Annotated in this window: 51 protein-coding genes and 4 pseudogenes (2 of these 55 only partly in view); 33 read left to right on the forward strand and 22 right to left on the reverse strand. The window is 50.2% G+C overall.

Translation table 11 applies throughout. The annotated features are described in order from the left end of the window. Together ACJY2G_RS03915 and evgA are read right to left on the reverse strand one after the other, a co-directional pair. A protein-coding gene (locus tag ACJY2G_RS03915) for a response regulator (protein ID WP_430319513.1) crosses the window boundary here: on the reverse strand, positions 1–1765 show its start. Its footprint begins 1847 nt before the window's first position; only the first 1765 of its 3612 coding nucleotides appear in the window; it begins with the start codon at positions 1763–1765; its stop codon lies beyond the left edge, outside the window. A gap of 4 nt (positions 1766–1769) precedes the next feature. Beyond that, positions 1770–2402: an acid-sensing system DNA-binding response regulator EvgA gene (gene evgA, locus ACJY2G_RS03920; RefSeq protein WP_113877684.1), complete on the reverse strand. Its 633-nt coding sequence runs from the start codon at positions 2400–2402 to the stop codon at positions 1770–1772. A 460-nt stretch (positions 2403–2862) separates the two neighbouring features. Here evgA and ACJY2G_RS03925 point away from each other — a divergent pair, with 460 nt between their 5' ends. Next, on the forward strand, positions 2863–3771 hold the full coding sequence (locus ACJY2G_RS03925) for an HlyD family efflux transporter periplasmic adaptor subunit (protein WP_159281632.1): 909 nt from the start codon (positions 2863–2865) through the stop codon (positions 3769–3771). Here the strand turns inward: ACJY2G_RS03925 and ACJY2G_RS03930 are convergent. The 4 genes from ACJY2G_RS03930 to ACJY2G_RS03945 form a co-directional block, all read right to left on the reverse strand. After that, on the reverse strand, positions 3765–4736 hold the full coding sequence (locus ACJY2G_RS03930) for a fimbrial protein (protein ID WP_430319512.1): 972 nt from the start codon (positions 4734–4736) through the stop codon (positions 3765–3767). The genes ACJY2G_RS03925 and ACJY2G_RS03930 overlap by 7 nt on opposite strands. Next, positions 4736–5446 carry a fimbrial biogenesis chaperone gene (locus tag ACJY2G_RS03935; RefSeq protein WP_238485447.1) on the reverse strand — a complete coding sequence of 237 codons (711 nt, stop codon included), beginning with the start codon at positions 5444–5446 and terminating at the stop codon, positions 4736–4738. Before ACJY2G_RS03935 ends, ACJY2G_RS03930 begins: the two co-directional genes overlap by 1 nt. 79 nt (positions 5447–5525) lie before the next feature. Beyond that, on the reverse strand, positions 5526–7928 hold the full coding sequence (locus tag ACJY2G_RS03940) for a fimbria/pilus outer membrane usher protein (RefSeq protein ID WP_430319511.1): 2403 nt from the start codon (positions 7926–7928) through the stop codon (positions 5526–5528). Positions 7929–8120: 192 nt separating this feature from the next. After that, on the reverse strand, positions 8121–8702 hold the full coding sequence (locus ACJY2G_RS03945; protein ID WP_113877688.1) for a fimbrial protein: 582 nt from the start codon (positions 8700–8702) through the stop codon (positions 8121–8123). Positions 8703–9256: 554 nt separating this feature from the next. Between ACJY2G_RS03945 and ACJY2G_RS03950 the strand changes: the two genes are divergently transcribed. Then, a complete protein-coding gene (locus tag ACJY2G_RS03950) occupies positions 9257–9961 on the forward strand; it encodes an SDR family oxidoreductase (protein ID WP_439291318.1) in 705 nt (234 codons plus the stop codon). A 1-nt stretch (position 9962) separates the two neighbouring features. Here ACJY2G_RS03950 and ACJY2G_RS03955 read toward each other — a convergent pair whose 3' ends face one another. Continuing rightward, on the reverse strand, positions 9963–11285 hold the full coding sequence (locus ACJY2G_RS03955) for a HEAT repeat domain-containing protein (RefSeq protein WP_430319509.1): 1323 nt from the start codon (positions 11283–11285) through the stop codon (positions 9963–9965). Positions 11286–11517: 232 nt separating this feature from the next. On the opposite strand from ACJY2G_RS03955, the gene hutW reads away from it, so the two are divergent. From hutW to ACJY2G_RS03970, 3 genes are read left to right on the forward strand one after another with little or no spacing between them, the layout of a single operon-like run. Then, on the forward strand, positions 11518–12843 hold the full coding sequence (gene hutW / locus ACJY2G_RS03960; protein WP_430319508.1) for a heme anaerobic degradation radical SAM methyltransferase ChuW/HutW: 1326 nt from the start codon (positions 11518–11520) through the stop codon (positions 12841–12843). Next, a complete protein-coding gene (hutX, locus tag ACJY2G_RS03965; RefSeq protein WP_439291320.1) occupies positions 12830–13336 on the forward strand; it encodes a heme utilization cystosolic carrier protein HutX in 507 nt (168 codons plus the stop codon). The genes hutW and hutX overlap by 14 nt, the downstream gene beginning before the upstream one ends. 2 nt (positions 13337–13338) lie before the next feature. Further along, positions 13339–13962 (forward strand): NAD(P)-binding oxidoreductase, encoded by a 624-nt coding sequence (locus ACJY2G_RS03970; RefSeq protein WP_430319506.1) that lies wholly within the window; start codon positions 13339–13341, stop codon positions 13960–13962. A gap of 166 nt (positions 13963–14128) precedes the next feature. Here ACJY2G_RS03970 and ACJY2G_RS03975 read toward each other — a convergent pair whose 3' ends face one another. Next, positions 14129–14767, reverse strand: coding sequence for a hypothetical protein (locus ACJY2G_RS03975; RefSeq protein WP_430319505.1), 639 nt, complete (start codon positions 14765–14767; stop codon positions 14129–14131). A 374-nt stretch (positions 14768–15141) separates the two neighbouring features. On the opposite strand from ACJY2G_RS03975, the gene ACJY2G_RS03980 reads away from it, so the two are divergent. After that, positions 15142–15363 (forward strand): YdgH/BhsA/McbA-like domain containing protein, encoded by a 222-nt coding sequence (locus tag ACJY2G_RS03980; RefSeq protein ID WP_430319504.1) that lies wholly within the window; start codon positions 15142–15144, stop codon positions 15361–15363. A 130-nt stretch (positions 15364–15493) separates the two neighbouring features. On the opposite strand, the pseudogene ACJY2G_RS03985 reads toward ACJY2G_RS03980, so the two are convergent. The 4 genes and pseudogenes from ACJY2G_RS03985 to ACJY2G_RS04000 all read right to left on the reverse strand — a co-directional run. After that, positions 15494–15690 (reverse strand): annotated as a pseudogene (locus tag ACJY2G_RS03985) (transposase); the annotation flags it as partial. Positions 15691–15743: 53 nt separating this feature from the next. Continuing rightward, on the reverse strand, positions 15744–16064 hold the full coding sequence (locus tag ACJY2G_RS03990) for a DMT family transporter (protein ID WP_120162965.1): 321 nt from the start codon (positions 16062–16064) through the stop codon (positions 15744–15746). A 127-nt stretch (positions 16065–16191) separates the two neighbouring features. Further along, on the reverse strand, positions 16192–17658 hold the full coding sequence (locus ACJY2G_RS03995) for a HAMP domain-containing sensor histidine kinase (RefSeq protein WP_439291321.1): 1467 nt from the start codon (positions 17656–17658) through the stop codon (positions 16192–16194). 3 nt (positions 17659–17661) lie between these two features. Then, positions 17662–18384 (reverse strand): response regulator transcription factor, encoded by a 723-nt coding sequence (locus tag ACJY2G_RS04000; RefSeq protein WP_120162963.1) that lies wholly within the window; start codon positions 18382–18384, stop codon positions 17662–17664. 153 nt (positions 18385–18537) lie between these two features. Here ACJY2G_RS04000 and ACJY2G_RS04005 point away from each other — a divergent pair, with 153 nt between their 5' ends. The 5 genes from ACJY2G_RS04005 to map all read left to right on the forward strand — a co-directional run bounded on the left by ACJY2G_RS04005 (position 18538) and on the right by map (position 21508). Continuing rightward, the gene (locus ACJY2G_RS04005; protein ID WP_430319502.1) at positions 18538–19164 is read left to right on the forward strand and encodes a cytochrome b/b6 domain-containing protein; all 627 of its coding nucleotides are present in this window, start codon (positions 18538–18540) and stop codon (positions 19162–19164) included. A gap of 10 nt (positions 19165–19174) precedes the next feature. Beyond that, positions 19175–19978 carry a molybdopterin-dependent oxidoreductase gene (locus ACJY2G_RS04010; protein ID WP_430319501.1) on the forward strand — a complete coding sequence of 268 codons (804 nt, stop codon included), beginning with the start codon at positions 19175–19177 and terminating at the stop codon, positions 19976–19978. Between the two features lie 70 nt (positions 19979–20048). Next, positions 20049–20330: a pentapeptide MXKDX repeat protein gene (locus tag ACJY2G_RS04015; RefSeq protein WP_430319500.1), complete on the forward strand. Its 282-nt coding sequence runs from the start codon at positions 20049–20051 to the stop codon at positions 20328–20330. Between the two features lie 130 nt (positions 20331–20460). Then, entirely contained in the window at positions 20461–20715 is a 255-nt protein-coding gene (locus ACJY2G_RS04020) for a ParD-like family protein (protein ID WP_430319499.1), read from the forward strand. 37 nt (positions 20716–20752) lie between these two features. Then, positions 20753–21508, forward strand: coding sequence for a type I methionyl aminopeptidase (gene map, locus ACJY2G_RS04025; protein WP_425272832.1), 756 nt, complete (start codon positions 20753–20755; stop codon positions 21506–21508). Between the two features lie 67 nt (positions 21509–21575). On the opposite strand, the gene ACJY2G_RS04030 is transcribed toward map, so the two are convergent. Both ACJY2G_RS04030 and ACJY2G_RS04035 read right to left on the reverse strand, forming a co-directional pair. After that, positions 21576–22058: a PadR family transcriptional regulator gene (locus tag ACJY2G_RS04030; protein ID WP_439291324.1), complete on the reverse strand. Its 483-nt coding sequence runs from the start codon at positions 22056–22058 to the stop codon at positions 21576–21578. 2 nt (positions 22059–22060) lie between these two features. Then, a complete protein-coding gene (locus ACJY2G_RS04035; RefSeq protein ID WP_120162958.1) occupies positions 22061–22873 on the reverse strand; it encodes a siderophore-interacting protein in 813 nt (270 codons plus the stop codon). Between the two features lie 370 nt (positions 22874–23243). Here ACJY2G_RS04035 and ACJY2G_RS04040 point away from each other — a divergent pair, with 370 nt between their 5' ends. Further along, positions 23244–25664, forward strand: coding sequence for a TonB-dependent receptor domain-containing protein (locus tag ACJY2G_RS04040; RefSeq protein WP_430319497.1), 2421 nt, complete (start codon positions 23244–23246; stop codon positions 25662–25664). Positions 25665–25777: 113 nt separating this feature from the next. Here the strand turns inward: ACJY2G_RS04040 and ACJY2G_RS04045 are convergent, their stop codons facing one another. Further along, positions 25778–26173: a LysR substrate-binding domain-containing protein gene (locus ACJY2G_RS04045; RefSeq protein ID WP_439291326.1), complete on the reverse strand. Its 396-nt coding sequence runs from the start codon at positions 26171–26173 to the stop codon at positions 25778–25780. A gap of 190 nt (positions 26174–26363) precedes the next feature. Here ACJY2G_RS04045 and ACJY2G_RS04050 point away from each other — a divergent pair, with 190 nt between their 5' ends. Continuing rightward, the gene (locus ACJY2G_RS04050; protein ID WP_439291327.1) at positions 26364–27227 is read left to right on the forward strand and encodes an arginase family protein; all 864 of its coding nucleotides are present in this window, start codon (positions 26364–26366) and stop codon (positions 27225–27227) included. A 95-nt stretch (positions 27228–27322) separates the two neighbouring features. After that, complete coding sequence (locus tag ACJY2G_RS04055) at positions 27323–27895, forward strand: TetR/AcrR family transcriptional regulator (protein ID WP_439291329.1); 573 nt, start codon at positions 27323–27325, stop codon at positions 27893–27895. 116 nt (positions 27896–28011) lie between these two features. On the opposite strand, the pseudogene ACJY2G_RS04060 reads toward ACJY2G_RS04055, so the two are convergent. Further along, positions 28012–28359 (reverse strand): annotated as a pseudogene (locus tag ACJY2G_RS04060) (helix-turn-helix domain-containing protein); the annotation flags it as partial. Positions 28360–28565: 206 nt separating this feature from the next. Between ACJY2G_RS04060 and ACJY2G_RS04065 the strand changes: the two are divergent. Both ACJY2G_RS04065 and ACJY2G_RS04070 read left to right on the forward strand, forming a co-directional pair. Further along, positions 28566–29249, forward strand: a complete 684-nt coding sequence (locus tag ACJY2G_RS04065; protein ID WP_439291330.1) for an O-methyltransferase — start codon at positions 28566–28568, stop codon at positions 29247–29249. 161 nt (positions 29250–29410) lie between these two features. Next, entirely contained in the window at positions 29411–30013 is a 603-nt protein-coding gene (locus ACJY2G_RS04070; RefSeq protein WP_439291331.1) for a tyrosine-type recombinase/integrase, read from the forward strand. Positions 30014–30210: 197 nt separating this feature from the next. Here the strand turns inward: ACJY2G_RS04070 and ACJY2G_RS04075 are convergent, their stop codons facing one another. Then, entirely contained in the window at positions 30211–31068 is an 858-nt protein-coding gene (locus tag ACJY2G_RS04075) for a DUF4365 domain-containing protein (protein ID WP_197832525.1), read from the reverse strand. 206 nt (positions 31069–31274) lie between these two features. Continuing rightward, positions 31275–32483: an MFS transporter gene (locus ACJY2G_RS04080; protein ID WP_439291332.1), complete on the reverse strand. Its 1209-nt coding sequence runs from the start codon at positions 32481–32483 to the stop codon at positions 31275–31277. Positions 32484–32586: 103 nt separating this feature from the next. Here ACJY2G_RS04080 and ACJY2G_RS04085 point away from each other — a divergent pair, with 103 nt between their 5' ends. The 7 genes and pseudogenes from ACJY2G_RS04085 to ACJY2G_RS04115 all read left to right on the forward strand — a co-directional run bounded on the left by ACJY2G_RS04085 (position 32587) and on the right by ACJY2G_RS04115 (position 38812). Continuing rightward, positions 32587–33504, forward strand: a complete 918-nt coding sequence (locus tag ACJY2G_RS04085; protein WP_132966172.1) for a LysR family transcriptional regulator — start codon at positions 32587–32589, stop codon at positions 33502–33504. Between the two features lie 273 nt (positions 33505–33777). Then, complete coding sequence (locus ACJY2G_RS04090; protein ID WP_439291333.1) at positions 33778–34668, forward strand: LysR substrate-binding domain-containing protein; 891 nt, start codon at positions 33778–33780, stop codon at positions 34666–34668. A gap of 192 nt (positions 34669–34860) precedes the next feature. Further along, a complete protein-coding gene (locus ACJY2G_RS04095; RefSeq protein WP_439291335.1) occupies positions 34861–35919 on the forward strand; it encodes an alpha/beta hydrolase in 1059 nt (352 codons plus the stop codon). Positions 35920–35931: 12 nt separating this feature from the next. After that, positions 35932–37049: pseudogene (locus tag ACJY2G_RS04100) on the forward strand (NADH-dependent flavin oxidoreductase). A gap of 9 nt (positions 37050–37058) precedes the next feature. Further along, positions 37059–37184, forward strand: a pseudogene (locus ACJY2G_RS04105) (SDR family oxidoreductase); the annotation flags it as partial. 85 nt (positions 37185–37269) lie between these two features. Next, entirely contained in the window at positions 37270–38313 is a 1044-nt protein-coding gene (gene dctP / locus ACJY2G_RS04110; RefSeq protein ID WP_439291337.1) for a TRAP transporter substrate-binding protein DctP, read from the forward strand. A 112-nt stretch (positions 38314–38425) separates the two neighbouring features. Next, complete coding sequence (locus ACJY2G_RS04115; RefSeq protein ID WP_112289111.1) at positions 38426–38812, forward strand: methionine-R-sulfoxide reductase; 387 nt, start codon at positions 38426–38428, stop codon at positions 38810–38812. Between the two features lie 125 nt (positions 38813–38937). Here ACJY2G_RS04115 and ACJY2G_RS04120 read toward each other — a convergent pair whose 3' ends face one another. Both ACJY2G_RS04120 and ACJY2G_RS04125 read right to left on the reverse strand, forming a co-directional pair. Continuing rightward, entirely contained in the window at positions 38938–40050 is a 1113-nt protein-coding gene (locus ACJY2G_RS04120) for an ABC transporter substrate-binding protein (RefSeq protein WP_439291405.1), read from the reverse strand. A 34-nt stretch (positions 40051–40084) separates the two neighbouring features. Continuing rightward, positions 40085–42214: a TonB-dependent siderophore receptor gene (locus ACJY2G_RS04125; protein ID WP_159281645.1), complete on the reverse strand. Its 2130-nt coding sequence runs from the start codon at positions 42212–42214 to the stop codon at positions 40085–40087. 453 nt (positions 42215–42667) lie between these two features. Between ACJY2G_RS04125 and ACJY2G_RS04130 the strand changes: the two genes are divergently transcribed. The 4 genes from ACJY2G_RS04130 (at position 42668) to ACJY2G_RS04145 (ending at position 47888) form a co-directional block, all read left to right on the forward strand. Next, positions 42668–43555 (forward strand): MurR/RpiR family transcriptional regulator, encoded by an 888-nt coding sequence (locus ACJY2G_RS04130; RefSeq protein ID WP_439291339.1) that lies wholly within the window; start codon positions 42668–42670, stop codon positions 43553–43555. Between the two features lie 293 nt (positions 43556–43848). Next, positions 43849–44871 carry a hypothetical protein gene (locus ACJY2G_RS04135; protein WP_439291340.1) on the forward strand — a complete coding sequence of 341 codons (1023 nt, stop codon included), beginning with the start codon at positions 43849–43851 and terminating at the stop codon, positions 44869–44871. Positions 44872–45186: 315 nt separating this feature from the next. Next, on the forward strand, positions 45187–46452 hold the full coding sequence (locus ACJY2G_RS04140) for an MFS transporter (RefSeq protein WP_431012100.1): 1266 nt from the start codon (positions 45187–45189) through the stop codon (positions 46450–46452). After that, positions 46449–47888 (forward strand): glycoside hydrolase family 32 protein, encoded by a 1440-nt coding sequence (locus ACJY2G_RS04145; protein ID WP_439291342.1) that lies wholly within the window; start codon positions 46449–46451, stop codon positions 47886–47888. Before ACJY2G_RS04140 ends, ACJY2G_RS04145 begins: the two co-directional genes overlap by 4 nt. A gap of 2 nt (positions 47889–47890) precedes the next feature. On the opposite strand, the gene ACJY2G_RS04150 is transcribed toward ACJY2G_RS04145, so the two are convergent. Then, positions 47891–48886, reverse strand: a complete 996-nt coding sequence (locus ACJY2G_RS04150) for a LacI family DNA-binding transcriptional regulator (protein ID WP_113877713.1) — start codon at positions 48884–48886, stop codon at positions 47891–47893. A 73-nt stretch (positions 48887–48959) separates the two neighbouring features. Continuing rightward, positions 48960–49898 carry an aminoimidazole riboside kinase gene (locus ACJY2G_RS04155; RefSeq protein ID WP_439291344.1) on the reverse strand — a complete coding sequence of 313 codons (939 nt, stop codon included), beginning with the start codon at positions 49896–49898 and terminating at the stop codon, positions 48960–48962. A 251-nt stretch (positions 49899–50149) separates the two neighbouring features. Here ACJY2G_RS04155 and ACJY2G_RS04160 point away from each other — a divergent pair, with 251 nt between their 5' ends. The 6 genes from ACJY2G_RS04160 to ACJY2G_RS04185 all read left to right on the forward strand — a co-directional run. Next, positions 50150–51730 (forward strand): carbohydrate porin, encoded by a 1581-nt coding sequence (locus ACJY2G_RS04160; RefSeq protein ID WP_439291346.1) that lies wholly within the window; start codon positions 50150–50152, stop codon positions 51728–51730. A 73-nt stretch (positions 51731–51803) separates the two neighbouring features. Next, a complete protein-coding gene (locus ACJY2G_RS04165; RefSeq protein ID WP_439291347.1) occupies positions 51804–53177 on the forward strand; it encodes a sucrose-specific PTS transporter subunit IIBC in 1374 nt (457 codons plus the stop codon). Beyond that, on the forward strand, positions 53174–54583 hold the full coding sequence (locus ACJY2G_RS04170; protein WP_439291348.1) for a sucrose-6-phosphate hydrolase: 1410 nt from the start codon (positions 53174–53176) through the stop codon (positions 54581–54583). Before ACJY2G_RS04165 ends, ACJY2G_RS04170 begins: the two co-directional genes overlap by 4 nt. Further along, positions 54584–55639, forward strand: a complete 1056-nt coding sequence (locus ACJY2G_RS04175; RefSeq protein WP_439291350.1) for a LacI family DNA-binding transcriptional regulator — start codon at positions 54584–54586, stop codon at positions 55637–55639. Positions 55640–55932: 293 nt separating this feature from the next. Next, a complete protein-coding gene (locus tag ACJY2G_RS04180; protein WP_439291351.1) occupies positions 55933–57162 on the forward strand; it encodes a sensor histidine kinase in 1230 nt (409 codons plus the stop codon). A 17-nt stretch (positions 57163–57179) separates the two neighbouring features. Beyond that, positions 57180–57671, forward strand: partial view of an AraC family transcriptional regulator gene (locus ACJY2G_RS04185; protein ID WP_439291352.1) — the 5' portion only. The gene runs 576 nt beyond the window's last position; the window shows 492 of its 1068 coding nt (coding positions 1–492); the start codon lies at positions 57180–57182; the stop codon falls past the right edge of the window.

The following is a 57671-nucleotide window of genomic DNA, read 5'->3' on the forward strand; positions in this document are numbered from 1 at the left end:
GCACCGGAATGGCGTTGGATAAAGTCTGGCGCAAAATCAGTTGATAGCTCAGCGCGGCCTGCGACGCTTTGCCACGGCTGATGGCGCGCAGCAAATAGACTCCCCACAACAGGCTGCTGATCACCAGTAACGCCGCCAGCCCGACCACCAGATAAAATGGGCGGTTGTACAGATTCCAGGTGCCGATTTTGACGTCCGGCGCTTTCACCCATTTGCCTGCCACATTGAGAATTTCTTTCGGCGGAATATCATCCAGCGCCTTGTTCAAAATACTCTGCAACTCCAGTGAACCGCGCGGGATAGCAAAGGCAATCTGCGCCGAAGGCTCGTCGGGGATGCGGGTATAGGTCATCTTTTCCGGATAATAATGGTCGATGATAAACCGGGAGGCGAGCTGGGTGGAGACAACGGCATCCACTTCCCCGAGCATCAGTTTACTCAGCGCCGTGCTGGTGTTCTCGGCAATCACCCAGGTCACGCCGGGGTATTTCTTTTTCAGCTTTTCACTCAGCGGATGGTAAGCGGGTATTGCCACTTTATCGCCGGGCATCAGAATATCCGGCTGATCCGTCGTGGCACGCGTCACCAGCACAAAAGGCGTGGCGATAAACGGGTGGGTGAATAACATATCTTCTTCGCGCTCGACGCTGTAAGTGGCGGTCGGCACCAGATCCCAGCCACCTTTGCGCATGATATTGACCATGTCGCTGTTGGAATTGGCGATGACCGGCTTGAACGTTAACCCGGTCTGGAGTTGGATCAGATTGAGAATATCGCCGAGCAGCCCCCGGATTTCCTGATTGTCGTCCATCATGCTGAGCGGCGCGTAATACGGGTTGATCAGCACATTCAGCACCGGATGTTTGGCAATCCAGCGTTCTTCGCGGGGCGTGAATTTCATCGCTTTATTCAGAAACGAGACGTTGCCGGTATCCACCCACGACTGCGCAACCTGTTTATGCGTCTGTTCGCTCAGGGAACTGATAAAGGTGTCGAGAATGCCGCGCAGTTGCGACTGATTATCCAGAACAATAAAGTGATTGCCGGTTTGCGGCTCACGCCAGAATTTCACCATTTGCAGCGACTGATAAAAATCGCGGGCCAGAATAAAACTCGACGTCAGGTTATTCCCAAAGAAGTAGTCATTTTGTTTATTGGCGACGGAAGCCAGCGCCAGATAGTTATCGTCATACGCGGTGATTTGAGCCTTCGGGAACGCAATTCTGATAAATTGTTCGGAAGGATATCCGCGCCGGATAGCCACCCGCACTTCGTCCTTATCATCGGACAGCGGGTTCATCACATCGGCCTGTCGGGTGACTAACGTCGGAAACGCACGAACCAGCGGGAGCGAGGCAACTAACGGCGCGGTCAGGTCAACGTTGCCGGAGGGTGAAGTCAGAATGGTGTCGATATTGCCGTCTTTCAGCGCGGCCAGCGCCTGCGCTTCGTCGTTATAATGTTTAATGACGACACTGACCTGCAAAGAATTTTCCAGCAACCGCAGGTAATCCGCGTTCATTCCCCGGTAACGGCCGGTGGAGGAATTCAGGCTCAGCGGCGGGATTTCTGTGCCATAAACGCCCATGTTCAGCGTACGCTTGGCAGCAAGCCATAATAAATCGTAATGGTTTAACGGAAGTGCCGGGGTAAAAACGTCATAATCGCTGGCCAGCGTCAGGGTTGCAGGTTCGGGCGTTGCCGCCTGTGCCGGATATATCACCGACAACCAGACAAACCACAACGTTATTACCCTGATTATCATGCTTTTACCCAATTTTATTGCGCTGCGCAAAAGAGAAAAGATCCATCAGCGATTTACAGTTTAGCTTTTCCATTAAGCGGCTTTTATAGGTACTGACTGTTTTATTACTGATAAACATTTCTGAGGCGATTTTCATATTATCCGCACCACCGAGAATATAGCGCATCACTTTGATTTCCTGACTGGAAAGCGATTGCAACATTTCCTGCTCGGAGGACAAGCTGCCCATAAAAGCATGTAATGATAACGGGAAGTAACTGTAACCATTCAGTGAAGCATTAACGGCGGCAATAATATTGGTCATGCCCTCTTTCTTACTGATAAAAGCATTCGCCCCGGCATCGGCACTACGCTTGCCATAAAACAGATCGTTCTTGGCAGAAACCACAATAATAATACGGCTAAAGGCTTGTTTCCTGAGTTTCTCCACTACTTCAATACCACTCATTACCGGAATATCCACATCCACGATCACCAGATCCGGATAGTGTTCTTCCACCAGCAGCAGCGCCTGCGCGCCATCTCCGGCTTCTGCGACCACGGTAATGCCTTCGCTTTCCAGCAAATTTTTAATCGCCATACGCGCCAGCGGATGATCGTCCACAATGACAGCGTTTAATTTATTCGTTTTACTCATGCTATAGCATTCTTCTTTGCCGGAAACGGAGTTCATATTAAGTCTACAGCCTCCCTAATACCATTGCCATTGGCGTTAAGAAAAATAGTACTAATCAATTCTAAAAATTCCCCAAGGACTTCACGTGTAGGATATCACCTGCAAAATTTTCCGACGTGTCCGCTGTATTTATCAGACGACTGAGATTATTCTTATTCGATATTTTAAACACGGATCATATTTACACGCCCCTGCTGACTGACATGACCTCACGGCTTGTTAAGTGCTCGGAACGCGTGAGGATTTCTATTTCCTACGGAAAGGCGAATTAAGATTTTTCATGAAACTACGGCACGATGCAAAAACACATCGCATTTCGCTGCCCCTTCAGACAAGAAATAAAACACGATTACTTATCAGGATATTTATTTTTATCTCGTGCTTTATTTTCACCACCGGGGGGCATTTTAATTTTTCTGCTATGCCCAGCACCCGCGATGCATATATCACCGGCAATGAAATAACGCTTGCCGCACAAATCAGTGGCCGGGTGGCGCAGGTTTTCGCGCCCGTCACCGGCCGGGTGCAAAAAGGGGATTTACTGGTACGTTTGGACGACACTGAAGCCCGGCACCTTTATATGCAGGCTGAGAATAAACTGTCAGAATCAGTCAAAAAAACGCAGGTCCGTTATGCCACCGATGAAAAGAATAATACCCGCATCCTGAAAGCCCAGATGACGTACCAGCAGGCGCTGAGCAGGTATCATCGCCGGATCCAGTCAAAAGGCGCGGTGACAATTTCAAAACAGGATTTGCAACAGACCCTCAGAGCCGTCAGCAGCAGCCAGAGAGCGCTGGATGAAGCAATTGCTGCCTACCGTAAGGATCAGCAATTACTTGACGCTTCTGATGCGGCTCAGCAACAGATGGTTTCGCAGGCCACCGAAGAATTTCAGCAAGCCAGTCTGGCACTGATGCGTACCGAAGTGCGCAGTCCGGTGACCGGTTATGTCGCCCGGCACAATGTGCATGCGGGCGTGGGCGTCAGCGCCGGACAAATGCTGATGACCATCGTGCCCGACGATCAGATGTGGGTGACCGCCAGTTTTAAAGCGACGCAACTTTCTGACCTGCTTATCGGCAAGAAGGCGTCCATCTTGACTGAGTTTAATGGCAGAAAAGTCGTATTAGACGGCCAGATTGAAGGGATCAATCTGGACACAGATACCGCGCTGGCCGCACTGTCAGCCAAAAACGGCGCGACGAACTGGATTTATGATGTGCAGCGAATTCCGGTGCGTATCTCAATTAATCCCCTGCAACTGAGCCAGTATCCATTGCATCCAGGCTTATCCTCACAGGTGACGTTGCTGGAAAGCCGTCAGTAATAGTTAATTTTTACGATCACCGACGCATCAAACTGCCCGAGCGACAGCTCTCTTCCGGGAATGGCGCTCACTCTTGCCGTAAAGTTTTTGGTCACTTCATTCACATTATTCAGCTGAGCAAAGTCATCGTAGCGGTTGAACGCAATAGCCTGTTGCTGCTCGTTAAATAACATCAGTTTCGCACCGTTAGCGAGATCAATCGCCGTGTTATCAAGCAGCGGACTGGCGGTTGAAAATTCCGCCTGTAGCGAGAAGTTATCCAGACAGCCTTGCTTCACAGCCCGGATAGCAAACGGCAGCGAGACGCCCGCCGAGCGGGAAAGCGTTGTGCTCTGAATTTCGCCAAAATTTAAAATCTGCGATTCCGGATACACTTTCAGATCTGAACCGCAGGCCAGAAAACGCACCCCTTGTAAACCTGACAGATTGTATTTGAGGTTTTTTGCCCCCGGCGTGTTGTTGACACTGCCGCTGCCGTCGAGCTGAAATACCGTGAACTGATCCGCGCCCAGATAATATCCGGCGGAAGGCGGAGTGCCGGTAACCTTGATATACAGACGGAATGTGACGTCCAGCGTCACACTTCCACCCCGCTGAATCGGTGGGCTGTTGGTACTTGCGCGCTGCTGATCCTGCTCCAGCTCCTGCCCGTTATAACTGACGCCCAGCCTCAACCCTTCACCAATCGACTGTGATTTGGGATTAAAATAGAAATGCACCACGTCAATGCTACTGCCCAGCACGTTGTCACAATACGCGGTCACGGTGATGTCGTTGGATTCCCAGACTTTGGTGCCCGGTGGCACATTCGCCGGAATAGCGAGTTGCCCGACCGGGATCGGCAGTTTGTCGACAATTCCGGTACCCTTCTCCACGCAGTCCAGCGCCAGCGCGCTGCGGGAAAATAACAGCATGATAAAAAGGACTGTCATTCGTCCGCTTAAAAACCGAATCAGTTCAACCATCACAACCTCTTCGCCTGAGGATTTTTTGGCACAAGCTGACAATGCGCGGTCTGGCAGGAATATTCGTTCACCTGCAAACCTCCGTAATCATCCATATAACCGAGGCTGTACTGATGACTCACATACCGGCTGCCGGTGAGATTTTCAGAGGTAAACGGTGCCAGCATTACGCTATCAAAACCCGCAAAATTGCCTTTATTATCTTTACCCAGATAGCCGACGGTGATGTAAAACGGCGTGGGATTGGTCAGTTTTAGTCCGTCACTGAGACCGAAAACTTCAAGCTGCTCCTGCCAGTTTTCCTTTAGCTGATCTTGTAATGCCACAGGGCGGTAAAACAGCTTCACACGGCTCTGGATCGCCACCTGGATGACGTTTGACATGTCACTCTTTGGAGGCACTTCGCGCACGTTAAAGTAAAACAGCGATTCACGGTCTTTCGGCAGAGTGGCGGCTTGCGGCAATTGCAGGATGCGGATCTGACTTTTCTGTCCGGCTTCGATGCGCTGCATCGGCGGCAAGGCCACCAGCGGCGAAGTGATCTTTTCGCCCTGCGTGTCTTCCAGCCAGACCTGCGCCAGATAGGGCAGTTGTTTGCTCTGGTTTTCCAGCAACACGCTGACGGATTTATCGCTGCCGTTAAAAATGACGCGCGTCCGGTCAAGATTGATGGCGGCATAAACCGGATACGCCGCGCCAGCCATCAGCATGAGTGCGCAGTATGAAATGAGTTTGTGCATCAGGACTTCCTTTCCTCGTAAAATTTGTATGATTGGTTTTCAGTTTTCATTAGCTGCACGGTAGCAAAATTTGTCCGGCGCGGGCGCCGGGGTCTGACGGCACCTGAATCTGACATTGCTGCCCTTCGCCCCAGTGCACGGTCAGAGATTTTTCGCCGGACACTCCGGCCAGATACGCCAGTCCGCCGTCGCCGACAAGTCCCGCTTCAAAACCTGAGCTGTTGTCGGTGACGGCCGCACCGAGCGGCGGATGACTGCCGTCTTTCAGACGGATCACCGCCATCAGACGTTCGCCTTTGATCGCGCGCATTTTGCGAAAACCAATCGCCCCTTCGGTCAGCGTTTTACTGACCACCGAGCCGTAAACTTCTATGTCGTCCGGCAAATTATTCACATCCACGCGAATATCAGAGGTCTGGTAGCTCGACACACCGTTGACCACCGCGATCCCGTAATCGTTGGTGACTGATGCGCCGTCGCTGACCGGGATCCCCTTTACGCCCGTTGATAACATCATGCGCGGCTCGTTGCCCGCGCTGCTCTGATGCAGCGCCGCACCCGCCGCGGTGGCGGTCATCGAGCCGTACCAGTTAGCATTCACCGAGCGGTAATCGTTATTTTTCACGCTGCCGTTAGCCCCGAACTGCCCGTAAGGTGACATGTGCTGGTAGTTCGTGCGGAACACACCCTGGCCTTTTTGCAGATCCGGACTGCTTCCCCCCACGCCCACGCGCCAGCTGTTATTTGGATCCTGACTATTGTAATAGGACGCCGTTTGCGAGAAACCGTTTTGCGAGTCCTGCTGCGCGTCGTAACTGATTTGCTGCCCGGAAGACAGCGGCAGACTCAGCGACAAAAACATCTGGTTTTCATCGGTTCTGCGGTAATTCAGTTTGCTGGCGAAGAACGTCGCGGAAATGCCGGTAAAGCGCCCGATGTCGAAAATCTTGCTCACCGACGCGCTGTAGTTGTTACTGGCACTCTCGTTCCAGTAGATTTTGTGCGTCGCTGACAGATACAAGGTGATGGCCGGCCACGGCAGATACTGGTTAGCGGTAACGGTGTAGGTTTGTTTATCGTCGCGCGAATAACCGTCGCCGTTCATCTTGTCGAGATACTGGCTGAACGACATGAAGGTTTTTTCCGAGAAACGGTATCCGGCAAAGGTTATCTGGCTACCGGTGGAGTCGAAACGTTTGGAATAGTTGGCGCGGTAACTCAGGCCGGTTTGCTCACCCGCCACCGGCACGGTCGCCGAAGATCGTGTGACATCAAAAGACACCGCGCCGAGCTTTTGCAGATTTTGTCCGACACCGACCGCCTGCGCCTGATAGTTGCCGGTTGTGGCAATCAGGCCGCCATATACCGAGAAATCATTCAGCACGCCCCACGACATTTCGCCACTGTAAAAACCGGGCTGCAAAACGTGATGACTGCTGCCGGTGGTCGGTTTACCCATCGCCGTTTTGAAGCGCACCTGGCCTTTGCGGGTCAGAAACGGAATAGTCGCGGTGGTCACCTGATAGGTCGTGACGCTGCCGTTTTCTTCCTCTATTTTCACGTCCAGCGCGCCCTGAACCGCTTCGGTTAAATCCTGAACCACGAACGGCCCCGGCGACACATTGGTCTGATAAATCACTCGACCGTTCTGGCTGATGCTCACTTTCGCGTTGGTTTTGGCGATGCCGGTGACCTGTGGCGCATAACCGCGTAATGAAGGCGGTAACATGCGCTGGTCACTGTTCAGTGAAGCGCCAAGAAAGCGGAAAGAATCGAAAATGTCAGAACTCAGATAAGTTTGTCCGCCCGTCAGTCGTGCCCCCATCGACGGTAAAGCGCGATACAAATAGCTCTGCGTCCAGGTGAATTGATCGCTGGCCGGTGTGCCGGAGGTACGCGACGATGAATACTGATAATCCGCACGGGCACGCCACGGCCCGAGGTTAAAACCGGTGGTGCCGTAGCTGCTGAAACTGGTGGTACTGTCGCCAGAATGCGGCATGTATTTGCTGCCGAGCAGGTTGTAATCGAGCAACGCGCCGTTCACGCCGTTATCCCACTGTGAAGGCGGCACCCAGTTCTGGTCGTGAAAAACCAGCCACGCCTGCGGAATGCTAATGTTCAGCGTTTGTTTTTCCTGGTCATAGCGGGCGGTGACTTCTGATTGCCGGTCTAAAGAGGTACATTCGCCGTGATGCCAGAGCGTCAGCTTTTGGCGGGCATCCTTCGTCAGATCGAATTTATCCACCAGCGCGGGCGGCAGACAAAGGCGGCTGTTTTTATTATCTTCTGAGGCATAATACTTTATCAGGCTTTGATCGCCGAGCGTGCGGCCATTGAGTACCACATCCAGCAGGTATTCGCCGGGTGCGATATAATCAGCCACCTGAAAACGCGATAAATCGACATTATTACGGTCGGCGGAATCAATAAAGTTAACGTTAAATTCCACTGCGAAAATTCTGACTGAAATACAACATCCTGATAAAAATAAAACAACGCCGGTAACTGCCCGTTTCCCTGTGAAAATCCTTTCCATCGCAACTGCCATAATAAAATCACTTGTTTATGGTAATAAATCGAAAACCCCGGTACTGGCAAAGATAAAAAGGGGGAAATACTCCCCCCAAGTGATAGCGGACGTTTATTTATAATTCAGGGCGTAAGTTGCCTGAGAAACAAGAGTACCTGTGGCAACAGGCTGAGTATTGGCTTCCACACGCGCAGCAAAGACCAGATTATTATTACCCGTCACCAGATCAATATCTTTAGAGGTATCACCGACTTTCAGCAAATCGCCGTTAGCGTCAATCAGGCGGATGCCCGCACCCTTGGCACTGCCGGTATTCGCCAGCAGTTCAGTTGCACTGCTGTCAGGTGTGCCGGTAAATGACACCGCGACTTTAGAAACCGCAGGATAAGCCACAGTACCCACGGTTTGGGCCGCCAGGTCGCAGTCTTGCAGGTGAATCGTGTAGTTCACGTTTTGCGAATATTTGCTGCCACTTTCGAGCACTTTATTCGCTACCTGTCCCATATTCACATTAATGTCTTCATCCCCTGCCGCGACAGAGCAAGGTGCATTAATCACGGTTCCGGTGAAATGAATACGTCCGGAACCATTATCGGCACCCGCCGGTGGCGTCGGATCATCAGCTGCGAAAGCAGAAGCTGAAATAAGGGCAGATAAAGCAATAACCAGCGTTTTATTTTTAGTGTTAAACATTGTAAGTCCTTGAGATATTGATGGCGTCGTTATTAAGCGATATTTTCGCCCTGACTCTGAGAGCAACCCTTGCTCCCGCCAGATCAATATACTAACAACCACTCAGGCTGCGCTATATTAAGTTGAATAACCCATTTGTTAAGATTTTTGCTCTATAGCAAGCCGTTAAACATGAAAAAAATCATGAAAATTCACATAAAAATGAAAGCAATCAGCACAAGATAATCTGAGCATGATAAGAATGCAGCTTTTGGTAAGACAAAATATTGGGGAAATTAATAACAATTGGGTGCCTATTCCGATTTTTTAGGAATTTTCTTCGCGCATATATTCTCCGCCAGTATTCTCATCTCGCATTAGGGCCTCTTTCCACAGTTTATTTACCGATTTAGTCAGGATGTAAGCGGCGGGATAAATAAAGAATTAATCCCTTTTTTTTATTATTCCAAAAAACAGCATCACTATTCCACTCCGTGCAAAAGCTAATCCAATAAACGCAGTCGTTCGCCCTGCGCAAAGCTGATAACTTGATGAAAAAACCTAAGGAAAACATCATGAGTTCACTCCCTGTTGCAGTGGTCACCGGCGGTACCAGCGGTATCGGACGGGCGGTTGTCCACAATCTGGCGCGCGACCATCGCGTTTATGCGCTCGGGCGTAATAAAGACAACCTGATTGCGCTGCGGCTGATTGAAAATGTCGAAGCTGTTGAAATTAACCTGCATGATTTTGAGGCCATTGTGCGGTTTGTCGGTGAAATACCGGCGATTGATATGCTGGTGCATTCGGCGGCCATTTCCAAACCGTTACCTCTTGAAAATGCAACGCCGAAGGACTGGCAGCAGCAGTTTTCCATTAACGTGTTTGCCCCCGCTGAATTCACGAGACTGGCATTACCGGCGCTGAGAAAACAGGAAGGTCAGGTGGTGTTTATCGGTTCAGGATCCGGTACCAAAGCCGATGGCGGAAACATGGTGTATTGCGCGTCAAAATTTGCCCTCAGCGCCCTCGCCCACGCGCTGCGACAGGAGGAAAGCGAATACGGCGTGCGCGTCTCCACCGTCGCACCCGGCCCGACAGATACGCCGATGAATCGCAAAACTCGTGAAAGTCAGGGCAACTTTGAAGCCATCGACCCGCGCGAATACAGCACGCCGAAATCAGTGGCTGCGGCAGTACGTCTGGTGATCGACGCCAGTGACGATACGCAAATTACGGATATCGCCGTCAGACCGAGGCGGGATAAGGCGAAGCGCTGAATCAGGATAAATAGGATTGCAGATGTGAAAAGGAAGCGACGGCTAAAAGACCGGTCAATTTTTCACGCTGCGCTGCATAAGGTTGTATCGCTGAACGGTTAAAATGCCGCTGCCACCTGGCGATTTCCTGCCGTGTCAGTTCAAGATTTGCATCCTTCGCATTTTTCAGCAGGAATATCAGCCAGTCCCATTTATTCAGTCGATGCGCCAGAGAATACGCTAAAAGTGCATGTTCATTAGATGGCGCTTTCTCATAAGAGGACTGAAGGTCAGCCAAAGTCACTAGCAGTTTATCCCGCAGGAGAATACGCCGCGCCAGTCTGGCAATCGCCAGTTCAGGATGGCTGAGGTTTTGGATTAAACGGTCACGCGCATCCTCGCCGTGATGCTTTACGAGGATATTCAGTGCTGCGAAATACAGTCCAAAAGAGTATGCCTCAGTGACAGCTTCCGCCAGTGCCAGCACCTGCGGATAGCGCAGTTCACCCAGCCCGAGCAATGCCGCTTTACGCGTAGCTGGTCGCGAATCTGCATGATGAAAAGCAGCCAGATAAATGGATTGCGGATCACCATAATGTTGGCTATATAAACGGCAGGCACGCTGGCGTACCAGGCTATTACTATCCAGTAACAAACCTTTTAATACTTTCTCAGCAACAGGCAACGAGTGATTCTCCGCGTACTGCAAAACCCGTTGTTTTACTGGCGCAAACCGGTCGGCGAGTAGCAACGCAAATACCTCATCATTTACACGCTCAGGCTTATTCAGCATAAACTGAGCGGCGTGATACCTGACGACAGGATCATGCTGATGCATCGCCAGCTTGAAGATCCTTTCAGTTGAAAACCGGGGATTGTCGAGCAACAAACGCAGGCAAAGACGGGCGACATGAGGATTACTGGTCTTAAGACCGGTCAGCAAAGCGAGGTTATTTTCCTCCCGCCCGAGATAATCCACGATTTCACTGACGATTCCGCGATGATCAGCGCGGGTACATTTCAGCAACCCGAAGATATCCGGCAGCCCCCCGACAAAAACACCAGCAAACTCCGGACGCATCCAGCGCCGCAGACTGCTGCACGCCGAACGGGCAACTTCTTCCACCCAGTCATTAACCCGCTCAACGAGTTCCGCAAAAGCCGACACCTCGCGCTTCAGTCCGAGGCACAGCACCGCACGTTGCCGGATATGTCCGTTGTAATGGCGGCATAGCGCTTTAAGTTGCTCCGTTTCACTCAGATCAGGTTCGATGTAAAAATAATGCGCACTGCCGTCTTTCAGACGCTGTTTTATCTGCCGGAAGAGAAAGTATTCTGCTGCCATGACTGCCCTGTCGTTGTGCCGGGGAAACCTCAAGAAGTTCTATCATAAGCATTCGCTTTAGAAAATTACAGGACAGGCCGGATCGGTTTTCTCCGTATTCCTCTCACCATCGATCACTTTTCTAAACTTGATACAGATCATCACAAACGCGTTTTAAGTTTGATCGAATGATAATCATTATCGTTTAATGCCAGCAAATGAATGATGATTTCTTCAGGAGAAGACAAACTCAATGAGCTTAGACCTCACGCGTTTTTACGCTGCCGCAGACGGACTGCCGTTCCCTGACCGCTGGGCAGTGATGCCCTGGCGGCCACAGCAGCCGGTTCCGCCGCAGGAGATCCCCGCTCAGTGGCAGGCGCTTTGTCAGCGCCAGCTTCCGGCCAATAAGCGTCTGGTCTATCTGCATATCCCCTTTTGTGCGACGCACTGTAAATTTTGCGGGTTCTACCAGAACAAACTGGAAGCGGAAGCCACAGAACAGTACTGCGATTACCTGATCCAGGAGATCGAACAGGAAGCCGCTTCGCCGCTGCATCAGTCCGCGCCTGTCCACGCTGTCTATTTTGGTGGCGGCACACCGACGGCACTCAGCGCAAAACAGCTGCACCGGATCATCAGCACGCTGCGTCGCTGTTTGCCGCTGGCACCGGATTGCGAAATCACCGTCGAGGGACGGATCCTTAATTTCGATGACGAGCGCATCGACGCCTGTCTGGAGGCGGGCGCAAACCGTTTTTCGATTGGTATCCAGACGTTTGATACCCGTGTCCGCCAGCGCATGGGACGCCGCGCCAGCCGTGAAGAAGCGATAGATTTTTTGCGTAAACTCGGTGAGCGTGACCGCGCTGCGGTGGTCTGCGACCTGATGTTCGGATTACCGGAACAGACGCCGGAAAGCTGGCGGAAAGATTTGCAAATCGTCCGTGATTTACCGCTTGATGGCGTCGATCTTTACGCCCTGAATCTGCTGCCTTCCACACCGCTGGGCAAAGCGGTGGAAAATAAACGCGTGTCGCTGCCGGATGTCACTCAGCGTCGTGATTTTTACCTTGAAGGCGAAGCTTTTCTGGCGCGCGATGGCTGGCATCAGATAAGTAACAGTCACTGGGCGCGCACCACGCGGGAACGCAATCTGTACAATTTGCTGATCAAAAAAGGTGCCGACTGTCTGGCTTTTGGCAGCGGCGCAGGCGGCAATCTCGGCGGGCAATCCTACATGACGGCGCGCAGCCTGGAGATGTATTACCAGCAGATGGATGCCGGACAGAAACCGATCATGATGATGACCGCAGCGACGACCGGTGAGCACCGCTGGCGGCTGGATTTACAGGGCGGCATCGAAGCAGGCCGTTATGATCTTAGCCGTATCATCGAAAACCCTTTCCCGCTCGAACCCCTGTTGCAGCAATGGCAACAATGCGGCCTGATGCTCAACGAAGGCCCGCGTTTTAATCTCACGCCTGCCGGGCGTTTCTGGGCCAGCAATATGTTGCAGGCCTTACAGACATTGATCCCACAACTGACTTTACGGAATACCACTCATGCCAACGGATAAACTTCAGTCCCTGATCGACTTTCTCGCCACGCAGCCAGACGGCACCGTCGAAGATATCGCCCGCGAATACCACATCACGCCGCTGGAAGTGATTCAGAACCTGCCGGGAAGTTATCTGTTTGCCGGAACCCATTTCGATGCCGTATGGGACAACATCACCGGATGGGGTGAAGTGACGACGCTGGTCAATAATGACGATCTGATCCTCGAATTCCATGGCGAATTGCCCTCCGGCACGCATCGTCACGGTTACTTTAACCTGCGCGGTAAACGGGGCATGAGCGGGCATATCCGCGCGACGCACTGTCAGCACATTGCACTGGTTGAACGTCCGTTTATGGGAATGAGCACAGCAAGTGTCTGGTTTTTAAACGCTTCCGGTTATGCCATGCTCAAGGTTTTCGTGGGGCGCGACAGCCATCGTGAATTACTGACCGATCAGCTGAATGCATTTCGGGCCCTTCCCGCCACTCTGGCTGAGAGAGAGAAATAATCTTGAACACTTTGCTGATTTTTGGCGCAGGCAGCGGCGTCGGCGCTGAACTGGTGGCGCTCACGGCGCAGGAACGTCCGGTGGTCGCGCTTATCCGCAACGCCGAACAGGCGCAGGCCTTACGCGCACGTGGTGTAACCGTCATTGAGGGCGATGCGCTTAATCCCGCCGACGTTTTACAGGCCTGCCAAATGGCAGGCAGCGGGGCACAAATCGTGTCAACGCTGGGCGGTAAACTCGCCGATTACACCGCCAACCGGTTGATCATTGATATTGCGGAGCAAACCGGTATCCGCCAGATGTTGCTGGTCACTTCCATTGGCTGCGGTGACAGCTGGCCGACGCTGTCTGCCCGCGCAAAACAGGCGTTCGGACAGGCCGTACGCGAAAAATCACTGGCGGAAAGCTGGCTGCAAACCAGCACGCTGGACTGGTGCATTTTACGCCCCGGCGGCCTGATGAATGGCGAAGCGACAGGCAAAGCGCATCTGATCCAAACCGAAGCCCATGGCCGCGTGCGCCGCAGCGATGTCGCGCTGCACATTCAGCAACTGCTGGCCTCCGGCGAAGGCTGGGGTAAGATTTTCGCGTTGTGTGATTCGACGCTGGAAGGGGAAAGGTTCTAATTGAGGTTATGTGATTGCTGAGGTCGCCTAATCACGACCTTGGCAATTGCACAGGAATTTTTAATGAGTGATATATGAGTCATTAGTGTCTATTTACTCGATTAATGTGTGATTTAAGTGACATTACTAAGAGTTATGCTCATACAAACGATATCTCAAGATTAGGTCAGAGTGCTTCGAACTTAGACAATTCAATGTTAATTTTATTAATAGACTTCCTTGATGGAAAAAAGCTAAAAAAATACAAACCTAAAAACTCGTAAACAATCGCAACAATAAGAAATGCAAACATTATTAGAACATTTTTCTCTTCAAAAATAGATAAAGCCCCAAGCATAATAAAAAGCAAAAATAGCAAACCTGAAAATACACCTAATAGCTTATAAAAAATTGGCAAAAAACTCACCCCGCTAATTATCACTTTATAATGGCCATTGACCTTTTCTATATTATTTTGCAATTTATAAATTGCATTAATGTACTGTCTTTTTTCTATGCGATTAAAAATATAAATCAAATCCTTTCTATTATTTGGTGATGGCAATCTAGATATATCGCGCATTATTTCATCATTAATATAAGTCTTGGTAAGCGCTTTATCCTCTGCATCCATATAGCTGCTGTAATTTTTCAGATATTTTATGAGTTTAGTTGTTTTCTTGGAAGACTTAGCCTTGTAGTGAAGATAGAACTTCTTAATTCCCGTTATAAATGCCATTGCCACGACGGTGACACCAGCAGTCACTTTACCTAGTTGATCAATGTGTTCCAAGACATAATTCCATACACTAAGAATAATTTCCATTTAAACACCCTTTTGTTATTTGCATGTAACATATATTAATTCATTATACCTCTTACAATCATTTTAGACTAGAATAGATCTTCACGATTTTCCACACAATATTAATCGCACTTAGCATTACAAAGATAAAACCATAATCTAACCGAGTTGTACTATCGTAAAAATATTATCCGTAATACAACCATTATTCAGTAACAGAGTTTATTAGATAAATGTCTTTCGTCGATGGATGTTCATTGATAGAATTTTTAATTCAATTCACTTGATGAAGATCAGCAATTCCCTCCGCTATCCATTCCGAACTCCCGGCGTTATTCTTCTTCTCATCGAAAGCACACAGCCTTCCCAAACAAATATTGAGAAGGAATTACGTCATGAAATCTATTAAAACTTTCGTTATCGCTGCTGCACTCGCCACTGTTTCCTTCGGTACTTTCGCTGCTGAAATCGGCACTGTGACGGCTTCTGACAATACTCTCGATGGACTGGAGTCCACCTTCGCAGCCAAAGCGGCTGCCGCCGGTGCAACCTCTTATATAATCATTGAAGCCGGTGGTCAGAATCGTATCCCCTGTACAGCAGTATTGTACAAATGATGTGCTGAAGTTATCAGATAAATAAATATCCTCTGGCATAGCCGGAGGTTTTTCATATGCGCCGGTAAGGCTCTGTTACCAGCCGCGCCCTAACAGGCGCATAGCAATCTGACATTTGCATCCAAATTCGTTACTTACTGCCCGTAAACGGGCTCCCTGGATACGGGATTGATAACTGTTCCCCTGTTTATCCTTCTCCAGTTGGTGCTTTATGTATTCCTGGATCTTCGATGTATTTTTACCCACCGTATCTACATAATACCCTCGGCACCAAAACTCCCTGTTCCTGTATTTAAATTTAAGATCTCCAAATTGTTCATATAGCCAACAAAAAGCCGCTCCTTGTACAGAGCGGCTTTGTCATATCAGCGTTTCCGCCTTTAATCTTTCGTCGCCACTTTTAGCAGAACCACGCCGGAGAAAATCAGCAGCACGGCGATCACCCGCAGCGGGTTGAGGCTTTCGCCGAACATCACCACGCCGAGAATAAAAGCACCGATAGCGCCGATACCGACCCAGACGGTGTAAGACGTGCCGAGCGGCAGCGTTTTCATCGAAATCGCCAGCAAAATGACGCTGAGGATCATGAAGAAAACCGTGAGAATACTGGGAATAAGGCGGGTAAAACCGTGGGATTCTTTCATTGCGGTCGACCAGACCACTTCGAAAATACCGGCAAGAAACAGATAGAACCAGGCCATGATAGTTCCTGAAAACGCGCAAGGTCGTCCCTGCTTAGTATGGCTGAGTCTCTGGTCGTCCAGTCAGCATGAAGAGTGAAAGATTATAGTTCACTCTTTCATGCTGTTACAAAAACATAATCAGGATTCAGACCGGCACTGAAAATTGAAAACAAGCGCCGTGTTTCGGCTGTTCAATCAGCTGGATATCGCTGCCGTGCAGTTGCAGAATGCGGCGGACAATCATCAGACCCAGCCCGCCTGCACGGTGTTTGTTGGTACTGAGTATCGACGGACGCACGAACAGGTTGTCCTTCAGTTCCGACGCAATCCCCGGCCCCCTGTCTTTCAGTTGCACCATCACCTGCCCTTCGTGCGGCCACAGTTTAATTTCGATCGTCCCGCCTTCCGGCGTGAAGCGGATGGCGTTATCCAGCAGGTTGGTCAGCACCCGTTCAATCATACCGAGATCGGCGTTCACCAGCGGAATACCCGGTGTGATATCCGCCAGTAATTTTTGCCCGCGCGTTTCCGTTGCCAGCTCGAATTTCTGGAATACATCCTGCACCAGCTCACTCAGCGAGAACGGCTCTTTCTGCGGTTTCACCACGCCGTATTCCAGCCGCGCCAGTTCAAATAATTCCTGCGCCAGACGGCCAACTTTTTTACTCTGCGTCAGAGCGATATTCAGATAACGCTGGCGATCTTCATTGCTCAGATGGTCTGATTTCACCGACAGCGTTTCCAGATAACCGTGCAACGACGTCAGCGGCGTACGCAGATCGTGGGAAATATTGGCGATAAATTCACGCCGTTGCTGATCCTGCACCATCAGGCTTTGCCATTGCTGATCGATACGTTTTGCCAGCGCGACAAATGCCTGTTGCAGTTGCGTGACTTCATCGCGGGCGGCACCGGCCGGTGTCTCCGTTTTCGCCAGCGCCTGAATGGCGTCCATGCCGCCGGTATCAAGTTCGGCAATTTGCGCCGTGAGTTTTCGCACCGGACGCGTCACCCAGCGGAACGCCAGCGCACCGGCCAGCAAACCAAACAGCGCCACCAGCCCCATCGAGCGCAGCGCCAGAGATATCGCCGACTGATATTGCGCGTCACTGGTCAGCGCGGTGTAAGCATCGCCGAGCAGAACGATGTACACGTAACCCTGAGTTTCTCCGTTGACCCGCAACGGCGCGACGCTGAAGACCTGCGGAGTTTGCGGGTCGCGCGGATTATCGCCATACACCGGCATTTTCGCACCATGCAGCAACGCGTTCACCGGTGCCAGATCGATACGTTTCTGTTGCAGCCTGCCTACCGGCGCCGCATTGCCGACAATATTGCCGTCTTTATCCAGCAGATAAACCTCAACGCTGGGATTCACCGCCATCAGCTGATCGAACAGCGTATGGACCACTTTCGGATCCCAGTCACCCTCGCTGAGCAGCGGATTATTCGCCGCTATCTGCGTCGCCAGATTGGCCGACAGCCGCTGGATCACCGACTGGCTGTACTGGTTGCTGGAGCGCACCTGCATATAGCCGGAAAGCGCGCAGCAGGCGATCAGTAACACCGTAAATACCAGAGTCAGTCTTTGCGCCAGCGTGAGATTTTTCATGATTTACCCTTGCGCGTCTTCAGCGGAAGACACGAATTTGTAGCCTTTTCCCCACACGGTCAGAATACGTTCCGGCTCGGCCGGATTAGCTTCTATCTTGATGCGCAGACGGTTGATATGGGTGTTCACCGTATGTTCATACCCTTCGTGTTCGTATCCCCAGACCTGATTGAGCAGGCTGAGGCGCGAGAACACTTTGCCGGGATTTTTGGCAAAGAAATACAGCAAATCAAACTCTCGCGGCGTCAGTTCAACGGGCTGCTGACTGAGCATCACTTCGCGAGCAATCGGGTCGATGACCAGCCCGGAAAAACTCAGGGTACCGGCATCCATTTTCATATTGCGGCTCATCGCTTCCTGCCGCCGGAACAGCGCCTTGACCCGCGCCACCAGTTCCAGCATGGAGAAAGGTTTTGCCAGATAATCATCCGCGCCCAGTTCCAGCCCGAGCACCCGATGCACTTCGCTGGAACGTGCGCTGATAATAATGATCGGCGTATAACGCGTCATGTTGCGCGCACGGCGGCAGATTTCCAGACCGTCTACACCCGGCAGCATCAGATCGAGGATCAGCGCGTCCCAGCCGCCCTTTTCCAGATGCGCCACGCCCAGATTACCGTCTGCGGCGTGGGTTATTTCATAGCCCTCATCGCGCAGATGCAGGCTGAGCAGTTCTGCGATATCCCCGTCATCTTCAACGATCAGGATCTTCTTCGTCTTATCCATATGTCATCCCAAAACGTGGTGTTCCCCAATGGTTTGAGTCTACACAAGCAACCGCCCGCGAGTTATCACATTTTATTTAACTTTGCGTGAGGTATCGGGGAACAAATCCGCTCAATACTCGCTTCATCACAGGACGGACAGCCGGACTTCATCATGACAATACACACGGATTTACCCGGACAGGCAAAACAAAAACCCGCCATCGTGCATCCGTTATGGCTGCGTCTGACGCACTGGCTGAACGCGCTGGCGGTGCTGATTATGGTCACCAGCGGCTGGCAGATTTATAACGCCTCACCGCTGTTTAATTTTGATTTCCCGCCAACGGTCACACTTGGTGGCTGGCTCGGTGGCGGTATTCAGTGGCACTTTGCCGGGATGTGGCTGTTTGGTTTCAACGGCCTGTTTTATCTGCTGATGAATATTTTTTCCGGCCGCATGAAACGAAAATTTTGGCCGCTGACGCCGCGCGGCATCATTAACGATTTACTGTCCGCCCTGCGCGGCAAGCTGAAACACGACGATTTACGCCACTACAACATGGTGCAACGTGCCGCGTATGTGTTCGTGATGTTTGACGGCATCGTGCTGGTGCTTTCCGGGCTGGTGGTGTGGAAATCCGTGCAATTTCCGCTGCTGCGCGAACTGATGGGCGGCTTTGATACAGCGCGTTATGTGCATTTTCTGGCGATGGCTTCACTGGTGGGATTTGTGGTGCTGCATATCGTGATGGTGGCGCTGGTGCCGAAAACCCTGATTGCCATGATCCGCGGACGTTAAGGAAGACATGATGAAAAACCTCGTTAAAAAAACGATCAGCCAAATTTTCAGCCCTTCCGACAGCGAAGCCATTTTACAGGAAGCGAAAAAACAGATTATCCGCGAACTGGATGCGCCCTCACGCCGTCTGTTCCTGCAACGCGGGCTGACCCTCGGCGGCGTCGCGATGCTGACCGGTTGCGACATCAGCGATAACGCCAGCGTAGAAAACGCGCTCGGTAAGATTTCTGGATTCAACGACCGCGTACAAGGCTGGCTGTTTGGCTCGACGCGCCTGGCGCCGGTGTTCGCCGAATCGATGATCACACGTCCGTTTCCGTTTAACGCTTTTTACGCCGAAGACGACGCACCGGAAGTAGACGGTAACGCTTATCGCCTGAAAATCGCCGGTCTGGCGCTGGATAAACGCGAATGGTCATTGCCAACGCTGTACAAAATGGCGCAGGTCAGCCAGGTGACTCGTCACATTTGTGTCGAAGGCTGGAGCGCGATTGGCAAATGGGGCGGCGTGCCGTTCGGTGATTTTCTGCGTCTGATCGGGGCCGATCTCACGGCGGAATACGTCAGTTTTAAATGCGCAGATCAGTATTACACCAGCATTGATATGGCGACGGCACTGCATCCGCAAACCCTGCTGGCGCTGACTTATGACGGCCAGATTTTACCGCGAAAATACGGCTTCCCGATGAAGCTCAGAATGCCGACCAAACTCGGCTATAAGAATCCAAAACATATCGAAGTGATTGAAATAACCAATAAGTACACCGGTGGCTACTGGGAAGATCAGGGCTACAACTGGTTCGGCGGAAGCTGAACACGATCCTCAAGGATCAACACTGTCCACAACAACCTTTGTATCTCAAAACCTAAAAGAAGGATTTACCATGAAAAAGTTAACCGTGTTGATGATGTCTGCTTGTCTGATGATGGGCGCGGTAAGTACCACTTATGCCGCTGACGCGATGGCGAAGAAAGATACCATGGGCCACATGTCGAAAGACTGCATGAAAAAAGACAGCATGAGTAAAGATTCCATGGCTAAAGACAGCATGGGCAAAGACTGCATGTCGAAAGATCATATGAAGAAAGACAGCATGTCTAAAGACTCAATGTCCAAAGACAACATGTCGAAAGATGCCATGAAAAAAAACACCTCTGCCCAGTAAACGCCGCTAAACCCGGCTATGCAGCGAAAACGCCTCCGTCTGTTCAGCGGAGGCTTTTTTATTGGAAAATTGACAGCGACCTGCGTAGTATATAAAACATATATGATTCGTATACTACCGAGGGCGCCCGATGGGTATCATTAAAATCTCCGAACTGATGCATGAGAATCTGCGCATCGCCAGTCTGGCGTATACGCGTTCCATCAACGCGCAGGCCGAGCACTGGATGAAAATCGGTATGCTGATGGAAACTCATCCGGACATGACGCACAGCGAGATTTCGCAATTGCTGGTGCGTTGCAGCATGGAATCTGAAGAAAACATCGGAAGTATCCGCACGCTGTTAAATGTCGGCGGCACACACAGGAAGGCAAGCAATGAATAATGGTTTAGACAGCCGATATTTCGTCAACAATAACCGTATGGTCAAAACGCCGGAAGGCATCGATAAAGCGCGTATCGCCGGTAAACTGGCAGCGCGGGTGCTGCATATGATCACGCCTTATGTGGTGCCGGGTGTCACGACCAATGAACTGGACCGCATTTGCCACGATTTTATCGTCAACGAATTACAGGCGATCCCGGCAAATATCGGTTATCACGGCTATCAGAAAACCACCTGCACATCCGTCAACCATGTGATTTGCCACGGTATTCCTTCCGATAAAGCGCTGAAGAAAGGCGATATCGTGAACATCGACGTGGCGCTGATTAAAGATGGCTGGTACGGCGACACCAGCCGCATGTATTACGCCGGTGAGCCGAGCATTATGGCTCGCCGTCTGGTGGATACCACCTTTGAAGCAATGATGGCCGGTATCGAAGTGGTGCGTCCCGGCGCAACCCTCGGTGATGTGGGTCATGCCATTGCCTCGGTAGCGAAACGCGAAGGGTTTTCCATCGTGGAAGAATACTGCGGACACGGCATCGGCATGGGTTATCACGAAGATCCGCAGGTGCTGCATTACGGTGAAAAAGGCCGCGGACTGGTGTTGCAGGAAGGCATGTTATTCACCATCGAACCGATGCTGAACGCCGGTAAAAAGCAGAATAAAGTGCTGCCCGACGGCTGGACGGTGGTGACTAAAGATCATTCGTTGTCCGCACAATGGGAACATATGATTGCGGTGACAAAAGATGGCTATGAAATATTGACCCCATGGCCTGAAGAGAACTGATTTTCCGTGATATTTCCTGAACGTATAAAGCCTCCGGTCGGAGGCTTTATAGTTTTTGATAATCCGTTTAGCTGCGCTCAATTTCTTTGGTCGCGCGATCTAACGCATCGGTGATTTTATACAGCGTTTCCTGTTCGATCGGACCTTTCGCCAGCCGCAAATTGAGCGCCATGCGCATATTGTTAATCGCCCGCTGCATTTCCGGAATACTGCGGTTATTCGATAAAATCGCCAGTGAATGCAGTTTTTCCGTCACTGAACCGAGCAAATCACCCTGCTCTGCCAGCGACTGCGTGCCTTCCGGCGTAATCGAATATTGTTTCTTACCGCCCTCTTCCTGCTTCGCCGTTACCAGACCCTGTTCTTCCAGGAAGGTCAGGTTCGGATAAATGATACTGGCGCTCGGCGTGTATTCGCCTTTGGAGAGTTCTTCGATGGCTTTGATCAGTTCATAACCGTGAGCGGAACGTTGCTGTAAAAAATGCAGCATCAGCAGACGGATATCACCCGTTTCAAACATCCTTTCGCGACGGTGTTTATTATTCATCATCGTTACTTGTTGTGCCAGTAAGCGACACAACGCACCAGATTGGCGTCCAGTCCACGATTTTCGACGAAGTAATCATTCAGCCCTTTAACAAATTTCCCCTCGCCGGTCGCCCAGATGTAGTAATCACTTTCCGGCAAAGAAATGCTTTTCAGTTTTTTAACTGCCGCGTCATCTTCCTGATAACCGTTTTGTTCTTCACTGACAACCCATTCGATGTCGAACTCTTTTTCATCGTCTAAGTAGCTAACGCAACTGACATCTTTCACTTTGACCAGCACGGTCACTTTCGCGGCAGACGCGGGCTGTTTCAGCTCGCGCAAACGGCGCTTCACCGCCGGAAGACCGGTTTCATCGCAGACATACAACTGCCATGCGTAAGTGGTCGGGATAATCAGTGAACCGCGCGGTCCGCCGATGATCAGTTTATCGCCCGGCTTAGCGCCAGCCGCCCATTCACTGGCGACACCGCCATCGTGAAGATAGAAATCCAGCGTCAGTTCGTTGGCTTGTGCATCGAAATGCAGCGGCGTGTATTCGCGGTTAAGCGGACGCGGCCCTTCGCCCCAGACAATGCCTTCGTCGGTCGCGGTCGGCGGCGTGATCACATCACCGGGATTTGCCGGGAAAAACAGTTTGATGTGGTCATCAAAACCACGCGAGTTAAAACCTTTCAGATCGTCGCCGTTCAACACGATACGCTGAAAACAGCCAGCCACGTTTTCGCTGCTTTTGACGGTGATATGACGGAAAACCAGGTCGTTCTTGACGCGGACAGGCAGGTTTACGGCAGGGGTTTCGTTGCGATGTTGAGTCATCACGTTTTCTCTTTTTAAGTAAGGTTGAACGAAAGATATATCTTAGGAATATTTTCCGCAACCCTGAAAAACGTAAGGACACAGGCATCATCCCCCGCACTTTTGATCTCGCGGTAGTTCATTCTGAGCCGCACATTGCAAAGATTTCGTTAAGAAGCCCATTTTTATTTATCAATTTGTTGATAACAATTCTCAGTATCATTATCATTCGCACCAAGCCAAAGTGGGTAAGGACGTCAAATAAACCCATATTTTATAAGGACAAGGGCTTTTTACGGAAGAATTGAAAGCAGATGACCAGCGCGTCTGATTTGTCGAAAGGCAGTAAATGCGAGCAGAACTTTTAAAAATAGTGCAGGGCTAAAAACAAATGTTCAAATCCTTTACACAGCAGGGTTTGGTGAAAAACGTCATTTTCATGGGGACGATTCTCACCACCACCTTTAACGTAAATGCAGCACAAGCGGTTAAAGACACCACCGATCTGGCAGCCAATAAAACGCCAGCTTCTGAAGCCATCAGGAAAAAACCGGTGGTACGTACTGCGCAGGATCTGGCGCAGACCAATGAAGAAGTGATGACGGTTACCGAAACGATGCCGGATAAAAAACCAGGCTCGAAAACCACCATCACCGCAGCAGAAATGCAGCAAAAAGGCGGCAATGATTTCGGCACCATCATGCGTTATGAGCCCCTGATCACCGCTACCGGCTCCAGCGGCGGTTCCGGCAACGGCAAAAGCGGCTTCGACCGTAACGGTTATACCGGCTATAACATCCGTGGTCTGGAAAGCAACCGCGTCGGCATCGATGTCGACGGCATTCCACAGCCAAGCGCCACTGGCCGCAGCTACGCAAGCCGCGCGGGTCTTGGCACGTCCGGTATTGGCCGTGATTACATCGATCCTTACATTTACGGCCAGGTAGATATCGAATCCGGTGCCACCTCCGCTGATCGCGCCAACACCTCAATCGGCGGTGCCGTTTCCTTCCTGCCAAAATCTGCCGATGATTATCTGCGTCCGGGCAAGGAAACCTATTTCGGTTACCAGTCTGATTATGATTCTTCCGACCGCTCCTGGCACAACGGCATCACCGCCGCCGCAGGTGATGAAACCCTGCGTGGTCTGATTGCCATCAGCCGCCGCGACGGCCAGGAAACCAGCAATAACAGCGGAACGCACGACGCGTATCCGGCTAACTGGCACTCCGACGCAGTCATGACATCCGTTATCTGGCAGCCAAATGACGAACATAAAGTCACCGGTACGCTCGATTATTACGAAAAAGTAAACCATACCCATTACGATGCGTGGAACAGCTCAGGCAGCGCTATTCTCGGCACCGCACAGCAGCAAAGTAACACCCGCCGCTGGGGCGCGACGCTGAAGGACGAATGGACGCCGTTCAACGATTACGTCGATGCTATTGTTTCGAAAGTGTATTACCAGTACACGCAGGCGCACGACAATACCTACATGCCGAACGCCAGTAAGCAGATGATGAACGTCTATTCCAACTATGACGTCAACACTTTCGGCGGGGAAACCAGCTGGCTGAAAACGCTGGGTCGTCATGAGCTGAGCGCCGGTATCAACGGTCGTATGTCCAACACTGAACGTCCGTTCCGTGAAAGCCCGGAGCAAAGTGTTTACACCACAATCATGCAGCCGGAAGCGAACAGCCGTTCTTATATTCTCGGCGGCTTCCTGCAGGACACCATGAAGTTTGACCTCGATGGCCATGACTTCTCCATCGTGCCTGCAGTGCGTGTGGCGTATCAGAACACCAAAGCGAAAGATCTGTCTGACTTGTCCAACAGCACCGTCTCTGAAGGCCAGGTTTCTACCCTGTATGGCAAAGCCAATTCCGATACGCAGGTTCTGCCGTCCCTGGCGTTCACCTATGACATCACGCCTAAGCTGATGACTTACCTGCAATATCGTCGTGGTGCGCAATTCCCGGATGCCAGCCAGCTTTACGGTTCCTGGAACCTCGGTTCTTCTTATGCCGGTTCTCAGCAATACGCGCTGATCGGCAACACGGATTTGAAAACCGAGACCAGCAATAACTTCGAATGGGGTATGAAAGGTGAAGCGACTGAAGGTGTAACCTTCAAGACTTCCGTTTTCTACAACACCTACAAGAACTTTATTGCCAACACCCGTTACAGCCGTGCGGCCAACCCGGGCATGTTCACCAATGTGCCCTCCAATATTTATACGATTTATCAGGCCGAAAACCGCGATGAAGCGTTTATCTATGGTGGCGATCTGAGCACCAAAATTAACTACGGTACCTGGTTCAGCAGCGTTGACGGTCTGAGCACCACCTTCGCACTGGGTTATGCCAAAGGTGAATCGAAATCCAGCTACGATGGCGACAAGTATGTGGATCTCGACAGCGTGCCGCCAATGAAATTTGTCGCTGGCGTGGCGTGGGATGATCCATCCGGCGTGTACGGTACTGCGCTGACCGCAACTTTCGTCAAAGGTAAAAAAGCCGAAGCGACAAACCGTCAGAGCTACACCAACGCCGGTACGCCAATCACGGGTTCCACCACCGAATACATGAACGTACCGGGCTACGGTATGGTTGATGCAACGGCGTACTGGAAAGTCGCGAAGAACGTGAAACTCAGCGGTGGCGTTTACAACATCACCGACCGCAAATACTGGGATTACCTGAGCAGCCGTACTCTGACTGATACCACCAATCAGGATGAATACAACAAGGCACTGGCCGTGATGCCAGGTCGCAGCTTCCAGCTGGGCGTCAATGTTGATTTCTAACATCAGCCGGTAAACACAGCCGTTTAATCACACAAGCGTCATGTGCAAACATGGCGCTTTTTTATTTCCTTAATAACGCCGCTATTCGCTGAACAGCTCTTTGAGGATCTGCGTCAGCCAGTCAAAGACCAGCCGTATGCGCGCGGGTAGCAGAGGCTGATGGGGGCGGAAAATTGCCAGGGCCAGACCCGTCCGGAGTTACTGTTATTCAGCGCGCTGAGCGGGTAATTAAATTGCAGGTCACGTAAAGACTCCGGGACACCCGTGCGGGCCATGAGATCAGGTGACGCCACAATATTGACGCCCACCGGACAAATGCATTTCACAATAAAGCGGTTATCCGGCACGGTACCAATTCTGATCCCGATATCAATCTGTTCATCGATAATATTGAGATGCGTCCCGGTCGGCAGCCATTCGATATTCAGGTGCGGATAATCTCGCAAATGCTTGAGTAAACGCTGCAAAATTTCCTGATTTTCAAACAAAGTTGGAAGGGTAAGGCGCACGCTGCCCGACAGCTCCTGCCCCTGATGATTTTTGTGTTCGGTAAAAAGGCTCTCACTTTGCGGCATTAGCTGAACGTGCCGCGCTGCTTGCGGAAAAGCAATGATTACGTAAAATGAATGAACGATCATTCATTTTTATAGTGGTAATTTCACACAAATCAATCCATTGCTCAAACAAGACAGGCAAATTATGACCAGTAAAACACTCAGATTATTATTTCCTCAATGGCAAGGTGGCAATAATCCCCCCTATCATCTTGGCTCGCTTCTTCTCTCGTATCTTTCACCCGAATCGGATGGTCCTGTTGAGTCTGTGCCGGTCGATGAGCCCACAACGGAGCCATTGGTTGAGGTGGACGGCATTAACGCTAAACCTCAAATTATCAGGCAACTCAAGGATGCAGCCGCTCTGATTGAGAAACATGATCCCGATTCAATTGTCGTATTTGGCGGCGATTGCCTGGTATCACTGGCACCTTTTTCACATCTGCTCAATAAATACGGTGATAAACTCGGTGTGCTCTGGATTGACTCCCATCCCGACGTACAGACTGCAAAACAATATCCAAACGCCCATGCTCATGTTCTGGGAGCACTGATTGGAACAGGTGATAAAGACTTGCTTGCTCATGTGGCCACCAGACTCACTCCCTCAAAAATAATGATTGCCGGTATCCACGATCCACTGACTTATGAAGCGGAATATCTTGCTCATCATAACATTGCGACTATCGGTCCTGAACAAATCAAAGACGAAGGGAAAGACGTTATTGAGTGGATTGAAAAGGAAAATATTGAATATCTGGCGATACACATTGATCTGGACGTTCTCGATCCATCACTTTTCCGTTCTGTTCTTTTCGCAAGGCCTGGCAGAGGAGAGCATGACTTTGGTAACGTGGCAGAAGGCAAACTGACTATTGAAAATGTACTCAACCTGATAGCTCAGGCTACCTCAAAAGCACAACCTGTTGGCCTGACAATCGCTGAACATTTGCCCTGGGATATGCTGAACCTCAAGAATATGCTCAGTGCGTTACCGCTTATAAAGTAACATCGGATTGCGGGAGCCAGGCTACAGCGTTCTACCCTGGCTCCTATTATAAAAGAGCGTTAAAGTTGGGCACCAGATTAAACGTAATAGTCGACATGTTAAAGAAAACTGAAACCTACCATAAGCTGATTACCGCTGCTGCAGCCTGCTTTGCAGAAAAAGGCTTTAGTGCGACAAGCGTGCGTGAAATTTCCATCCGGGCTGGGATCAGCCAGGGAGCAATGTACACGTATTTCAAGAGCAAAGATGACCTCATCAAGGCAATCGTTCTTGAGGAGCAGAATTCAGCGTTGATAGCCCATAACACTCCATCTGGCAGTACTTATTTCGACCGCCTTTGTACGCAGGTTACTTCATGCATAAGCGATGTAGGTTACCCAGTCACGCATCAACTGTGGGTTGAAATCATTGCGGAATCTGCACGGAACCCTGAATTGCGAAAAACGTATATATCCAGTGATATCATCATGCGGAAAAGTATTGCAGGGATTATCACAGAAGGTATTGCGGCGGGAGAGTTTCGCCGGAACATTAACCTGGAGGAAATCACGATTATACTTTTTGCCTTTATTGACGGTTTAATCGCACGTAAAGCCATAAATGCGTCCTTCTCGATCAGCCATGACCTGCCAATGTTTTTTGAGCTGATGTCAAAATTATTGAATTAGTGCTAACCAGATTTAGTCAACATGATGGCCCACGAATCGTTAATGTCCGCTTATCGCTGTGCGTTCAACCGATGGATGCAACACATTGATTGAACCGCTCTGCGGGTGATTCATAGAGTTGCATCGGCTTTTGCTGCACGGTATTTTTTTGCACCACCGTGCCTCTTGATCTCCCGGCTAATCGTTGAGGTTGCTCTTGATAATTTGGCAGCGATGTCCCTGATATTGAGCTTTGCTACCAGTCCTCTGGATATCTCCTCTCTTTCATCAAGCGAAAGCGATAATCGGTGCCGCTTTCGCACGGGAGGACGGTAGCCACCAGTCTGGTGGATAGTGGGCATAATAGAAGAATGATATCTGTCGAACATTCTGGCGATATCATGCAGGGAATCACCTTGCTTATATCTGTCCCAGATAATTGCCTTTTGCTCTGGCGTGTAGTTAATCCGAGTTCTTCGTTTCATGGCAACGTCCCCCCTGATTAAGGATAGCGTTGCATCGACCCGTTGAACTCACAGCTCATAGCAGACCATAATCGCCGAGCATTTGTCCGCTGTGTGCCAGAAGCGGACGTTACTGATTTTAACCTTCAGAAAAGGTAGGCGTACCAACCGATGTAACAAATATCTGCTAAAATTTCATATGGTTTTTTAAGGAGAATAGATTTCATATGCGAATTCCTGATTATCCTTCGCGAGATTCTGATAAATGGGCACAGGTAGATGCCTGGTTTTCTGAAAAGCTCGCCCCTGAAGACTCAGATTTAAAATACACTCTCGCTAATAACATAGATCAAGGATTGCCCACACACGATGTATCTGCTTTGCAGGGGAAAATGCTGGCCATTTTCATTCGTATGTCACGTGCTGTCCGTGTTCTTGAAATAGGCACGCTTGGGGGTTATAGCACCATATGGATGGCCAGGGCTCTCCCACCACATGGAAGCGTAACGACAATTGAATTCAACGAGCATCATGCAGAGGTTGCTCGCCAGAATATAAACAATGCGGGGCTGGCTGAGCGCGTAACGTTGCGTATTGGGGCAGCACTTGATGTCTTGCCAACACTTAAAGCCCCCTTTGACCTGATTTTTATCGATGCTGATAAAGTGAATAACCCACACTATCTTGAATGGGCTATCAAACTGTCGCAACAAGGTACTGTTATCGTGGGGGATAACACTGTGCGCGGTGGCGGTGTAATCGACTCCAGCAGTGATGATCCGAACGTTAAAGGTCTGCGAGAATTTGTTCAGATGATTTCTGAGGATGAGCGACTTGAAGCTACAGCAGTACAGACTGTTGGTGAAAAAGGATGGGATGGTTTCGTCATGGCTATCGTTAAAGCCCGGTGATTATATTTTTCGCTAAGAAGAACGAACTCATCGCCAGCTCTTAATCACAACTTCTAAAGGATTGTCAAAAGCTGTGCTGCTTGAGTTATGCCCAGAGCTTCAGCTCCTCGCTCATGAGGGACAACCATACTCAAATCTCCCACATTACAGGAGATTTGAGTATGAACACGTCACCGTGGAACAAAGACCGTATCATCGGACAAAAAAAACCACTTCAGATATCTCATATCTGGGGGATACGAATCAGGCTTGAACTTGAAGGTAAAGCGCGTGATTTGGCTCTGTTCAATATGGCCCTGGACAGTAAGCTACGAGGCTGTGATCTGGTAAAACTCAAAGTATCTGATGTTGCATATGGTAGATCTGTTTCAAGCAGAGCAACGGTGTTGCAACAAAAAACCGGTAGCCCTGTCCAATTTGAGATAACCAAACGGACAAAAGAAGCTGTTACTGAATTGATAAAGCTTGGCAATTTGCACAGCAAAGACTTCTTGTTTCGGTCTCGGATCGGAACTAACCGGCACATATCAACCCGACAATACAGCCGAATTTTTCATGGATGGGTAGGAAAGCTTGGTCTAGAAGATTCGCTGTACAGCACACACTCCATGAGAAGAACAAAACCTTACCTGATATACAAGAAGACCAAGAATCTCCGGGTCATCCAACTTCTGTTAGGTCATAAGAAACTGGAAAGCACAGTGCGATATCTGGGCATTGAAGTCGATGATGCGTTAGAGATCTCTGAGTCGATTGAAGTCTAAGGTTGTCAGGGCTGCAACAGCAGCCCTGTGCCAGGAACAGACGTTACTTACCTCGCGATATATTAATTTATGGTGAGCTGGTCACATGTTTGGTAAACATGTGTCAAATATTTAGTGGTATAAGTGAATATCGACATCAGATTGCTGAAATAATGATGCAGAACGCGGCCTAATTAATTAGGGCGCAACTGCGCCCTTTAATAACCCGTCATGTGATAAACCCAATCTTTTGTCTGCCGTCTAATTTCACGACTCAATGTTTGGGGCAGTATTTCATTTGGAGTTCGGTCGCCCTTAATCCAATTAAAAGCATGATTGAACATATAAAGCAATATCGCCTCGTTATTCTCAAAGTAATCGATAGCTTCTTCTATAAGGGGAGCTCTTAGCACCAGCCTTCTATCATGAGATACAGCATCTTTCAGCTTTTCATAATCGATGAAATGATGGTTGAATATGTCAATTTCGCTATTAAAAGTTATATAGTCCTTGTGTTCATCTTGGAGGTAATAGTCTTCCTCTACAAAATTATCTAAGTCATGTTGTTCTAAATCATCTAATAATGATTTGGCGAGCCTTATCAGATCTTTGTCGGATTCTGAAAGCATTGCCATCCTCCAGGAATTTTTGGATTCAACACATAATTTATCTGAATCTGTGAAGGTGACTTTTTTGGACTGGTGTCCTTTTGAGGTTATTTCTTGAACTATTTCATCCAGACATTGTTTTGAAAATGGCTTCCAGAACATCTCAGGATCATTATGGCTATCCGCCATTACGATGGAGACCAAAACAACTTGAGTTTCCAACTGTTGCCAGTACATAAAGTCAGATAGATCGATCTGTATATCAGGGGTGTTTCCAACCGTTGATTTAATTTGAACCGCAAAAAAGTCCCCAGTTGATATTTCATCTTCAAAAATTTCAACTTGAGCATCTATGCCAACATCAATATCAAGCAATCGGCAAGGCCAATTAAAATAGCGAACTATCCAATAAGCAAAATATAGCTCACCTGCTCTTCCTGTTACTCCGGTGCTTTTGTATTTTTTCATAGCTTAGCTCATAGCTCTTCCTTTTCTCTGAGTTAGACAGGTTACATCCTAGCTAATTGTCTGCCAACTGAATGGTTAATATGAATTGCAACTGTTCCTGTAGTCACTTTCGTGAGAGCAGACCACAAAAGTGACTACTTCCGATTTTCGCTCTTTGCGGGCGCTGGCCAGCGCCTGTCTGCTTTGTGCCAGGAACGGACGTTATGCTAAACATTGATGAGATGATTCGGTTGGAGCGTACGCTTAGCCAGTTTCTTTTGCAGAATGATAACGACGATGGGGAACCCTGATGCGGATATTGCACAAACCCCCAGCAACGTGTTCATATTTTGTGGTGCTATGGCGTGCCCAGGTAATAGAAAAGCAGACAGAAAAAATGCGACCGTTGTGATCAGGTACATTATTGATGACTGCAATGAAGAGAATCCCGCTCGCTGCCTGTCATCAGGAAACTGAATGCTAACCGCCGAGGAGGAAACCAGACGACTGTAAGATGCACCGAGAAATAAAATAATAAATAGCGCCGGATGCGAATAGCCCATAACAGGTATTAGCAAAGCGAGTAAAAAAACGAAAGTTGACCCTGTAGCCAGACTCACAGCAGAAAAATGCGGAGTTAACGCGCCTGTCATTTTTGTTGACAGGTATCCTGCAACGCCCCCGGCGAAAAATAGCCATGGCAGCAGGTATTGAGAGGCCTCCAGTTGCTGGGTCATTAATGGTACCAGAACAGGAATGACCAGCATCGGGCTAAACTGTACCAGCGCATTACTGGAAGCGAACAGTAAAGTATTAACGTCGATAGGCATTGCGTGGGGTGTGTCGAAAGAGACTGGATCCTTAGGGATGATGGAAACAATCAGTGGCAATGCCAACAAACACAGCGTACTGATTAACCACAAAGCGACATGCCAGCCGTAATGAGCACACACAAATAGTATCGTGGGCGTTCCGACAATGCTTACCATCGAAAAAGATGCAATGACCGTCGCCAACATTTTTCCTCGCAAGTTAGCCGGGGCGAGATTTATCAATATACTGATACCCACCCCCATTGTTGTGCCTCCTACCAGTCCTGCGCAGAATCGTAATGCAAGAAGAAGGCTAAAGCTGGAGGTAAATGTCGTCAAAAGTGTCAGTAGGCAGAGTAGTGCCATATTGGCGATTAAAAAACGTTTCTTATTAAAACGACCAATCCAGTAAAAGGCGATAATTCCCGACAGGACCGCCCCGGAGGTATACATGCCGGATACGTAGCCTGAGAATGATACGGGAACGGCGAAGTCTGCTGCCATAAAAGCAAAAACAGGGTTGAACATCATATATTCCAGTGCATTTGTGAACTGGATAAACGCCATGACAACCGCTATCCGGATGAGGGCTTTATGATTAAACGTTGGTGTGAACAATGACATAGCAAGCGACCTGTAGATGAAAGATATCTGAGTTTAACTGCTATCAATGTTGTTCAGTAGATGGTAAAAATGGCACTTATTTTTATCATATATGGGATAATTCATGCGCCCAGCTCTTGATTTTAATACCCTGAAAGTTTTCATTGCGGTGGTTGAAAGAGACAGTTTTGTTGGGGCATCTAAAGTCCTTGAAATGCCGACATCAAACGTGAGTCGTTGTATTTCTCAGTTAGAAGACAGACTGAATCTTCAGCTCATTGAGCGCAGCACCCGACATATGAAACTCACCCAGGCGGGGCACCTGCTCTATACCCGGACGAAGCCATTACTGGAGGCGCTTGAACAAACTGAAACAGAATTAACGTTGCGGCAGATGCAGATCAAGGGGCCACTACGTATCTGTATTCCCAATGAAATAGGTCCTGCACTGCTGGGTTCTGTGATTGCCGATTTCGCCTGCCAGCACCCGGATCTGGAAATTAGCTGTGTCACAAATTTGTCTGGTCTTGAATCCCTGCGAGACGATCTGGATTTAGCCATTATTGTGAGCCGTGGCCAACTGGATGACAGTGATTACATAGCCCGTCATCTGGTAACTATTCCTTGCACCATCGTTGCAGCCCCCTCCGTTATTCAGCGTTATGGCACCCCTTCTCGTATACAGCAATTTGAAACATTACCCTGTATTACCACGGTAAATGCACTTAAAGGTGCTCCCTGGCAGTTTGTGAATAAAAAGGGGGTATTCGAGACGATTAAGGTTAAAGGCCATTACCGGGTAAACAGCGGAGAGATGGCAGGACGCGCAGCGGTAGCGGGTGTAGGTTTTGCTATTCTATCAAAACAGGCCTGCCAACCCTACATCGACGATGGACGGCTGATCGAGATTAAGTTTGAACAACCGCCAGCCCCACTTCAATTGTTCGCACTTTATTCAGACAGGCGTTATTTGCCCGCTAAAACACGAGCGCTTATTGAATACATACATCAGAATTTGAGCAATACATCCTTAGCGACCTGAGGATACATTAAACAGCCACAGAGAGTCCCGGAGTTACAATGGTCTCTAAATGCGGAATGTCTGCTGTTCGCTCACAGCAGACCTTCAGCCACATACTTGTATGCTGTGTGCCAAAAGCGCAAGTTGGTAAGCCTTGGTTCAATTGAGCATTAGTGAGTGCTAATGGATACTTGTCGTGGATGTGGAACGTTGGATCGTTACCAATAGACAAACCTCCACGCCAGGAATTATTTTATAAGTAAGAAATATTAATCCAAAAAACCTGGTCAATAAATGCGCCGTAAAAATGTGAACGATTATCAAGCTTTTATCGCAGTTGCCCGTGAAAAAAGTTTCACAAAAGCGGCCGCTCAGTTAGGTGTCTCGCAGTCGGCGCTGAGCTACACCGTAAGGACTCTTGAAGCAGATCTTGGCCTTCGTCTTCTTACCCGTACCACGCGTAGCGTTTCTGTGACAGAAGCTGGCGAGCGGCTACTTTTCCGTATAGGACCACATTTTGACGAAATTGAAAGTGAGATCGCCGCACTCAGCGGGTTGAGAGAAAAACCAGCCGGTACTGTGCGTATTACTGCCGTTGAACATGCAGCCGATACAATTCTCTGGCCTAAACTCGCCCCGGTGATGCTTGAGTATCCCGATATCAACATTGAAATTATCAGCGAGTACGGACTCAAAGATATTGTCGCTGAGCGTTATGATGCTGGCGTTCGGTTGGGCGAACAGGTCGACAAGGATATGGTTTCCCTGCCACTTGCCAGGGACTTCCGTTTTGCAGTGGTCGGAGCGCCCTCTTATTTCATGGGGAAGTCCTATCCGGGAACGCCTCGTGATTTAAACGATCATAGCTGTATCAGATTACGCCTGCCCACTCATGGCGGATTCTATACCTGGGAGTTTCGCAAGGATGAGACGGAAATTAAGGTCCGTATTGATGGACGAGCGACTTTCAGCACGATAAATATGATGAGGCAGGCCGCCCTTGATGGACTGGGACTTGCTTATCTGCCGCTAGATATCGTGGAGAATTATCTTGAGAACGGGATGTTAGTCCAGGTGCTGACAGACTGGTGTCCACCGCGTCCCCCCTATCATCTTTACTACCCCAGCCGTCTACAACATTCTCCGGCATTTGCACTTGTGCTCAAAGCACTCCGTGCCCCATAACCTTTGAGCGCTGTTTGTCCTGTTTCATGTCGAACTCAGTGACTTATAACCCTATTAATAAAACCTCCTTCTAAGCCCATGCGAAATTAAGCATCTAATTTCTCAATACTAAAGAGATTAAGATGGCCGCTGAAACAATCCATGTTCTTTCAGCGGCCAGGGCCGCCATCATGTATATGAAGGAGTCTTGCAATGAGTAAAAAAACAGGTGGGTTAAGTCGCCGTAATTTTATCCTGACGAGTTCAGTGGCCTCAGCAGGATTACTGATGGCGGGTCATGCCTCAGCCATGCTCTCACCTACGCCTAATACATCTGGCACCACTACACACGTAGATGGCATCACAGTCACCAGCGTTCTGTTCCGGAACAATGAGATAATGATGTCCGGAAATATCTACGTCCCCCCGGATTTCAGCGAAAACCGTCAATACGCTGCTATTGTCGTTGTCCACCCTGGTGGTGGCGTTAAGGAACAGACAGCTGGACTTTATGCCCTCAAACTGGCTAAAGAAGGATTTGTCACCCTGGCGTTTGATGCCTCCCATCAGGGGGCTAGTGGCGGATTACCGCGTTTTGTTGATGACCCCATGAAGCGAGTCGTCGATTTCTATAGTGCAGTCGATTACCTGACGATTCTGCCTTATGTCGATAATAATCGAATCGGCGCATTAGGCGTTTGTGCAGGCAGTGGTATCACGGTTAAAGCGTCGATGACGGAACGACGAATCAAAGCGCTGGCAACGGTCAGTGCCGTAGATGTTGGAGCTGCGACCCGTAAAGGCTGGGAAGGAACAACATCAGAATCTGAACTCATTCCAACTCTGGATGCGGTTGCTAAACAGCGCACAGTCGAAGCAGCAGGCGGCGCACCGGTTTATGTCAACTATGTGCCCAAATTGGGTGACACCAGTGCCCCCAAAGATCTTCAGGAGGCTGCGGACTACTATCTGACCGAACGCGGAAAATATCCGACTTCTACCAATCAAATGCTGATGACAAGTATCAGTACGCTGGCGTCTTTCACCGGATTTGAAGGGGCGGATGTCTATTTAACACAACCACTTCTGATTGTAGCCGGTAGTAAAGCAGGATCGCTCTGGCACAGCCAGGAATTACACAACACTGCGGCCTCTGTTCAAAAAACGCTGCATATTATTCCGGGTGCCACCCATATGGACCTCTATGATGGTCAGGGTGCAACGGTTGCAGCGAGTAAGCTGGCTCCTTTCTTCAAGAAAAATCTCGCATAGGTATGACTATCCATGAAACAAACTCCACTACTAGAAAAATTTCCACTTGGTAAAAGTGTGACGCTGCGCAACCGTATTGTGATGGCTCCGATGACGACCTGGGCGGGTAATGATGACGGCACGGTATCTGATGAGGAAGAAGCATATTATCGTCGACGCGTTCAGGATATCGGGCTGGTCATTACTGGCTGTACACATGTTCAGGAAAACGGCATTGGGTTTACGGGAGAGTTTGCTGCGTATGACGACAAATTTATTCCCGGTTTAAAGCGCCTTGCTATAGCTGCAAAAAGCGGTGGAGCACCGGCAATTTTACAAATATTCCATGCAGGTGTAAAAACCAGCCCTGAACTGGTTTCGGATATTGTGGCTGCAAGTGCTATTCCCGGTGACGCCAGTCCTTTCGCACCGTCCGTTACCCCTCGTGAACTGACATGCACTGAAGTCGAAACTGTTATTCAGGATTCGGGGAAGCAACTCGCCGTGCAATAGAAGCAGGATTTGATGGTGTTGAGCTACATGGTGCTCATGGTTTTTTACTTCAGAACTTTTTCTCACCTCATTCCAACCGTAGAGAAGATCAATGGGGCGGCTCTCTTAAAAACCGTATGCGTTTCCCGCTCAGCGTCATTGAGAGTGTGCGTAAAACGATTGCTGAGCATGCAACCCATCCCTTCCTGATGGGATACCGCATTTCCCCTGATGAGCATTACGAAGATGGGTTGCGCATTGATGAGTCGCTTCAGCTGGTTGACCGCCTGGTCGATGAGGGTATTGATTATCTTCATGTATCACTCGGTAATGCACTTGAAGCCAGACCAGTTGATGCACCGAATGGCCCCAAAGTCATCGAAATCGTGCGTGAGCACCTTGCTGGACGTATACCTCTGATTGTTGCCGGGCAGTTGCGAACACCAGAGCAAGCCGAGGATGCTGTAAAAGCAGGCGTATCATTGACGGCAGTAGGTCAGGGTATGGTTATGAACCCAGACTGGGTTCAATTCGTGGATGGCAAAGCTGAAGGAAAAATTGCTCTCAATATTGCTGCATCAGACGTAGAGAAACTTGCTATACCCCAAAAACTGTGGCGTGTAATTGAGGAAACGACTGGCTGGTTTAACATCCGTTAAATACGGCCTAACCGTGATGAACGCGGCGCGTTTTATCAAAATATGCTCGCCAGGTCACCGGCAGGTCGCGGGGGTACGCCAGATGAAATCGGCACACTGGCCGGATTCCTGTTCGGCCCGAACGGAACCTACATCTTTCTGCATAACCTGTTTTAACGCACATTCACATTTTTGGTCAGCAGATAAACTCAGGTTTTGCCTGACCAAAATGTGAGATTACATGGAATTAATCAGAAAACCTCTGGCGTTTGCGCTCGCCCTGCTCCTTTTACCGGCGGCTGTTTCAGCCACTACCACCTTGCGATATACCGATCACGAACCGCTGGGCGGAATGCGTACACGTTTTATCCACGACGTGTTCTTTCCTGCTGTCGAAAAAGAATCTCAGGGGCGCCTTAAGATTGAAGCGCACTGGGGCGGCGAACTTTCGACCAGCTACGACGCATTACGCACCGTGCGCGAGGGAAAGACAGCAGATATCGGCATTGTCGTGCCGGAATATGCCTCGAAAGAACTGCCGCTGCATCAGATCTTCAAAAGCTTTCCGGTCGGGCCTTCCGGCGATAAGCAAATTGCTTTCTTCCGTCGCGTTTTTACTGAAATCCCCGCTTTCCCTGCTGAACTGAAAAAAGCAGGCGTAGTGAATGTGCTGATTGCCACGGGTTATCCGCTGGCATTTTTCAGCACACATCCGCTCAAAAACCTTGAGGATATTAAAGGGACAACCTGGCGTTCAGCCAGTTTCTGGCATCAGGGTTTTCTGCGTAATGCCGGTGCCACGCCGGTGACCATGCCGTGGGGGCCGCAGACTGTGGAAGCCTTTAAAACCTGTACGCTGGACGGCATTATGGTCAATGTCGACAGCGGTTATGATCTTAAAATTCAGAAGATGGCACCTGATGTTTTAGTCTCGAAAGAGCTGTGGCTGGGCCATGTTTATCTGCTGGTGATGAATCAGAAAGTCTGGAACGAACTGGCGCAGCAGGATAAAGACGCCATCACCCGCGCTGCCGGCATCGCCTACAAAACTGCCGGTTCAGTGATGGACAGCAATTATGAACCACAGCTCGATGCCCTGCGAAAAGACGGCGCAAATGTCCGCGAGCTGCAACACAGCGAAGTGACCCACTGGAAACAGGTTACCCGCTATCAGGACGCTCAGGCTCAGTGGGTAAAACAGCAAGAAGCGCAAGGCAACACACTGGCCGCGCCAGTGATGGAAAAAGTCAGCGTGATGATGACTGAGTCGATGAACTCCCGCTGACCGGCGCTTAGCAGCAGGTGCTCAGGTCCGGTCGCGTACGCCACGCGGTCAGGTTTATCGTGTAAACTGAAAGCCAGCACCTGCAATGTCTGTAATCTGAGGAGTCATCAGAATGAATAAAGAACTCAACGAATTCGAACGTTTTGTTATTGAAAATAAAGGGACGGAGCGCCCTTATACCGGTGAATATAATGAGCACTTTTCACCGGGCCGTTATGTCTGCAAAAGATGTTCTGCGCCGCTGTATTCGTCAGAACATAAGTTTGAGTCTCACTGTGGCTGGCCCGCTTTTGATGACGAAATCCCTGGCGCGGTCGAGCGCGTACCTGATGCCGATGGCCGCAGAACCGAAATTGTCTGTGCCAACTGCAAGGCGCATCTGGGGCATGTCTTTGAGGGAGAATATTTAACCGAGAAGAATCTGCGTCACTGCGTGAACTCCGTTTCAATGGTTTTTGAAAGCGCAGACCAGCAAGGTAATTATCACAAGGCGGAATAAGCAGGAATCAATGTGAAAAAGGGCCGCTCAGGAGCAGCCCTTATAAAGAAAACGGCAACAATATCATCATAGCGTGATGTTTTATCCTGAGGGACTCAGTAAACCTCATGCCATGGTTGACGTGTTTACTGACCGCCAGTCGCAAAGAATGTGCCGCTGTAAGGTATCGGCAGATAATCATGGAAAATCTGCTTCAACGTGTGTTCCGGTTCGATATCCGCAAACAGTTCCGGATATAGTGTCTTCGCCATAAACTCCGTCGCAGCAACGTGCCATGGACTTAAGTAGAAATTCTGCCAAATTATCCCCGTTCGGCCATTATGCAGGGCTTTCAGTTCACGTAATCCATTCTGTCTGGCCGTTAATTCACGCAGGCTTTGCTGCGCCATGTCGGGGGTGATCGCAGGACCAAGTTTCAAATCATTCTGATCTTCAGCAGCACCCGCGCCGGTAGCGATGTAGACTTCGGGTTGCGCCATGATCACCGTTTCCTCATTTAATCGTCCAAAGACGCCCTGAACCGTTTTGCTGGCGATGTTATCTCCCCCGGCAAAGGACAGCAGTTCACCAAGACTTCCCTTTACCGCCGTCACGCAACATTCATTCCGGCGTCCAAGATGTAGCTGAAGAAGCACGGTCGGTTTTTTTCCGTGGTAGGAAGCCAGGCGCTCATGAATGACCTGCATATGCGCATCGTAGAAGCGATTGAAAGCCTGCGCTCTTGCGCTCTGATTAAGCACTTCGCCCAGGATAGCCACACTGCGCGTGGTATTTTTAAGCAGACGCACACGGAGATCTATTTTAACAACCGGAATATGCGCTGCGTCGAGCATGGCTTTTAGCCGTAAATCTGCATCGTCATAGCGCGCCAGACTCGGCAAAATGACCAGATCCGGTTTGAGCGCCAGCACCTTTTCAGGATTCATGTCATTCGTCCCGCCCAGCCCCAGCGACGGAATAGCCAGCATATCAGGGAATTTCTGCACAAATATCTGCCAGATCTGACTGTCATATTTCTTCAAATCAAGGGGCCAGCCGACGATGCGTCTGACCGGATCGCCGGGTTCCAGCATCGCCAGCGTATAGAGCATGCGGCTTTCACCCAGCACAATACGCTGCGGATTATCCGGAATTTCAACATGCTTGCCGTCGATATCGATAATGGTCCGCGCCTGCGCTTTCAGACTTATCAGCGCCAGTAACAGCATAAGCAGCAGGCTAACCAGCACATGCAGCATACGTTTCTTGCCGCGAACAGAAGCCATATTCAGATTAGAATTCAACACTTGCCTGCACCATTAAATTACGGGTTTCACCTTCCCGCACGCGAAGATTACCGCCGCTGGAGGTGTAATAATGTTTATTAAACAGATTATTCAGGTTCAGTTTCAGCTGGGTTTTCTCACCGAACAGGCGGTTATTCCAGGCCACGAAACTGTCAGCGACGACATAATCAGGCAGCGTGAAACTGTTTTCCGGATCCCCCGCCCGCGTGCCGACATAACGTGCTCCCCCGCCGATGCGGAAATCCCCCGGCAGGCCGTTAATAGTCAGATTATGACTCAGATAAAGTGCCCCTGAATGGCGTGGCGCGTTTTGCAGGCGGTTGCCATTATTGGCGGAATTCACGCCATCATCGACAATTTCCGCCTTGTCATAGCTGTAATTCGCGCTGACATCCCAGTCAGGCAGAATTTCACCGTTAAGCTCAAATTCAGCACCGCTTGAGCGCGCTTTATCAATGGCGCGGGTGTTTCCGTTGATGCTGAGCGACATATCTCGCTCATCAATACGATACAGCGCCACACTGGCAAACAGGCGCGGTGTCATCTGCCATTTGCTGCCCACTTCCCAGGTCGTGCCCTGCTCCGGCTTGCCGACGTTGCCGTCATCATCAACATCCGTGGACGGGGTAAAGGACTTGCTGACGCTGCTGTACAGGGAGACATCAGGCGTGACTTTATAAATCAGCCCTGCCTGTGGCAGGAACTTATTGCCTTCGGAATCCAGGGTCTGAACAACCGGATCAAATCCCTTTGAAGCACGCTGTTCATAATGCTGATAACGGCCGCCGACGACGGCAATCCAGTTGGGAGTCAGCGAAATACTGTCTTTTGCATACACTGAACGGCTGTGGATACGGTTCAGATTATTTCCGTTCGCGGTATTTTCTGTTGTGCTGTCGACGACCGGTGAGAGGATGTCGTATTGCGGATCATTATAGTTAAAGCTGCTGTTCGCCTTGCCCTGATATTGATGAGCACGATAGGTCTGGTTCATCTCATAATCCGTACCCAGCACAATATTGTGATTCATGCCCAGAATGTCCTGAGAGCCCAGCAAATCCCAGGAAACATATTTGGTCTTGTGATTAAAGCCGCGGTTAGCATCCGCCCTGCGCGTCACCGCACCGGTTGTGGTGTTCACTGCGGTTACCCTGACTTCGTCATTGTCGTAGCGGCGCTGGTTCCAGCCAAGCGTGAGACGGGTACTCCAGTCGTCGCTGAACTGCCAGTCATAATGAGCGTTCAGGGTTTTATTATGCCCCCAGGCTCGGTTTGACTTGTCGTCCAGCCGGTCTTTATAGCCGATATCGATCGGTTTGCCGTTAATAAAAGCGGTACCGCGATCGTAAGGAATGTCGTAGCGATAATCAGAATAGCTGATCAGGAAACTGGCCTTTTCGCCATACCATTGAAGGGACGGAGAGAGTAACGTGTGCTTGTCGCTGCCAAAATTACGCCAGTAATCCTGATCTTGTTTTTCAGCGATCATGCGAAATGCAAACCCGTTACCCAGCGGGCCGGTAATATCCACTGTCCCTGCGCCGCCGCCCTCACTGGCATAACGCCCGCTGACTTTGGTATGCCAGTCGTATTGCGGCTTTTTGCTCACAAGATTAATCACGCCACCCGGGTTTTGGATCCCATACAGTAAAGAAGCAGAGCCTTTCAGCACTTCAACGCGTTCCGTGGTGGCATCAAAATTGAGGCCCTGGCTGCTGCGTACCCCGTCACGATAAACAGAACCATCAGAGTTGGAACCGAAGCCACGGCGGACAAAGCCATCCTCCGTGCCCGCCAGCGTATTGCCCTCGCTCACACCCGCAACAAAACGCATCGCGTCAGAAAGGCTCTCAGCCTGATAGTCATCCAGCTGTTGCCGGGTCACCACGCTGACCGACTGCGCTTCGTCAAGACGAGGTGTCGGCGTTTTGCTGGCAACAGAACTTGAGCCTGCGCTGTACCCCTGATTATTTTGCTCCTGACCGCTAATAGTCAGGGTATCGCCATCGTCTGCTGAATAACCGGTATTTGGGGTTATCATCGCGACGCCATAAAGAGCGGCAATTAGTGCAGGATGGTGTTTTCTTTTAAAATTAAATAACGCTTTATTATTCATTTAATTCGACCTGGTATGAAAATGACGCCTTTTTCCGTAAAAAAAATGCCAGATAGCGTTAAAACAACATCCACATAAAGAAATGGGTTATATCTTCTGGCTGTTCACTGTCTTTATTTTTATTCTGATGGGACAACAAATTGCCCCAGCAATGCAATTGATTATCATTCAACCATGCACTGATGTAGTAGTAAATTGTCTTTTTCAGTATTCTGCTACATGAATACGCATCAGGCCGTGCCTTTACTGGCAAAGCAGAGACAACATTAAGATATTGATTTAATTAAAAATAATAACAAACCCCTTCCCCGGAATCAAAAATCCAAGACTTTAGTGCTCCGGATTAAAAATATCCTTCCCCCTAAAAACACTACATTGCTAAGATGGTGAAAGAGTCCGTTAACCCGATGTCATTTTTAAGTGATTAAAAATTAAGAGGATAAGTAAAACTCCATGGCAGATGTGCGAATTAAAAAAAGGATCGATGTTTTCGGAGAACGATATCGCGCACGGGCTCATACGCTCCCGCCAGGATTGCAAACCGTTGCGTCTTACATCCAGAACAATCGCGAAGCAGCGCTGGACGCGACGGCCATGGAGATTGCTGCCGCCACAGAAGTTTCCGATGCGACGGTAATACGTGCTGTCCAGGCATTAGGTTTTGCTGGCTTGCGGGATATGAAAAAAACGCTGGAGGCCTGGTTTGGGACATCGGTCAATTCTGAAGAAAAGATGATCACCACCGTCAGCGAACTCTCGTGTGATATGACGTCAGGAATGGACTTTGTACTTGATGGCCATAAGCGCGCTTGTGATGCCCTGGCAGAACCCGCAAACCGACAGGCTATTTCTGAAGCCATTGCCTTAATGGCCGGTGCCCGTCAGGTGGCGCTGTTTGGTATCAATGCGTCCGGCATTCTGGCCGAGTACAGTGCGAGACTGTTCACCCGCATTGGCATTCCCGCTATCTGCCTTAACCGTTCGGGAATTGCGCTGGCGGAACAACTGATCGGCTTGCAGCGTGGAGATGTGCTGATCATGATGGCGCAGAAGAGTGCGCACCGTGAGGGAAAAACAACGGTACATGAGGCGAAACGTCTGGGTATTCCGATAATATTACTGACAAATGCCGCGGAATCCTTTTTCACCAGGGAAGCCACCGTCGTTATCAATGTGCCGCGGGGGGGTGAGAATGGCAGAATGCCACTTCATGGCACTGTCCTGGTGTGTCTTGAGATGCTGATTTTGTCCGTCGCTTCCGCATCTGCATCGCGAACCATGAAAACGATGAAGCGGATCCAGGATCTGAACAAAGCCTTAAATGCTCCCCGTTCTAAATGAAGATCATGTAACGGATCTGCGTAATTACACAGCGGGTTAAATTTTTTATTCCTGAGATCCTCTCCCCTCAATGCTCAGGGATATTACTTACGCGCGCGACATGTCGTAAATAACGTCCTGATTATTTAGCGAAATAATTATTTTTTGGTGTAATCGTCATTCTCTTACTAACATTAAGGCAGCTAATGTAATCGTGTGATTATTCACTGACATTAGCCAGGATAAGCAGTGATTATGAGGGGGTAAGCTCCCTTCTTACTATCAAAAATATGGCGATATATGGAGATGTCCAAATGACTGATCATCAAAGGCCTGCCACTGAAGTTTATAACGAAACGTTGATTGAGCCTGCGAACGGAGTGCCGCTTAAACGTATTTCGTGGAGTGCTATTTTTGCCGGCGTCATTATTTCAATGGTGGTTTATTTGTTACTGGCAATATTAGGGACGGCGATCGGAGCCAGTACCATTGATCCCCTGAAAGAGCAAAACCCGCTCGATGGATTAGGGAAAGGAGCGGCCATCTGGACAGGCATCAGCATGTTGATTTCCATTGCGGCCGGGGCCTATGCCAGCGGACGACTGGCTCAGCGTGAGGGAGCTTTGCATGGCGTATTGATGTTTGGGGTAAACACCTTAATCTGCACCTGGTTCCTGATTGTGGTCGTCAATAATGCGGTCAGCGGTGCAGCCAGTGTTGTGGGATCCGGGTTACAAACGTTAGGCAGTGGAATATCTGCCGCTGCGCCACCGGTAGGTCAAATGGTAAAAGACAAGCTGGGAGAAAATAATATTAATCTCGACAGTCTGCAGAATGAACTTGAAACCACTCTGCGCCAGACCGGGAAACCGGAGTTGCAACCAGAGAACCTGCAAAATAAAGCCCAGGGTGAAGTAAACAATGCCCAAAATCAGGCGGCTGACACCAGTAATCATCCGCAAACCGCCGATACGGATCTCACTAATTTTATTAAAGGTTTAATTAGTCGTAATGCAGATACATTCCAGGCAGCTGACCGTGACGCGTTGAAAAATATCATTAAAGCCCGTACCGGAAAAAGCGATCAGGAAGTCGATCAGATTGTCAGCCAGGCTGAAAAAACCTATCAGCAGGCCCGTGCAAAATATGAAGAACTGAAACAGCAGGCAGAGCAGAAAGCCCGCGAAGCCGCTGAAAAAGCAGCTGCTGCAACGGCGAAAGCCAGCTGGTTTACCTTTGTGATGTTAGTGATCGAAGCCATTCTGGCGGGCTTTATGGGTATGCTGGGGCGCCGTACTCAACCCCGTGCTGTTTATACCCATCAGCGCCCGTTGTAATGACAGCCCTGTAAATGTCCTGATGTAAAACACGGGAGGAGATAGCAATATCTCCTCCTTTTTTATTCAGTCCCGGAAGCTGCTTCACCTGCCCTTTTTCCTCCCATGCTCCTTCTCGTTTTGTTTTCGCTGACCCGCTCGCCTCACTCAACAAAGAGATGCCCTTCCCGAAAAATGATACTTTGATCACACTCCATAAATGTTAACGTTAACATTCGTGATTAACATCATAATTTGCGCTTTATGAATCTTTGAAAACTCATATGTTAACGTTAACAATATGACTCCTTGTGACGATTCAAACCCGGACATGCCATGAAAAACAGTCAACGAAGTCATTACGCATTGCTGAGTGGTTTACTTTTTTCCTTTTTCTACACCTGGTCTTCCGCCTTTTCGCTTATCTCATTGTGGCTGAGCCAGAAGGTCGGGCTGAAAGGCACTGAAACAGGCTTGTTTTTTTCCGCCGTCGCGCTGACCGCACTTTGTGCACAGCCACTGTACGGTTTCATTCAGGACAAACTGGGGTTGCGTAAAAACCTGCTCTGGTTTCTGGGTTTTCTGTTACTCATCAGCGGGCCTTTCTTTATTTTCGTTTTTGCGCCGCTGCTGAAGATCAGTATTTTGTCAGGCGCTGTGGCGGGCGGTTTGTATGTCGGTGCGACTTTTTTTGCCGGGATCGGTGCGCTGGAGTCTTACACCGAGCGCGTCAGTCGTATTCTTGGATTTGAGTTCGGTAAAGCCAGAATGTGGGGTTCACTGGGCTGGGCCGTCGCAACCTTCTTTGCCGGGATGCTGTTTAATATCAATCCCGACCTCAACTTCTGGATGGCTTCCTGTTCGGCTGCCATTTTTCTGCTGCTGCTATGGCAACTTCGGGAAGTGAAAACGGATGCCCTGAGCCAGCTCGAATACGGCAAATCCAGCACCCTGACGCTCAGCGATGCCATGACCCTGTTCCGCCTCCCGCGATTCTGGGCACTGATTGTTTTTGTTACCGGCGTCAGCGTTTACAACGTCTACGACCAGCAATTTCCGGTGTATTTCGCGTCACTGTTTTCTGATGTCCGCCACGGCAACGAGATGTACGGTTTCCTTAACTCTTTCCAGGTGTTTCTGGAAGCGGGCGGCATGTTCCTGGCACCTTTTGTTGTCAACAAAATCGGGGCGAAAAACGGACTGTTACTCAGCGGGACGATCATGGCACTGCGCGTGTTTGGATCAGGCCTGGCAGCGGATGCGGTCACCATTTCCTGCATGAAATTGCTGCACGCTGTTGAGCTGCCCATCCTGCTGATTGCGATGTTTAAATACATTACCACCCGCTTTGACCCGCGCCTTTCCGCAACGCTATATCTGGTGGGATTCCAGTTCATTACGCAAGTCTGCGCCAGTGTGTTGTCGCCACTGGCCGGTCACGGCTATGACCTGCTGGGCTTTGCTGACACTTACATGATCATGGGGACGCTGGTTCTGGTGCTCACTCTCGTTTCCGTTTTCCTGCTGACCGGCGAAAAAAGCCAGGCTCCACCTTCCCCGGCATCCAAAAACATGCTTCTGAATAAAAGTGAGATGGTATGAATACAAAACTTGAACGCGCGCAACTGGCGCTTAATCAGGCAACAAACCAGCGCGGTAACGCCTTTTATCCCAACTTTCACCTCGCCCCTCCGGCCGGCTGGATGAATGACCCGAATGGCCTGATTTATCATCAGGGGGTATATCACGCGTTTTATCAGCACCACCCGTTCAGTGAAAACTGGGGGCCAATGCACTGGGGGCACGCCACCAGCAAGGATATGGTGAGATGGCAGCATCAGCCGGTGGCACTGGCGCCGGGGGAAGAATTCGACCGCGACGGTTGCTTCTCGGGCAGTGCCGTCGATGACAATGGCACGCTGAGCCTGATATACACCGGCCACGTCTGGCTCAATGGTGAAGGCAATGACAGCGCCATCCGCGAAGTACAATGTCTGGCAACCAGTCAGGACGGTATTCATTTTACCAAACAGGGTGTGGTGCTGACGCCGCCGGAAAATATCATGCACTTTCGCGATCCGAAAGTGTGGCAGGAAGACGGTCACTGGTGGATGGTCGTCGGTGCCCGTGACGCCAGCGATTGTGGACAAGTACTGCTTTATAAAGGCACCAGCTTGCGCGACTGGACGTTTGATCGCGTTCTCGCCAAAGCCGACGCCGGTGACGGTTATATGTGGGAATGCCCGGATTTTTTCCCGCTGGGCGATGAAAATATTCTGATGTGCTCGCCGCAAGGGATCTGCACGCAGGGCCATGATTATCAGAATTTATTCCAGAGCGGTTATCTGCGCGGGCACTGGCAGCCGGGTCACCACTTTGAGATTACGCAAGGCTTTATGGAACTCGACCACGGGCACGACTTCTATGCGCCGCAGTCATTCACTGCGGCTGACGGACGCCGGATCATTATCGCCTGGATGGATATGTGGGAATCGGTGATGCCGTCCAAAGAAGAAGGCTGGGCGGGCTGCCTAACCCTGCCCCGCGAGCTGACGTTACGTGACGGAAAAGTCCGCATGATGCCGGCAGAGGAAGTCTGCACACTTCGCCGGGAACATCGCCCGCTGACGCCCTGCGTGCTGAAAAGCAGCGTGCAGCAACTTTCTGAAAATGCTCAGGCGACTGAAATTATCCTGCAATGGGATCTCAGTCATTCGGACGCAGAACGCTTTGGCATCACGCTCGGCGACGGTCTTTGCCTGTTCGTGGACAAACAGACACAAAGACTCTTTCTGAACCGGGATTATTCCGCATACAGAATTCAGGACAGCCGCAGTGTCGCGCTGCCGGAAAGCAATCATCTGGAATTGCGTGTCTTTATCGACCGCTCATCGGTGGAAGTTTTTGTTAATCAGGGGGAGAAAACGTTCAGCAGCAGAATTTATCCGCAGCCGGACAAGCGCGCCCTTTCTCTCTTTGCAGAAAAAGGACAGGCCATGTTAAGTCAGGGAGATAGCTGGACACTGCGCACCGAATAACGTCACAAAGAAGCACGCTCAAGCAGCGGGGAGGAAATCTGGATCACTCCGCTGTTCGGGCGCTGTTCGATCAGATGCAATACCGCTTCACGGCCTATCTCGCGGTGCGGCAACTGCACCGTGGTCAGCGGCGGCTGGAACAGATCACCGATACCGACCATGTTGTCATAACCCAGAACCGCCACCTGCTGCGGGATGGCGATGCCTTTCGCCAGCAATACCTGATAGGCCAGAAACGCAATACGATCGTTGCCGCACACCAGCACATCAAAATCCGGCTTATCGTGCGGGGTAAATTCATTAAGTAAAGCCACCACATCGCGATAATGCTCGTCACCCGACGCCATATGAAACTGGCGCAGTTGTTGTGCAGGCAATCCGGCTTCCTGCCATGCCGCTTCCGCGCCCGCCCTTCTGCAAATCCCGGCAGGTATTGAATCGGGTAAATAAAAGCATAGCGGACGCTGGTAACCTTTCTTGATCAGGGCTTTCATCGCCTGATACTGCCCTTCAAAGTCATCAGGAATGTAACCCGGCAGCGTGTGTTCGCGGCTCAGGCAGTTTGCCAGCACCAGGTTTTTATCCAGCAGACGTTCCGGGATTTCTACTTCACGCAGCCCCATGGTCGTAAAGATAATGCCGTCCGGGCGCTGAGAAAGCAGCTGACTGACCGCCCGCTTACTGTCTTCCTGCGACGTGATATTGACCAGAAAACTGCTCCAGCCAAATTCACGCGCGGTCAGTTCTATCGAGAGAAGGAGTTCAACGGAAAATGGCGTGGTGGCGGTATCAAGCGCCAGCACACCCAGAGTCGAGACTTTGGTACTGCGGCCACGCATCTTGCGTGCGGAAAAATCAGGCACATAATTCAGGGCGCTGATCGCCGTCTGAACACGCGCCAGTGTCTCGGGCTTTAGCCGTTGCGGTTCGTTAATGGCGCGGGACACTGTCATCAGCGACACCGCGGCCAGTTGTGCTACTTCTTTCAGCGAAGCCATAACTCTCCGGTCCGGCAAAATTGACTCCCCTGATCCTACACAAAAAAAGGGTCTGGGAGTAAATCTATTCAGATCAGATCTGAGAGGAAAACGCCTTTAAGGTCGCGCTGTCGGGCAAAGCGGTCATTGCGCCTCTCGCGGTGGTGGCAAGCGCCCCGCACGCCAGCGCCTGATGAATGGTTTGCTGCCATGCGCTGTCTGAGGTCAGTGGCCAGTGTTGCGCCAGTCCGGCCAGCAGCCCGGCGACAAAGGCATCTCCTGCACCGGTAGTATCCACCGCCCGCACTTCGGGTGCCGGGTAATGCTTCAGGCTGGCATTTTTCTTCCGGTAGACCGACACACCTTGTTTCCCCTGCGTGACCAGCAACATTTCGGGGTTATAACGATCACACAGGCGCAGCATTCCCTCGGACAACAGCCCTTCTCCGGTCAGAAATTCCAGCTCGTCCTCCGATATTTTAATCACATCCGCCAGCGACAAGGCGCGGTCAAGATTGTCACGCAGCTGTTCCTCATCAGGCCACAAGTCATGCCGGATATTGGGATCAAAACAGACATATCCGCCCGCCGCTTTCATCTTCGCCATTGCCAGAAAAGCCGAAGCCCGGGAAGGTTCTGCGGATAAGGCAATCGAACACAAGTGTAAAAACTGTCCTGCGCTAAACGCCGGAATGTCGGTGGCCTGGAGGAATAAATCCGCGCCCGGACGCACCATAAATGTGAAGGAACGCTCGCCGTCAGCGTCGTTTTCCACCACCACCGTGGAAGTGCGGTGATGCGGATCAGGCGTCATGCACTCTGTATTGACGCCCTCATCATCCAGGGTCTTCATCAGAAACGTCCCGAACGGGTCATCACCCACGCGTCCGATAAAAGCGCTATCGCCGCCGAGACGACAGATGCCGACGGCAACGTTTGCCGGTGCTCCGCCCGGACATTTTAATAAGCGGCCATCCTGCTCAGGGATCAAATCCACCACGGCATCGCCAAGTACCCAAACCCGGTTATTCATCTTCATTCCCTTTTCATAATCCTGATAAATCGTCTGTCGATAAAATAGAAGAACCGGTTTAGCTAATCAAGAGCAAATGAATTTTCAGGACGACATTGGGAATTGCCAGCAAGATCACAAATCCGGCACAAGGCTGCCGAACTTCGTTGCGTAAATACATAGCGGGTGTTTATTGTGCTCAGGAAAACCAGTTTAGCAATTTAGCAAAATGGTTTTCCTATAATAATTAAACTTCCTCTGAAGGGATAAAAATGATGATGAAACCTCGCTATCTTGCTGTTGCTATTGGACTTATTCTTTCTTCTGCGGCTCAGGGGGCCGATCTTTCTTCCAGTGCTATTGAAGCCCGCTTTGCGGCGATGGAAAAACGACTACAACTCGCCGAAAGCCGAGCCGCTAAGGCCGAAGCCCGTGCTACGCAGGCAGAACAGCAGGTTAAACAACTCGAGACACGCACCGCCAGCAACGAACAGCAAACCCGTCAGGTGGCGAAGACGGCTGAAATCACCCAGCAGCAAACTACCGATGTGGCTAAACGCACCGAAACGTTAGTCGGCAATGCCAAAAGCAACAGCAGTGATAACAGCGGGTTTAAATTCAGTGGTTATGCCCGTTCCGGCGTGATCATGAACGATTCTGGCACCTCAACGGAAAGTGGCCCGTACGTCACCCCAGCCGGACAAACAGGCGGTGCAGTCGGGCGTATGGGTAACGAAAATAACACCTACGTCGAACTGAATCTGGAGCACAACCAGACGATGGCCAGCGGTGCGACCTCCCGCTACAAAGTCATGCTGGCTGATGGTCAGCGCAGCTACAACGACTGGACCGGCGCGACCAGCGACTTAAATATCCGTCAGGCGTTTGTCGAGCTGGGTTCACTGCCGACGTTCACCGGGGTCTGGAAAGATTCCACCCTTTGGGCGGGTAAACGCTTTGACCGGGATAATTTCGACATTCACTGGCTGGATTCCGACATCATCTTCCTGGCGGGTACCGGCGGCGGGATCTACGACGTCAAATGGGGCGATAACCTGAAAAGTAACTTCTCGCTTTACGGAAGAAACTTTGACGATCTGAAAGACGACAATAACGACGACACCCGCATCGAAAACTACATTGTCACGGCCAACAACTATGCCGGGCCATTCCAGTGGATGCTGAGCGGCCTGCGTGCCAAAAATAATCAGGATCGTGAAAATACCGGCAACCGGGGGATCAGCACCGCGGCGGACACCGGCTTCCACACGATGCTGGCGTATCACGGTGACAGTTTCTACGGCCTGCGCGAAGGGACATCGAAAACAGCCTTGCTTTACGGGCACGGACTGGGAGCAGAAGTGAAAGCGCTGGGCTCTGACGGACGCCTGACTGACGATGCGAGTACGCTGCGTCTGGCAACATATGGCATCACACCGATCAGCAAAAACTGGAGTATCGCCCCGGCGGTTCTGGCGCAGCAGAGCAAAGACCGTTATGTCTCTGGCGATGATTACAAATGGCTGACCTTTAACACGCGCCTGATCCAGCAAATTACCGAGAACTTCGAACTGGCATATGAAGGCAGCTATCAGTATATGGATCTCAATCCACAGGGTTACAGCGATTACAACAAAGTGAAAGGCGGTTTCTACAAACTGACCTTCGCACCGACCTTCAAGGTCGGCGATATCAGCGACATGCTGAGTCGTCCGGAAATCCGCTTCTTCGCCACGTATATGGACTGGAGCAAAGAACTCGACAGTTATTCTTCCGCAGATTCATTTGGTACTGACGGATTCACGGCGGGCGGACAGTGGAACTTTGGCATCCAGATGGAAACCTGGTTCTAAACGGCAGGGTCTGATTTAAAAAAAACGCCCGGCCAGACCGGGCGTAAATGATAATGAAAAACTAAGGGATTCTATGAATATCAATGCAATCGCGACTAAATTGCTTCCGCTGTTGGGTGGCAAGGAGAATATTGCCAGCGCGGCACACTGTGCCACCCGTCTGCGCCTGGTGCTGGCGGACGACAACCTGATCAACAAAAGTGCTATCGAACAGGTCGAAGGCGTTAAAGGCTGTTTCAGCAATGCCGGACAGATTCAGATCATTTTTGGTACAGGGCTGGTGAACAAGGTCTACGCCGAATTTATTAAAGTAGCCGGTATCAGCGAATCCAGTAAATCTGAAGCCGCGGATATTGCGGCGCAAAAGCTGAATCCGTTCCAGCGCATCGCCCGCGTGCTGTCGAATATTTTCGTGCCGATCATTCCGGCGATTGTCGCATCCGGCCTGCTGATGGGGCTGCTCGGCATGGTGAAAACCTACGGCTGGGCCAACCCGGAGAGCGCGATTTTTATCATGCTCGATATGTTCAGCTCAGCGGCGTTTATCATTCTGCCAATTCTGATTGGTTTTACCGCCGCGCGGGAGTTTGGCGGCAACCCGTTCCTCGGCGCTACGCTGGGCGGCATTCTGACCCATCCGGCGCTGACTAACGCCTGGGGCGTCGCCAGCGGTTTCCATACCATGAATTTCTTTGGTATTGAGATTGCGATGATCGGCTATCAGGGCACAGTTTTCCCGGTACTGCTGGCGGTGTGGTTCATGAGTTTCATCGAAAAACGCCTGCGCAAAATCATTCCGGATGCGCTGGATCTGATCCTGACGCCTTTCCTGACAGTGATCATTTCCGGCTTTATCGCTTTCCTGATTATCGGCCCGGCGGGTCGTGCGCTGGGTGACGGCATCTCCTTTATTCTCAGTACATTGATCACTCATGCAGGCTGGTTCGCGGGGCTGATATTTGGCGGGCTGTATTCTGTCATCGTCATCACCGGTATTCACCACAGCTTCCATGCTATCGAAGCCGGTTTGCTGGGTAATCCAAATATCGGCGTGAATTTCCTGCTGCCGATCTGGTCGATGGCTAACGTTGCGCAGGGCGGTGCCTGTCTGGCGGTTTACTTCAAAACGCGTGATGCGAAAATTAAAGCCATCGCTGTGCCTTCGGCGTTTTCCGCCATGCTGGGTATTACTGAGGCAGCAATCTTCGGGATCAACCTGCGCTTTATGAAGCCTTTTCTGGCGGCGCTGGCGGGCGGTGCGCTCGGCGGTGCCTGGGTGGTGGCGATGCACGTCAATATGACGGCAGTCGGTCTGACCGGCATTCCGGGGCTGGCTATCGTGCAGGCCAGCTCTATTCTCAGCTACCTGATCGGTCTGGTGATTGCCTTCGGCAGCGCATTCCTGCTGTCATTGCTGCTGAAATACAACACGGAGAGTGAGAAATGACGGAAACCAGTTTGCTGAAAAAAGCACTGCGCAGCGTGGTAGCCGGTCAGGTTAAAGCGGCGGCAGACCCTTATCGCCCTGGCTGGCATCTCGCGCCGCCGGTCGGGCTGCTCAATGACCCGAACGGATTTATTCAGCATAACGGTCGTTTCCATTTGTTCTATCAATGGAACCCGCTGGCCTGCGCGCACGGTGCTAAATTCTGGGGGCACTGGAGTTCGGCAGATTTACTGCACTGGCAGCATGAACCACTGGCGCTGGCACCTTCAGAAGCCTACGAATCCCACGGCTGTTATTCAGGCTCAGCCGTGACAGATAACGGCAAGCTGACGCTGATTTATACCGGTAACGTGAAGTATCCCGATGGCAGCCGTGCCGCATTTCAGTGTCTGGCGCGCGAAAATGCAGACGGCGAATTTGATAAAACCGGGCCGGTATTTAATCTGCCAGAAGGCTATACCGGACATGTGCGTGATCCGAAAGTCTGGCGGCATGAAAACCACTGGTACATGGTGCTGGGCGCTCAGGATCTCAGCCTCAAAGGTAAAGTGTTATTGCTGCGATCTGACGATTTATCAGCCTGGGATCTTCTGGGCGAAATTGCCGGTTCAGGTTTACACGGGCTGGGCGAATTCGGCTACATGTGGGAATGTCCGGATTTATTCCGGCTGGCAGATAACGACATTCTGATTTGCTGTCCGCAAGGTTTAGCGGCGGAATCTGACCGTTATCTGAATACGTTCCAGTCGGGTTATTTTGTCGGGCAACTGGATTACGACAATGCGACCCTTGAGCACGGCGAATTCACTGAGCTGGATTTGGGGTTCGAATTTTATGCGCCGCAGACCACGCAAACGGATGACGGGCGACGCCTGCTGATTGGATGGATGGGAATACCGGATGGCGATGAATTTTTCCAGCCGACAATACAAAATGGCTGGCTGCATACGATGACCTGCCCGCGCGAAGTGACGCTGGTGGCGGGTAAAATCATGCAAAAACCGGCGCGCGAGCTGCAACAACTCCGTCGTGATGAGCAGGCATGGCAGGGGATTGCCGACGATTGCCCTCCTCTGAACATCACAAAAGCCGAAACAGAAATCGTCACAGAACACGCTTTCAGCGCAGATTTAGGTGGCGACATGACGCTCAGCTTCGACGGAGAATGGCTGCATTTAACGCGAAAAAACCGGCGCACTGGCTTGCCCGAACAGCGTATCTGGCGCGGCGCGCTGCACAAACTAACGGTGTTAAGCGATGCGTCGAGCCTTGAGATTTTCATTAATGGCGGAGAAGCAGTGATGTCCTCACGCTATTTCCCTGTTTTACCGGCACAATTGAACTTGCAGGGGTCTCATCAGATTACGCTGCACCACTGGTCGTTGGCGGAATGCGTGATAGAATAAATGTCTTTCCGGACAACAGAATATGGCGCAGTGAAAAAGACCAAACGCATCACTATCAGTGGCATAGCCGAACTGGCTGGCGTCTCAAAATCGACTGCCAGCCAGGTACTCAACGGACACAGCAAGAAGTTTCGAATCTCCGATCCCACCCGGGATCGGGTGCTGGCCGTGGCGGCTGAACATCATTATCAGCCGAGCATTCACGCCCGTTCGCTCAATGTCACGCGCAGTTTCACGCTTGGGTTGGTCGTCCCGGAAATGACCAACTATGGTTTTGCTGCCTGCTCCAACGAACTTGAGACGCTGTGTCGCGAGAACGGCATGCAGCTGCTGATTGCCTGCACGGATGAAAATACCAGCCAGGAAACCATGGTGGTCAATAATCTCATTCAGCGTCAGGTCGACGGACTGATTGTCGCGTCCAGCATGCTCAGCGATGCAGAATACGTCAAAATCAGCCAGCAGTTACCTGTCGTATTATTCGACCGTCATATGCAAGACACGCAGTTGCCGATTGTGGTTTGTGAAGCCATCGAATCCTCAGCAGAACTGGTCTCACGTATAGCGCAAACCCAGCGTGATGAATTTTATTTTCTTGGCGGACAGCCGCGAATTTCCCCTACCCGTGACCGCCTCGCGGGTTATCAGCTTGGCCTGCAGCGGGCGGGTGTCAGCCTGGATCCAGACTGGATTGTGTACGGCAATTACCACCCAAGCTCTGGCTATGAAATGTTTGCACAATTATGCGCCCGACTCGGACGTCCGCCCAAAGCGCTTTTCGTGGCTTCCTGCGGCCTGATGGAAGGCGTTCTGCGCTACATGAGCCAGCATCAGCTGCTCGAGAGCGATATTCATCTGTGCAGTTTTGACGACCACTATCTGTACGATTCCCTGTCCGTGAAAATTGACACGGTCGCGCAGGATTGCGGGGAACTGGCTATGCACTGCTTCAACATGATCAGTGACCTGATGAATGAACAACCCATCGCACAAACCCAATGCTTCCTGACCCCTAAATTGCACTGGCGTTCCCGGCACTTCTCGCAGATCAAATAAATAGTAAATACTCTCGCAACAAGATGATGTGATAATTCATTTCGCATCATCTGATTTATTCCGCCTGCATTGTTCTTTGTGGTCATCCATGCGGGGTGAGCGCGTTGAGCATGTTGCGTCTGAACGGTAAATACCTGACTAATTTTCACACTTATAATTAACATCAGTACATATAAATTAATACTCCTGGCTAATTAAATTGCCCCCGCTGTGACGGGTTTCAAAATACATAAAGGTGCCTTCCTGTATATTTATACGGTGAATGTATTTAATTACCAGTGCAGGTAATCATAATGAATAACAAATATAAATTGCATGAATTTCTTGATGTAAAAAGACTTCAGACTCTCCAGGATAATTTTAGTAAATCGATGATGATTGCCTTAGTGGTAGTCGATCAGGATGGCGTTCCGGTGACGCAGGCCAGCGGGTTTTCAGATTTCTGCGCCCGGTCACGTCTTAATGAATCGCTGGCGAACCACTGCTACGAAAGTGATAACGCCGGTGGACGTGCCGCTATGGAGGCCGGGAAACCAGTGGTGTACCGCTGTTACTGCGGCTTTGTTGAGTTCGCTGTGCCGATCATGATTAACGATCATTATCTTGGTGCGTTTATTTCCGGCCAGGTAAAAGTCGAGGAAGAGAAAGAGCGCACCATTCCGTATATTCTCGATAACAACGAAATATGGAAAGAAAATGAATGGCTGATCGACTTACATCATGATGCTAAACGCATGCCTTACGATCGTTTCGAATCGACCGCCTCCACATTATTACATGTCTCGTCATATCTGGTAGAACAGGCACATACCAACAATATTCAGCGGGAACTGCACCGCAAAGATCTCGAACTCACCGATGAGTTGCGTAAAAGAGTCGAAATAGAACGTTCATTGCACGAAGCGGAATTCAAAGCTCTGTCTTATCAGATTAACCCGCACTTTCTATTTAACGTATTAAATACCATTGGTCGTCTGGCATATCTGGAAGATGCACAGCGCACAGAAACCATGGTGCATGATTTTTCCGACATGATGCGCTATTTGCTGCGCAAAAATAATCATGGCCTGATTACGCTAAGCCATGAAATTAATTATGTCACCTGCTATATGTCAATTCAGAAAGTCCGTATGAATGACCGTTTCGATTATGAGTGTGATATTCCGGAAAAATATCTTGATGTCGTCTGCCCGTTTCTGATTTTGCAACCCCTGGTCGAGAACTTTTTCAATTACGTTGTCGAGCCGAGAGACACTCCCAGTATGCTGCGCATCAGCGCGACTGACGACGGGCACGATGTCATTCTTGAGGTAACCGACAACGGTGACGGTATGTCACGTGCTGATATTGCCAACATTTTATCCGGTGACGAAAACCGTCAGAAAGGCGGTATCGGCATTAATAATATAAAAAACCGGCTTCAGCTGTTATTTGGCGAAAGCTATGGTCTGGTGATTTCCAGCGCGCATCAGCCAAGAATGGGAACCACCATCACTCTTAAATTCCCCATGCTGCAAGCCTGAAACAGGGAGAAAAGACTATGTACAATATTGTGATTGTAGAAGATGAACTGATTGAATCTGAATCTTTGCGACGCATTGTGTCTCAGTACGTCGATAATTCCGTGGTGCATGAAGCCAATACCGGCAAAAAAGCCATCCAGCTGATCGACCAGCTCGATCAAATCGATATGATGTTGGTCGATATCAATATTCCGCTGCCTAACGGCAATCAGGTGATTGAATATCTGCGCACCAAAAGTGCCAGCACCAAAGTCATTGTCACTACCGCTAATGACGACTTTGATATTGTACGCAGCATGCTGAACCTGAAAGTGGATGATTATCTGCTGAAACCGGTGAAGAAAAGCACACTGACTGACGCCATCAGCAAAACCCTCGAAGTCAGTGACGTGGACATTGCGGCGTCACGGGCACTCAAACAATCTGTCGGCGATATGATCGAACAATGCGATTATCATCGGTGGCATCAGTTTCTGTTGAATGCGCTCGATGACGCCTGCGCGGGTACG

The sequence above is a fragment of the Rahnella sp. ATs2 genome (assembly GCF_051851855.1).
Classification (GTDB): domain Bacteria; phylum Pseudomonadota; class Gammaproteobacteria; order Enterobacterales; family Enterobacteriaceae; genus Rahnella; species Rahnella variigena.

Coding starts and splice junctions, on each gene's coding strand:
- ACJY2G_RS04085 (WP_132966172.1), top strand. CDS start 32,587: ATGCGCCCAGCTCTTGATTTTAATACCCTGAAAGTTTTCATTGCGGTG.
- ACJY2G_RS04080 (WP_439291332.1), bottom strand. CDS start 32,483: ATGTCATTGTTCACACCAACGTTTAATCATAAAGCCCTCATCCGGATA.
- dctP (WP_439291337.1), top strand. CDS start 37,270: ATGGAATTAATCAGAAAACCTCTGGCGTTTGCGCTCGCCCTGCTCCTT.
- ACJY2G_RS03990 (WP_120162965.1), bottom strand. CDS start 16,064: ATGGCCTGGTTCTATCTGTTTCTTGCCGGTATTTTCGAAGTGGTCTGG.
- ACJY2G_RS04050 (WP_439291327.1), top strand. CDS start 26,364: ATGACCAGTAAAACACTCAGATTATTATTTCCTCAATGGCAAGGTGGC.
- ACJY2G_RS03980 (WP_430319504.1), top strand. CDS start 15,142: ATGAAATCTATTAAAACTTTCGTTATCGCTGCTGCACTCGCCACTGTT.
- ACJY2G_RS03945 (WP_113877688.1), bottom strand. CDS start 8,702: ATGTTTAACACTAAAAATAAAACGCTGGTTATTGCTTTATCTGCCCTT.
- ACJY2G_RS04035 (WP_120162958.1), bottom strand. CDS start 22,873: ATGACTCAACATCGCAACGAAACCCCTGCCGTAAACCTGCCTGTCCGC.
- hutW (WP_430319508.1), top strand. CDS start 11,518: ATGAGCTTAGACCTCACGCGTTTTTACGCTGCCGCAGACGGACTGCCG.
- ACJY2G_RS04065 (WP_439291330.1), top strand. CDS start 28,566: ATGCGAATTCCTGATTATCCTTCGCGAGATTCTGATAAATGGGCACAG.
- ACJY2G_RS04070 (WP_439291331.1), top strand. CDS start 29,411: ATGAACACGTCACCGTGGAACAAAGACCGTATCATCGGACAAAAAAAA.
- ACJY2G_RS03950 (WP_439291318.1), top strand. CDS start 9,257: ATGAGTTCACTCCCTGTTGCAGTGGTCACCGGCGGTACCAGCGGTATC.
- ACJY2G_RS04180 (WP_439291351.1), top strand. CDS start 55,933: ATGAATAACAAATATAAATTGCATGAATTTCTTGATGTAAAAAGACTT.
- ACJY2G_RS04010 (WP_430319501.1), top strand. CDS start 19,175: ATGAAAAACCTCGTTAAAAAAACGATCAGCCAAATTTTCAGCCCTTCC.
- ACJY2G_RS04175 (WP_439291350.1), top strand. CDS start 54,584: ATGTCTTTCCGGACAACAGAATATGGCGCAGTGAAAAAGACCAAACGC.
- ACJY2G_RS04020 (WP_430319499.1), top strand. CDS start 20,461: ATGGGTATCATTAAAATCTCCGAACTGATGCATGAGAATCTGCGCATC.
- map (WP_425272832.1), top strand. CDS start 20,753: ATGGTCAAAACGCCGGAAGGCATCGATAAAGCGCGTATCGCCGGTAAA.
- ACJY2G_RS03955 (WP_430319509.1), bottom strand. CDS start 11,285: ATGGCAGCAGAATACTTTCTCTTCCGGCAGATAAAACAGCGTCTGAAA.
- ACJY2G_RS04015 (WP_430319500.1), top strand. CDS start 20,049: ATGAAAAAGTTAACCGTGTTGATGATGTCTGCTTGTCTGATGATGGGC.
- ACJY2G_RS03925 (WP_159281632.1), top strand. CDS start 2,863: ATGCCCAGCACCCGCGATGCATATATCACCGGCAATGAAATAACGCTT.
- ACJY2G_RS04055 (WP_439291329.1), top strand. CDS start 27,323: ATGTTAAAGAAAACTGAAACCTACCATAAGCTGATTACCGCTGCTGCA.
- ACJY2G_RS04160 (WP_439291346.1), top strand. CDS start 50,150: ATGATGATGAAACCTCGCTATCTTGCTGTTGCTATTGGACTTATTCTT.
- ACJY2G_RS04130 (WP_439291339.1), top strand. CDS start 42,668: ATGGCAGATGTGCGAATTAAAAAAAGGATCGATGTTTTCGGAGAACGA.
- ACJY2G_RS04165 (WP_439291347.1), top strand. CDS start 51,804: ATGAATATCAATGCAATCGCGACTAAATTGCTTCCGCTGTTGGGTGGC.
- ACJY2G_RS04005 (WP_430319502.1), top strand. CDS start 18,538: ATGACAATACACACGGATTTACCCGGACAGGCAAAACAAAAACCCGCC.
- ACJY2G_RS04095 (WP_439291335.1), top strand. CDS start 34,861: ATGAGTAAAAAAACAGGTGGGTTAAGTCGCCGTAATTTTATCCTGACG.
- ACJY2G_RS04000 (WP_120162963.1), bottom strand. CDS start 18,384: ATGGATAAGACGAAGAAGATCCTGATCGTTGAAGATGACGGGGATATC.
- ACJY2G_RS03930 (WP_430319512.1), bottom strand. CDS start 4,736: ATGGTTGAACTGATTCGGTTTTTAAGCGGACGAATGACAGTCCTTTTT.
- ACJY2G_RS04030 (WP_439291324.1), bottom strand. CDS start 22,058: ATGATGAATAATAAACACCGTCGCGAAAGGATGTTTGAAACGGGTGAT.
- ACJY2G_RS04155 (WP_439291344.1), bottom strand. CDS start 49,898: ATGAATAACCGGGTTTGGGTACTTGGCGATGCCGTGGTGGATTTGATC.
- ACJY2G_RS04145 (WP_439291342.1), top strand. CDS start 46,449: ATGAATACAAAACTTGAACGCGCGCAACTGGCGCTTAATCAGGCAACA.
- hutX (WP_439291320.1), top strand. CDS start 12,830: ATGCCAACGGATAAACTTCAGTCCCTGATCGACTTTCTCGCCACGCAG.
- ACJY2G_RS04135 (WP_439291340.1), top strand. CDS start 43,849: ATGACTGATCATCAAAGGCCTGCCACTGAAGTTTATAACGAAACGTTG.
- ACJY2G_RS04040 (WP_430319497.1), top strand. CDS start 23,244: ATGTTCAAATCCTTTACACAGCAGGGTTTGGTGAAAAACGTCATTTTC.
- evgA (WP_113877684.1), bottom strand. CDS start 2,402: ATGAGTAAAACGAATAAATTAAACGCTGTCATTGTGGACGATCATCCG.
- ACJY2G_RS04120 (WP_439291405.1), bottom strand. CDS start 40,050: ATGCTGCATGTGCTGGTTAGCCTGCTGCTTATGCTGTTACTGGCGCTG.
- ACJY2G_RS04140 (WP_431012100.1), top strand. CDS start 45,187: ATGAAAAACAGTCAACGAAGTCATTACGCATTGCTGAGTGGTTTACTT.
- ACJY2G_RS04075 (WP_197832525.1), bottom strand. CDS start 31,068: ATGAAAAAATACAAAAGCACCGGAGTAACAGGAAGAGCAGGTGAGCTA.
- ACJY2G_RS03995 (WP_439291321.1), bottom strand. CDS start 17,658: ATGAAAAATCTCACGCTGGCGCAAAGACTGACTCTGGTATTTACGGTG.
- ACJY2G_RS03975 (WP_430319505.1), bottom strand. CDS start 14,767: ATGGAAATTATTCTTAGTGTATGGAATTATGTCTTGGAACACATTGAT.
- ACJY2G_RS04115 (WP_112289111.1), top strand. CDS start 38,426: ATGAATAAAGAACTCAACGAATTCGAACGTTTTGTTATTGAAAATAAA.
- ACJY2G_RS03935 (WP_238485447.1), bottom strand. CDS start 5,446: ATGCTGATGGCTGGCGCGGCGTATCCGGTTTATGCCGCCATCAATCTT.
- ACJY2G_RS04150 (WP_113877713.1), bottom strand. CDS start 48,886: ATGGCTTCGCTGAAAGAAGTAGCACAACTGGCCGCGGTGTCGCTGATG.
- ACJY2G_RS04090 (WP_439291333.1), top strand. CDS start 33,778: ATGCGCCGTAAAAATGTGAACGATTATCAAGCTTTTATCGCAGTTGCC.
- ACJY2G_RS04170 (WP_439291348.1), top strand. CDS start 53,174: ATGACGGAAACCAGTTTGCTGAAAAAAGCACTGCGCAGCGTGGTAGCC.
- ACJY2G_RS04125 (WP_159281645.1), bottom strand. CDS start 42,214: ATGAATAATAAAGCGTTATTTAATTTTAAAAGAAAACACCATCCTGCA.